Genomic DNA, 57,671 nt, shown 5'->3' on the forward strand with positions numbered 1-57,671 from the left:
GCGAAAGCAGTGGGTCAGCCAACTCATCTGTTGCTGACCCGCCGCTTTCGCAGGCAAGCCAGCTCCCACATCGACCGTAGCAATTTAGACAGACCTCACCGCGATTAAGCCCCCTGTTTACAGCGCGATTTGCTCTAAAGCCCTACAGTTTTTCCGGTCATCACTTCCTATACTGCGACTTGAGGTCGCACATATATCCAGACCTTTGTGGCCATTTGGCCCGTGGGCGCTCCGATGGGGGGCGATGGTAATAACGACAGGAGTGACTGGCATGATCCATCACGTCGTGGGGCTTTTTACCCATCCCGACCAGGAATGGCGGGAAATCCGTGGCGATAAAGAAGAAAGCATCAGCCACATGTACCTCACTCACACCCTGATTCTCGCGGCGATCCCCGCCGTATCAGCCTTTATCGGTACCACCCAGGTCGGTTGGGTCATCGGCAGCCGGGCGCCGGTGATGTTGACCCAGGAAAGCGCGTTGTGGATGACCATCATGTCCTACGCGGCCATGCTCGGCGGCGTGGCGGTGATGGGTGCGTTCATCCATTGGATGGCGCGCACCTACGACGCCAACCCCAGCATGGCGCGCTGCGTCGCATTTGCCACCTACACCGCCACGCCCCTGTTCATCGGTGGGCTGGCCGCGCTCTACCCGCATATGTGGCTGGGCATGATCGTGGGCACGGCGGCGATCTGCTACACGGTGTACCTCTTATATGTGGGGCTGCCCACCTTCATGAACATCGACCCGGATGAGGGCTTCCTGTTTTCCAGCTCGGTACTGGCCGTGGGCCTGGTGGTGCTGGTGGCGATCATGGCGTTTACCGTGATCGTGTGGGGCCTGGGCGTGGGGCCGATCTACACCAACTAAGCGCTTTCAAACCGTGAGCAAGGCCACCGTAAGGTGGCTTTGTGCGTTATGCATGACCATTCGGCGCCTGACAGATTCGGAAACACCCAGCTTTGCGGCATACTGGAGGTCTCTGGAGATATGTACAGCATGCCCGAGCAACTCAATACCCGCGTCGAAGATTGTTTCCTGCAAGCCGAATCCTTTTTCAAACGAAGTTTCAAACGCCCCCAGGTCAGCCTCAAGCTGCGGGGCCAGAAGGCCGGTGTCGCGCATTTGCACGAGAACCTGCTGCGTTTCAACCCACAGTTGTACCGTGAAAACACCCAGCACTTCCTCAAGCAGACCGTGGCCCACGAAGTGGCGCACCTGATCGCTCACCAATTGTTTGGCGAGCGCATCCAGCCCCATGGCGAGGAATGGCAATTGATCATGCGCGGGGTCTACGAGCTGCCGCCTGATCGTTGCCATACCTATGAAGTGAAGCGCCGCCAGGTGACCCGCTATATCTACCGCTGCCCGTGTGCGGACAGTGATTTTCCGTTTTCCTCGCAGCGCCATGGTCTGGTGGCCCAGGGGCGGCGGTATTTGTGTCGGCGGTGCCGGCAGACCTTGGTGTTTACCGGGGAAACCCGGGTGGAATAAAGGGCCTCATCGCGGGCAAGCCCGCTCCCACATTTTGACCGCGTCGCCGATCAACTGTGGGAGCTGGCTTGCCTGCGATAGCGCCCGTACAGTCACCCTACAACTTTGGCCTGCCGCAACTCGGCTATCCGCTGAACACTGAACCCTAACTGCGCCAGCACTTCATCGGTGTGCGCTCCCACCACAGCACCGATATGCCGTGGCGGCGGCAAACCCTCGGAAAATTTCAACGGACAGGCCAATTGCGCCTGGGTCGACCCATCCCCCCTCGGCACCTGGCTCACCAGTTGCCGCGCCTTAAGCTGTGGATGCTCCACGGCCTCGCTCAAGCTCAGCACCGGCTCCACGCACGCATCCACCCCGGCGAACAGCTCACACAGCTCATCAAAGCTGCGCTTCTCAAATTCAACCTGCAGGGCTGCCTTGAGTTTGGGCGACAAGCCCAGCGCCGCCAACTCCGGCCGCCCCAGCGCCTCGCAGAGCTGCTGCATGAACGCCGGTTCCAGGCTGCCCACCGACATCCAGCGCCCATCCCGCGAGCGGTAATAATCGTAAAAACTGCCGCCATTGAGCACATGGCTTTCCCGCGCCGGCTCCACTCCGCACGCCAGGTAGCCCGCGCCGGCCATGGCGTTCAGGCTGAACGAGCAATCAGTCATGCTCACATCCAGGTACTGACCCACCCCGCTCTGTTGCCGGGCGACGACCGCCGCCAGCAACCCCACCACCGCATGCAACGAGCCCCCGCCCACATCCGCGAGCTGCACGCCCAGCGGCACCGGCCCGCTGTCCTGGCGCCCTGTGTAGCTGGCCACCCCCGCCAGCGCCAGGTAATTGATATCGTGCCCGGCGCGGTCCTTGTAGGGGCCGGTCTGGCCATAACCGGTGATCGACACATAAATCAGCCTGGGGTTGATCGCCTTCAGCGCCTCATACCCCAGGCCCAGGCGCTCCATCACCCCGGGCCGGAACTGTTCCAGAACAATGTCGTAGTCCTTGACCAGCTCACGCACAATCTCCAGCGCCTCGGCCTGTTTGAGGTCCAGCGCCAGGCTGCGTTTGTTGCGATTGAGGTAGGCGTGGCTCGCCGAAGTGCCGAGGTCGTGGGGCGGTAATATCCGCAGCAAGTCCGGGCGTGTCGGCGATTCGATACGCAGCACCTCGGCACCCATGTCCGCCAGCATCAACGACGCAAACGGGCCGGGCAGCAAGGTGGAGAAATCCAGCACTTTGAGGGACGCCAAGGGACCTGACATGGGCACTCCAATTCCGTTTCGGGTGCCCACAGACTAGGCAGCCTTTGGCGCGGCGGCAATCGCCGGAACGGTCAGCGACAGTGACCGTTTTGATCACGACGGGCTTTTTCGTGGCAGCGGCTTTATCATTGGCCCACGTTTGCTGGCAGAGTGTTCCATGAAGTTTGCAATTGCCCTGTTTTCCGCCGCCCATGCGCCCTCCTCGCGCCGCGCCTTGCTGTTTGCCAAGGCCGCGCTGGCGGGCGGGCACGAGATTGTTCGGCTGTTTTTCTATCAGGATGGCGTCTACAGCGCCTCCAATAACATCGTCGCCCCCCAGGATGAGCAAGACATCGCCCGCCAATGGCGCGAATTTGTCAGCGAGCATGGGCTTGATGGTGTGGTGTGCATCGCCGCCGCCCTGCGCCGTGGCGTGCTCAACCAGGAGGAAGCCACGCGTTATCAACGCAGCGCGGTGAACCTGGAAGCGCCCTGGGCGCTCTCCGGCCTGGGGCAGTTGCACGATGCTGCGCAGTCCGCCGACCGCCTGATCTGCTTTGGAGGGCCGTGAGATGTCCAAATCCTTATTGGTGATCAGCCGCCAGGCGCCCTGGTCCGGCCCGAGTGCGCGGGAAGCCCTGGACATCGTGCTGGCCGGTGGCGCCTTCGATCTGCCCATCGGCCTGCTGTTCATGGATGACGGCGTGTTCCAGCTGGCACCGCACCAGAATGCCAAGGCCGTGCAACAGAAGGACCTCAGCGCCAATCTGCAGGCATTGGGGCTGTTCGGCATCGACGATGTATTTGTTTGCCGTCACAGCATGGCCGTGCGGGGCTTGACGCCACCCACCGAGGCGCAACCGTTGAGCAACGAAGCCATTTCCGAATTGATTGACCGTTACGACCAGGTGATTACCCTCTGATGTCGACTCTACACGTGGTGTCTCACTCGCCGTTTTCCGATAGCCGCCTCGACAGCTGCCTGCGTATCTGCGGCGCCGAGGACGCGATCCTGCTGTGTGGCGACGGCGCCTACGGGCTCCATGCCCCCGCCCTGCACACCAAGGGCGTGAAGGTGTTTGTGCTGGCCGAAGATATGCAGGCACGTAACCTGCCCCTGCCGGACTGGGCCGACAGCGTCGACTACCCGGGTTTCGTACAACTGTCGCTCGACTACGACAAGGTCAACACTTGGCTATGAACACCCTGACCGTAGGCGAACGCAGCCTTGAGCTGGACAAGGACGGCTACCTCGTCGACCTCAACCAATGGTCTGCCGACGTGGCCAACGCTCTCGCTGCCATTGAAGCGCTGGAGCTGACCCCGGCCCACTGGGAAATCCTCGAATTGCTGCGCGGTTTCTATGCCGAGTTCCAGCTGTCCCCGGCCACGCGCCCACTGATTAAGTACACCGCCTTGAAGCTCGGTGCGGAAAAGGGCAACAGCCTGCACCTCAACAAACTCTTCAACGGCACTCCCGCCAAACTCGCCGCCAAGCTGGCGGGCCTGCCCAGGCCGACGAATTGCTTATGACCGACTTTGCCCCGCTGACCCTCCAAACCCCTGCCGAACACCCGTTTGCGCAGTTCGTGCGCATCCTGGGCAAAGGCAAGCGCGGCGCGCGCAACCTCACCCGCGAGGAAGCCCGCGAAGCCATGGGCATGCTGCTCGACGAAAAAGTCGAAGACACCCAGCTCGGCGCCTTCCTGATGCTGCTGCGCCACAAGGAAGAAAGCCCGGAAGAACTCGCCGGCTTCACCGAAGCCGTGCGCGAACGGCTCGACGCCCCGGCGTTGAACGTGGATGTCGACTGGCCGACCTACGCTGGCAAGAAGCGCCACCTGCCGTGGTACCTGCTGGCGGCCAAGTGCCTGGCACAGAACGGCGTGCGCATCCTCATGCACGGCGGCGGCGCCCACACGGCCGGTCGGCTGTATACCGAACAATTGCTGGAAGGTTTACAGATCCCGCTGTGCCGCAACTGGCAGCAGGTCGAGGCCGCCTATGAGCACGGTAACCTGGCGTTTGTTCCGCTGGGCGACTGGGCGCCGCAACTGCAACGCATGATTGACCTGCGCAACACCCTGGGCCTGCGCTCGCCGATCCACTCCCTGGCGCGCCTGCTCAACCCGCTGAATGCGCGCCTGGGCCTGCAAAGCATCTTCCACCCGGGCTATCAGGGCGTGCACCGCGATGCCAGCGGCTTGCTGGGCGATAACGTGATTGTGGTGAAAGGTGATGGCGGCGAGATCGAGATCAACCCCGACTCCGCCAGCCACCTGTACGGCACCACCGACGGCGAAAGCTGGGACGAGGAATGGCCTGCCCTCTCCGCCCAGCGCCACGTCAAACCTGCCACGCTGGAACCCGAACACCTCAAGGCCCTGTGGCGTGGCGATGTCGAAGACAGCTACCCGCAACTGGCGCTGATCGCCACCATGGCCCTGGCCTTGCGCGGCCTCGGCCACACGCGGGAACAGGCGTTCGTGCTGGCCCAGCAGTACTGGGACGCGCGGGACAAATCGATTTAATCGATTATTCACGCCCGGTCTTTGCGCTTTTAAATCGAACTTAGCCCTTTAGACTGGCCTCCAACGCTTATTAGCCGAGGAGCCAGTCATGGGCTTGCTGATCGAAGGACACTGGAAAGACCAGTGGTACGAAAGTAGCGCCGATGGCGCATTCCAACGGGAACAGGCACAACGCCGGAGCTGGGTCACTGCCGACGGCGCGCCCGGCCCGAGCGGCGAAGGTGGCTTCAAGGCCGAGGCCGGCCGCTATCACCTGTATGTGTCCCTGGCCTGCCCCTGGGCCCATCGCACCCTGATCCTGCGCAAGCTCAAGGGCCTGGAAGACTTGATCGACGTGTCGGTGGTCAGTTGGTTGATGCTGGAGAATGGCTGGACCTTCGACAAGGCCCACGGCTCCACCGGCGACAGGCTGGATGGTTTCGACTTCATGCACCAACGCTACACCGCCGATACCGCCGACTACACCGGCCGCGTCACCGTGCCCGTGCTGTGGGACAAGAAGCTTAAGCGCATCGTGAGCAATGAGTCAGCGGAGATCATCCGCATGTTCAACAGCGCCTTCAACGGGCTGACCGGCAACACCCTCGACTTCTACCCCGAGGCCCTGCGCCCGACCATCGACGCCCTGAACGAGCGCATCTATCCCGCTGTGAACAACGGCGTGTACCGCGCAGGCTTCGCCACGTCGCAGCAGGCGTACGAAAGTGCGTTTGATGATGTGTTTGCCGAGCTGGATTATCTGGAGCAACACCTGAGCGATCATCGCTACCTGGCCGGTGAATACCTGACCGAAGCCGATGTGCGCCTGTTCACCACGCTGATTCGCTTTGATGCGGTGTACTACGGGCACTTCAAATGCAATTTGCGGCGGATTGCGGATTATCCGAACCTGTCGAACTGGCTGAGGGAAATGTATCAGTGGCCGGGGGTGGCCGAGACAGTGGATTTTGCGCACATCAAGGGGCATTACTACGCGAGCCATCGCACGATCAATCCGACGGGGATTGTGCCCAAGGGCCCGTTGCAATCGTTCGATACCCAGCACAACCGCGAACGATTGATTGCCAAAGGCGTGCGGAGCTGATCCGGAATTTTGGATGGCTTTGACGGCCTCATCGCGGGCAAGCCCGCTCCCACATTGGAATGCGATCCCCTGTGGGAGCGGGCTTGCCCGCGATGCGTTTACGCCTTAGATTTGAGACTGAGCGCCTTCGAACCATTTGAGCTTTTCGCGCAGCACCACCACCTCGCCGACGATCACCAGTGTCGGGGCATGCACTTCATGCTCCGCCACCATGCGCGGCAAGTCGGCCAAGGTGCCGGTGAACACGCGCTGGTTGGACGTGGTGCCCTGCTGGATCAACGCCGCAGGCGTATCCGCCGCGCGACCATGCTTGATCAGCTGTTCACAGATGATCGGCAGACCGATCAGGCCCATGTAGAACACCAGGGTCTGCGAGGGGCCGACAAGGTCATGCCAAGGCAGATCCGACGTACCGTCCTTCAAATGCCCGGTGATGAACCGCACCGACTGCGCATAATCGCGATGGGTCAGCGGGATCCCGGCATACGCCGCGCAACCGCTGGCCGCCGTGATCCCCGGCACCACCTGGAACGGGATGCCATGGGCGGCCAATTCCTCGATTTCTTCGCCACCACGCCCAAAGATGAACGGATCGCCGCCCTTGAGGCGCAGTACGCGCTTGCCTTGCTTGGCCAGGTCGACCAATTGCTGGTTGATCTGGTCTTGCGGCACAGCGTGATCGGCGCGGCGCTTGCCGACGTACACACGTTCAGCGTCGCGGCGGCACAGTTCAAGAATCGCCGGAGCGACCAGGCGGTCGTACAGCACCACGTCAGCCTGCTGCATCAGGCGCAAGGCGCGGAAGGTCAGCAGGTCCGGGTCGCCGGGGCCAGCGCCCACCAGGTAGACCTCACCTGGCGCGTCTGGCGGTGCGCCATTGACCTTCTCGATCAACAGGCGCTCGGCCTCGGCGCCCTGCCCGGCGAGCTGGCGGTCGGCAATCGGGCCCTGGAAGACGTCTTCCCAGAATGCGCGACGTTGCTGCACATCCGGGTACAAACTCTTTACCTGGGCACGAAAACGCGCCGCCAACCCGGCCAGTTGGCCATAGGTGGACGGAATCCAGGTTTCCAGCTTGGCGCGGATCAAGCGTGCCAGCACCGGCGCATCGCCGCCGCTGGACACCGCTATCACCAAGGGTGAACGGTCGACAATTGCCGGGAAGATCACGCTGCACAAGGCTGGCGCGTCCACCACATTGACCGGCACGCAACGACGCTTGGCATCACTGGACACTTGCGCGTTCAGTGGCTCATCGTCGGTGGCGGCGATGATCAGGGTGCACCCGTTGAGGTCGGCCTCCTGATAACCGCGCAAAATCAGTTCCCCGCCACTGCCCAGCACCAGCTCGTTGAGCTGGCTTTCGATCTGGGGAGCAACCACCCGCAGCAACGCACCGGCGTCGGCCAGCAGCCGGGATTTGCGCAAGGCAATCTCCCCGCCACCGACGACCAACACACGACTGCCGCGCAGGTTATGAAACAGCGGCAGAAATTCCATTTAGCGGATGACCTCGACGCCCGCCATGTAAGGCTTGAGCACGTCCGGTACGCGGATCGAACCGTCAGCCTGCTGGTAGTTTTCCAACACGGCTACCAGCGTACGGCCTACGGCCAGGCCGGAACCGTTGAGGGTGTGCACCAGCTCCGGCTTGCCGGTTTCCGGGTTACGGAAACGCGCCTGCATACGACGGGCCTGGAAATCACCGCAGTTGGAGCACGACGAAATCTCGCGGTACTTGTCCTGGCTCGGCACCCACACCTCGAGGTCGTAGGTCTTCACGGCGCTGAAACCCATGTCGCCGGTGCACAGTGCGAGCACGCGGTACGGCAGCTCCAGCAGTTGCAGGACGCGTTCGGCGTTGGCGGTCAGGCCTTCCAGGGCTTCCATCGACTTCGACGGCTCGACCACTTGCACCATCTCGACCTTGTCGAACTGGTGCTGGCGGATCATGCCGCGAGTGTCACGGCCCGAGGCACCGGCTTCGCTGCGGAAGCATGGGCTGTGCGCCACAAATTTCAGAGGCAGTTGCTTGGCGTCGAGAATCTCGCCGGACACGATATTGGTCAGCGACACTTCGGCCGTCGGGATCAGGTACAGGTCGGCTTCGCCGTCGCGACTGATCTTGAACAGGTCTTCTTCGAATTTCGGCAACTGGCTGGTGCCCACCAGCGCCGGCGCCTGCACCAGGTAAGGGGTGTAGGCCTCTTCGTAACCGTGTTCGGCGGTGTGCAGGTTGATCATGAACTGCGCCAGGGCACGGTGCATGCGGGCGATCGGGCCACGCAGCAAGGCAAAGCGTGCGCCGGACATTTTCGCAGCGGTTTCAAAGTCCAGGCCGCCGGTCAATTCGCCCAGGGCAACGTGGTCCTTGATCTCGAAATCAAAGGCTTTTGGCGTGCCCCAGCGGCGCACTTCGACGTTGCCGTCTTCGTCTTCGCCAATCGGCACGGATTCGTGAGGCACGTTGGGAATGCCGAGCAGGATCGAGTCCAGCTCGGTCTGGATCTTGTCCAGCTCGACCTTACCCTCGGACAGCTCGGTGCCCATGCGCTCGACATCCGCCATCAACGGCGCGATGTCTTCGCCGCGCTGCTTGGCCTGACCGATGGATTTGGAACGCGCATTACGCTCAGCCTGCAGTGCTTCGGTGCGGGTCTGGACGGTCTTGCGCTGTTCTTCCAGCGCTTCGATGCGCGCGACATCCAAGGCAAAGCCACGGGATGCCAGGCGGTCCGCTACGTCCTGAAGGTTGCTACGTAACAGTTTGGAATCGAGCATGTCGGTCTCTCGTTTATCAAAGTTTGGTCAAGGACAGGCCGGCCCAGGTGGCGAGCAGCCCGCCGAACACGCTGATGCCCAGGTAACCGATGGCTACCAGGGCCTGCCCGCTTTCCAGCAGGCGCAGCGTATCCAGTGAAAAGGATGAAAAGGTCGTCAGACCGCCTACAAAGCCGACAATCAAGCCGGCGCGAATTTCAATCGGTACTTCCGGACGCAACAGGAACCAGCCGTACAACAGCCCGATGATCAGGCAGCCCACCAGGTTGACCGCCAGGGTCGCCGCATAAAAATGCTTCGGCCAGTTGGCGCTGACCCAAGTGCCAGCGGCGAAACGCAATAATGTACCAGCGATGCCGGCTACGGACACGGCAAGAATCGTCTTGAGCACTACTTTCTCCGCTGCCGGGGGCTGAGTCGATCCAGTTGCGCGAGGTGATTGAGCTTTTCGCCGATCTTCAGCTCCAGGCCACGGGGCACCGGCTGATAGAGCGCCAGCGGCTCAAGCTCATCGGGGAAGTAGTCTTCACCGGCCGCATAGGCGTCCGGCTCATCGTGGGCATAGCGGTATTCATCGCCATAACCCAGTTGTTTCATCAGCTTGGTCGGCGCATTGCGCAGGTGCATCGGCACCTCAAGGGAGCCGTATTCAGCGGCAGCGCGCAACGCCGACTTGAAGCCCAAGTACACCGCGTTGCTTTTTGGCGCGCAGGCCAGGTAGGTAATGGCCTGGGCCACCGCCAGCTCGCCTTCCGGACTGCCGAGGCGCTCCTGCACATCCCACGCGGCGAGGCACAGGCTCAGCGCACGCGGGTCGGCATTGCCGATGTCTTCGCTGGCCATGCGCACTACACGGCGCGCCAGGTAGAGCGGGTCGCAGCCACCGTCGATCATGCGCGCAAACCAGTACAGCGCACCGTCGGGGTTGGAGCCACGCACGGATTTGTGCAGCGCCGAAATCTGATCGTAGAAGGCTTCGCCGCCCTTGTCGAAACGACGACGGGTATCACCGAGCAGGCTTTGCAGCAGGTCGACCCCAATCTCACTGCCGTCTTCTGCCAGGTCGGAAGCATTCTCCACCAGGTTGAGAAAGCGGCGGCCGTCACCATCGGTGGCGGTGAGCAATATCTTGAAGCCCTCTTCGCTCACGCTGAGCTGGCGCTTGCCCAGCCCCTTGTCTTCGCTCAATGCGCGATGCAGCAGCTTTCGCATCGCCGCCTCGTCCAGGCTTTTGAGTACGTAGACCCGCGCCCGCGAGAGCAAGGCGTTGTTCAATTCGAACGAAGGGTTTTCGGTGGTCGCGCCGATGAAGATCAGCGTGCCGTCTTCAACGTAAGGCAGGAACGCATCCTGCTGCGACTTGTTGAAGCGATGCACTTCGTCGACGAACAGGATGGTGCGCTTGCCGTACTGCCCGGCCTGTTGCTTGGCCACATCCACCGCCTGGCGGATCTCCTTGACCCCGGCGAGCACCGCCGAGACCGTTTCGAAGTGCGCATCCGAGACCTTTGCCAGCAGCCGCGCCAGGGTGGTTTTACCCACGCCTGGCGGCCCCCAGAAAATCATCGAGTGCAGCGCACCCTGCTCCAGGGCTTCGCGCAATGGCTTGCCACGGGCGAGCAGGTGTTCCTGGCCGACGTACTCATCCAGATTGGTCGAGCGCAAGCGCGCGGCCAGGGGCTGAGCAATCGGGTCACTTCGAAACAAATCCATGGGCAGCGTTTGAAACCTCTGGGCAGATTATTCCTGGATCACGTCGGCACCCTTGGGGATGTCGAACTTGAACTTGGACGCCGGCACCGGCTCGTTGGCCTTGACCCCGGAGAACAGGATATCGGTGCGCTGGCCGACGCTGTCGATCAGGCGCATGTTGTTGATCACACCGTTGCCGAACGACAGGTTCAGGCTGTCGAACAGCGTGTCCTTGGACTTGGGCTTGAGGGTGAATTCGATCACGTTGCTGGTTTGCTTGGAGGTGATCTCGAAGCTGTCATTGATCTTCGACACATCACCGGACAACAGCAAGGCCGGGGTCTGGTTCAGGCGCGGGTCGAGCTTCTTGATGGTCGCCTGTTCCAGGTCCGGGTCCCACAGGGTGACTTTCTGGCCGTCGGAGACGATGGTCTGCTCGGACTTGCCCTCGGTGTGCCAGTAGAACAGCCCTGGGCGCTGCACGGCCATTTCGCCTTCGGTCTGCTGCAGCTGGGTGCCACCGGCATCCAGGGTCAGTTGCGAGAAGCGCGCGGTCAGGGTCTTGGATTTGTCCAACAGGTTGGTCAGGCTGGCGACGGAAGCCGGGTCGGCATGGGCCGAAACAGCGGTCAGGGCCAGGGCCGGCAACAACAGCATGCGGATAAGACGCATGGGAGTCCTCATTGAATGGTCAGGGCGCGCCGCGTGCTGCCACGCGGCGCGGGATCAGTCGCGCATCTGCCCGGGGGCAATGACTTCGCGCGAGCCGTTGGTGTTCATTGCGGTGACGACGCCGGCCATTTCCATGGCTTCGATCATGCGGGCGGCGCGGTTGTAGCCGATCTTCAGTTTGCGCTGTACCGCAGAGATCGAGGCACGACGGCTTTCCAGCACAAACGCCACGGCTTCGTCATACAGGGCATCGGTTTCGGCATCGTCTTCACCGCCACCGCCGCCGTTTTCAAAGCCGCTGCCGGCCTCTTCGACGCCGTTGAGGATGTCGTCGTTGTATTCCGGCGCGCCACGCAGCTTCCAGGCTTCCACCACGCGGTGTACTTCATCGTCGGACACGAACGCGCCGTGAACCCGAATCGGCAGGCTGGTGCCGGGCGGCATGTAGAGCATGTCACCGTGGCCCAGCAATTGTTCGGCGCCACCCTGGTCGATGATGGTCCGCGAGTCGATCTTGCTCGACACCTGGAACGCCATGCGCGTCGGGATGTTGGCCTTGATCAGGCCGGTGATCACGTCCACCGATGGCCGCTGGGTCGCGAGAATCAGGTGGATACCGGCCGCACGGGCCTTCTGGGCGATACGTGCGATCAGCTCTTCGACCTTCTTGCCGACGATCATCATCATGTCGGCAAATTCGTCGACCACCACCACGATGGTCGGCAGCTTGGTCAGTTTCGGCGCTTCGTCGTGGATGCTTTCACGCTTGTACAACGGGTCATCGATGGTCTCGCCGCGCTCGTGGGCTTCCTTGATCTTGGCGTTGAAGCCCGACAGGTTACGCACGCCCATCTTCGCCATCAGCTTGTAGCGACGCTCCATCTCGGCGACGCTCCAACGCAGGGCGTTGGCGGCGTCCTTCATGTCGGTGACCACCGGGCACAGCAGGTGCGGAATGCCTTCGTAGATCGACAGTTCCAGCATCTTCGGGTCGATCATGATCAGCTTGGCGTCTTCCGGGCCGGACTTGAACAGGATCGACAGGATCATCGCGTTCACACCCACCGACTTACCGGAACCGGTGGTACCGGCCACCAGCAGGTGAGGCATTTTCGCCAGGTCAGTGATCACCGGCTTGCCGCCGATGTCGTGGCCCAGGGCCAGGGTGACCGGCGACTTGAAGTTGTCGTATTCAGGCGTCGAGAGCACTTCGGAGAAGCGCACGATCTGGCGGTCTTCGTTGGGAATCTCGATACCCACGGTGGTCTTGCCGGGAATCACTTCCACCACACGCACGCTGGTCACGGCCAGGGAGCGAGCCAAGTCCTTTGCCAGGTTGGCGATACGGCTGACCTTCACGCCAGCGGCAGGCTGGATTTCGTAGCGGGTAATCACGGGGCCGGGATGGATCGAGTCCACCGACACTTCGACGCCAAACTCCTTGAGCTTGATTTCCAGCAGGTGGCCGACAGCCGCCAGGGATTCCGGGGAATAGTTGAGTTGTTTCTTTTCAGCCGGGTCGAGGATCGAGATCGGCGGCAAGGTGCCTTCGACGGCGCTGTCGACAAACAACGGCGCCTGCTTCTCTTTCTGCACGCGATGGCTCGGCTCGGGGGCCTTGGGCGGCGCGGGGGCGATAACGGGCGGCACCTGTTTCTCGCGGTCCGACATGTGCTTGCTCAGGGCCTGCTCGCGCTCGATAAGGCGCTCCTTGACCTTGGCCTGCTCGCGACGGTCCGGCGTGCTCGGGGCCACCACCTCGTTGACGCGGGTGTCGACCTCACGCAACTGGGCCACCATGCGCTTGCGGTCCACCCGGGCGGCCCACCAGCGGTTGGCGGCGCCCTGGAACAGCTCCAGCAGGTCGAGGGTGATCTTGCCGGTCACGTCCATCACCTTGAACCATGACAGGTCGGTGAACACCGTGAGGCCGAACAGGAACAGCGCGATGAACATCAGGGTGCTGCCCTGGATATTCAGGGTCCTGCGCGCCAGGTCGCCGAGGCTTTCGCCCAGCGCACCGCCAGCGCCCGCCGGCAGGCCGGTGGGTGCATGAAAATGGATATGGGCCAGCGCCGCGCCGGACAGCACCAGGAACACCAGGCCGATCAGGCGCCAGGAGAACAGCCAGCCGCTCCACTGCCACGGCTCATGGCGCTGACGGAAGATCTGCCAGGTCTTGATCGCCAGCAACAAGGGGAAGATGTACGCAAAGTAACCCAGCACCATGAACAGGATATCGGCGCTGTAGGAACCGGCAGGCCCGCCGAAGTTCTGCACGTCTTCGATCTTGCTGTTGTGGCTCCAGCCCGGATCGTCCTTGCCATAGGTGAGCAAGGCCATCATCAGGAACAGGCACAGCGCGCCGATTGCGATCAGCGCACCTTCCTTGAGTCGATAATGCAGGTGCTGGCGCCAGGCCGGCACGACTGCTGCTTTGGGTGTTGCGGCGGATTTCTTCAAAACGGGTCTATTCCTGCGCCATTAGCGCGTCCATCTGTTGAATGACTGCACATGACTGCCCAATCCGAGCAGCTGAAAAATGAACGAATGTCGTTGAATCTACTTTTAACACCGGATAACGGCTAGGTGAAATGGCGATAACGCCACAATGGCCGCATTGTACGGGTTTGTGCCACCGATGCCACGCCCTTGCCCCCTACCCATCAGCATAGACAATTGAGTTGTCATAACGCGGTCAATTTGAGCATGCATTGTCTTTGCTGACAAAGGCTTATGAGCTGTTTTTGCCAATCCGGAGCAGCTTGGCAAATGGCCTGCATGGCCCAGACCCGATTACGACCGCGACAGCGACCCAGAGTTGCAGAAACACCCGCTCACGCTAATCCGTGCCGACACCCGATTCGGGCTGGCCCCACAGCGCTGCGTCGACAATAATCAGCACTCGTGCGGCAGGTGCCCTACCTGCCACTCCCCTCCCCTTCCGTAAGCCTGGATGCCATGCTGACCTGGTTGCAACGCGACTCCCTGACTTTCCCGCCGCTGGCCAAGGCCATGCGCGAACCCAATGGCCTGCTGGCCGCCGGTGGCGACCTGTCGGCCGAGCGACTGATCCAGGCCTACCGGCATGGCTGCTTTCCGTGGTTTTCGGAGGGCCAGCCGATCCTCTGGTGGTCGCCAGACCCGCGCACCGTGATCTTCCCCGACGAGTTGCACGTCTCGCGCAGCCTTGCAAAATTGCTGCGCCAGCAGCGCTATACCGTGACCTTCGACCAGGACTTCGCCGCTGTCATCCAGGCCTGCGCCGCCCCCCGCGCCTACGCTGACAGCACGTGGATCACTGAAGGTATCCAGAGCGCCTACCTGGAGCTGCACCACCGTGGCTACGCGCATTCCGTGGAAGTGTGGGATGCGGGCCAACTGGTGGGCGGCCTGTACGGCCTGGCGATGGGGCAACTGTTCTTTGGCGAATCCATGTTCAGTCGCGCCGACAACGCCTCGAAGTTCGGCTTTGCCACGCTCACCCGGCAACTGCAGGCCTGGGGTTTCGTCCTGATCGACTGCCAGATGCCCAATGATCACCTGCACAGCCTCGGCGCCCGGGCCATACCGCGTGACGTATTTGCCGGCTTCCTGCGCGACCACCTGGACCAAACCAGCTCTGGACCGTGGGTTTCCTAGGCGACTTGCGCGCACCTGGCTTACACTTATTTCAAAGCTTATCCCGAGGGTTGATCATGACCGAGCTGGCGCGGTTGAAGTTCTATGCCACTCAAGCCCACTCTTGCAGCTATCTGCCCGACGAGCAGGCCACGACGCTGTTCCTCGACCCCAGCCAGCCGATGGACGTGCATGTGTATGCCGACCTTTCCGAGATGGGCTTCCGGCGCAGCGGCGACCACCTGTACCGCCCGCACTGCCAGAACTGCAACGCTTGCGTGCCGGCGCGCATTCCGGTGGCGCAGTTCCTGCCGGACCGCAATCAGAAGCGCATCCTCAAGCGCAACGCCGACCTGACGGTGACGGCCACCAAGCCACGGTTCAGCGAAGAATATTTCGACCTTTACCAGCGCTACATCGAACAGCGCCATGCCGACGGCGATATGTTTCCACCGAGCCGCGACCAGTTTTCGACGTTCCTGGTGCGCGACCTGCCGTTTTCGAGATTTTATGAGTTTCGACTCGACGGTCGACTACTGGCCGTCGCGGTCACCGATTTGCTGCCCAACGGCCTTTCGGCGGTTTATACCTTCTATGAACCCGCCGAAGAGCGCCGCAGCCTCGGGCGCTTTGCCATCCTGTGGCAAATCGGCGAAGCCCTGCGCCTGGAACTGGAAGCGGTGTACCTCGGCTACTGGATCAAAAACTGCAAAAAGATGAACTACAAGACCCAATATCGGCCCATTGAACTGCTGATTAATCAAAGATGGGTCGTGCTTAACTAGAACCCCTTGGCTTAAACACCCTTTTTCGGGCACAATGCACGCCGCTTTTGCCTGGCGCAGTTGCACCGGGCCATTCACTGGATACCGAGGGCTTTACTGCATGTCGAAAGAAGACAGCTTCGAAATGGAAGGCACTGTCGTCGACACCCTGCCCAACACCATGTTTCGTGTGGAGTTGGAAAATGGGCACGTCGTAACCGCGCATATCTCCGGCAAGATGCGCAAGAACTACATTCGTATTCTTACCGGTGACAAAGTGCGCGTCGAGCTGACGCCCTATGACTTGAGCAAAGGGCGCATCACTTACCGCGCTCGCTAAGCAAGTCAATACAAAACGCCCGGTTATGCCGGGCGTTTTTGTGTGTGCGCTATTTAACCATCACCACAACTCTCCTGTGGGACCTGGCTTGCCTGCGATGGCGGTGTATCAGCCATACATGGGCAGGCTGAACCACCGTCATCGCAGGCAAGCCAGCTCCCACAGTGGATCTTCAGTGATCATGTGATAGTGGCCAACCTCATTACACACAGCAAAAAGGCGCCTTTCGGCGCCTTTTGCTTTATTGCAGTCAGCTATCAGGCCATTTCGGCCGTGGTTTCGAACTCGAAGGTCAGCTCGCCGTCCTTCAGGTCGATGTGCACCACGCCACCATGGTCGGACAACTCGCCGAACAGGATCTCTTCGGCCAATGGCCGTTTGATCTTGTCCTGGATCAGACGCGCCATTGGGCGAGCGCCCATTGCCGCATCGTAACCGCCTTCGGCCAGCCAACTGCGTGCCGCATCTGTCACTTCCAACTGCACGCGCTTGTCTTCCAACTGCGCCTGGAGCTCGGTAAGGAACTTGTCCACCACACTTTTGATGACCTCATGGCTGAGGCGACCAAACTGGATAATGGTGTCCAGACGGTTGCGGAACTCCGGCGTGAAGCTCTTCTTGATCACTTCCATGGCATCGGACGAGTGATCCTGATGACTGAAGCCGATCGAAGCCCGCGCAGCCGTTTCGGCACCGGCGTTGGTGGTCATGATCACGATCACGTTGCGGAAGTCCGCCTTGCGCCCGTTGTTGTCGGTCAGGGTCCCGTGATCCATCACCTGCAATAGCAGGTTGAAGACTTCCGGGTGGGCCTTCTCGATTTCATCGAGCAGCAACACGCAATGCGGCTGCTTGGTAATGGCTTCGGTCAACAGGCCGCCCTGGTCGAAACCGACATAGCCCGGAGGCGCACCGATCAGGCGCGACACGGTGTGACGCTCCATGTATTCGGACATGTCGAAACGCACCAGCTCGATCCCCATAGCCTTGGCCAACTGCCGCGCCGCTTCGGTCTTGCCGACGCCGGTCGGGCCTGCGAACAGGAACGAACCCACGGGCTTGTCCGGCGACTTGAGGCCCGCACGGGACAGCTTGATGGCGGTGGACAGCGAATCGATCGCCGCATCCTGGCCGAACACGGTCAGTTTCAGGTCGCGCTCGAGGTTACGCAGCAGCTCCTTGTCGGAACTGGTGACGTGTTTTGGCGGAATCCGCGCAATCTTCGCCACGATGTCCTCGACTTGAGGCACGTCGATACGCTTCACACGTTTCTCGACTGGCTGCAGGCGCTGGTAGGCGCCCGCCTCGTCGATCACGTCGATAGCCTTGTCCGGCATGTGCCGGTCGTTGATGTAGCGCGACGCCAGCTCTGCCGCCGAACGCAGGGCTTCATCGGTGTACTCGATGCCGTGGTGCGCTTCGAAGCGCCCCTTCAGGCCGCGCAGGATGCCAATGGTGTCTTCAACCGAAGGCTCGGACACGTCGACTTTCTGGAAGCGGCGCGCCAGGGCACGGTCTTTTTCGAAGATGCCGCGGAATTCCTGGAACGTGGTCGAGCCGATGCAGCGGATATCACCCGACGACAGCAGCGGCTTGAGCAGGTTGGAGGCGTCCATCACCCCACCGGATGCCGCACCGGCACCAATGATGGTGTGGATCTCATCAATGAACAGAATGGCCTGCGGACGTTTTTTGAGCTCACCGAGCAGCGCCTTGAAGCGCTTCTCGAAATCGCCACGGTACTTGGTCCCGGCGAGCAACGCGCCCAGGTCCAGGGAGTAGACGACACTATTGGCCAGCAGGTCCGGCACCTGGTTGTCGACGATGCGCTTGGCCAGGCCTTCGGCAATCGCGGTTTTACCCACGCCCGCCTCACCCACCAGCAACGGGTTGTTCTTGCGACGACGCGCGAGGATCTGCGCTACACGCTCAACCTCATTCTCACGCCCCACCAGCGGATCGATCCGCCCCTGGCGCGCCAGTTCATTGAGGTTGCTGGCATAGGCATCCAGTGGATTGCCCGAAGAAGAAGACTCACCGCCCTCGTCGTCCTGCATATCCTGCTCACCCTCGGAATGATCGCCGTGCCCAGGCACCTTGGAGATACCGTGGGCGATGTAGTTGACGACATCGATACGGGCAACGCTCTGCTGCTTGAGCAGGAACACTGCCTGGCTTTCCTGTTCGCTGAAGATCGCCACAAGCACGTTGGCGCCTGTGACTTCTCGCTTGCCGGAGCTCTGCACATGGAACACGGCACGCTGAAGCACCCGCTGGAAGCCCAGGGTCGGCTGGGTTTCACGGTCTTCATCGTGAACGGGGATCAGTGGTGTAGTGGAGTCGATAAACTCCTGCAGGTCATGCTTGAGTTTGTCGAGGTTGGCGCCGCACGCACGCAAAACGGTGGCGGCAGCTTCGTTATCCAAAAGTGCCAACAGCAGGTGTTCGACGGTCATGAATTCATGACGTTTCGAACGAGCCTCCTTGAAGGCAAGATTGAGGGTGACTTCGAGCTCGCGGTTTAACATAGCTTCACCTCATACCCAAGTGGTCGGCGTTAACCGTCCTTCTCGATTTCACAGAGTAGCGGATGCTGGCTTTCCCTGGCGTACTGGTTGACCTGCATGGCCTTTGTCTCGGCGATGTCGCGGGTAAACACTCCACATACTGCCCGTCCTTCTGTGTGAACGGCCAGCATTACCTTGGTCGCCAACTCGCGGTTCAGGTTAAAAAACACCTCGAGCACTTCGACGACGAAATCCATCGGTGTGTAGTCATCATTGAACAAAACCACCTTGTACATCGGCGGCGCCTGCAGGGCGGGCTTGGCCTCCTGAACAGCAATGCCTGCAGAACCGTCGTCGTCATGTTCCTGATCCGGGCGATCCTGATTGAATGTTAGTCGAATCTGGCTGTTTGCATGCATGGAAAGAAAGGTTCGTCAGTGGTTCAAATACAGTGGTGGGGGCGACCTGTCAGAATTTCAACTCTGACCGACTGGTCGCCTTGACTATCGGTGAAACGGTGTTACAACCAATAGAACCCACAGTGGGTAAAAAAGGTCCGCGCAGTCAACCTTATTTATTCGGGTTAGGACGGATAAACTGGATGATACTCCAGCGATGGAGTCTGGTGCAGAGGGATATGGGCATGGCTAGCGGTAAGGTCAAGTGGTTCAACAATGCCAAGGGTTACGGCTTCATTATTGAAGACGGCAAGGACGAAGACCTTTTTGCGCATTACTCAGCGATAAAAATGGACGGTTATAAAACACTGAAGGCGGGGCAGCCGGTCGACTTTGAAATTATTCAGGGACCCAAAGGCATGCACGCGGTAAATATCAGTGCGCCAGTCACCATCGGCACAGCAACAAACGGCAATGCTCAAAAACCAAAAGAGAAATTGGCCTGCGTCGGCCACTGAGCAAATGACCAATAAAAAGCCGGCCATTCCGCCTCGACGGTATGGCCGGCTTTTTATGTCCAGCCGATTACATGTGCGAAATCAGCGCATCGCCAAAGCCCGACGATGACACCAGCTTGGCGCCCTCCATCAAGCGCTCGAAGTCATAAGTCACCGTCTTGGCCGAAATCGCGCCATTGGTGCCCTTGATGATCAGGTCGGCCGCTTCGGTCCAGCCCATATGGCGCAGCATCATTTCCGCCGACAGGATCAGCGAGCCCGGGTTCACCTGGTCCTTGCCCGCGTACTTGGGCGCCGTACCGTGGGTGGCCTCGAACATGGCCACGGTGTCGGAGAGGTTGGCTCCCGGCGCAATACCGATACCGCCCACCTCCGCCGCCAGGGCGTCAGACAGGTAGTCGCCATTCAGGTTAAGGGTCGCGATCACGTCATACTCTGCCGGACGCAGCAGGATCTGCTGAAGCATCGCATCGGCAATCGCATCCTTGACCACCACGTTCTTGCCGGTCTTCGGGTTCTTGAACTGCATCCAAGGGCCGCCGTCGAGCAGCGTCGCACCAAATTCCTCAGCCGCCACTTCGTAGGCCCACTCTTTGAAGGCCCCCTCGGTGAACTTCATGATGTTGCCTTTGTGCACGATGGTCAGCGAGTCGCGGTCGTTATCCACTACATATTGCAGGGCTTTGCGCGCCAGACGCTTGGTGCCTTCCTTCGAGACCGGCTTTACGCCAATCCCGCAATCCTGATCGAAACGGATCTTGGTCACGCCCATTTCTTCCTTAAGAAACTTGATGACTTTGATCGCTTCCGGCGAGCCGGCCTTCCACTCGATGCCGGCGTAAATGTCTTCGGAGTTTTCACGAAAGATGGTCATATCGACATCGCCAGGCTTCTTGACCGGGCTCGGTACACCTTCAAACCAACGCACCGGGCGCAGGCACACGTACAGGTCGAGCTGTTGGCGCAAGGCCACGTTCAGCGAACGGATGCCACCTCCGACCGGCGTGGTCAGTGGGCCCTTGATGGACACCACGTAATCCTTCACAGCATCCAGGGTTTCCTGGGGCAGCCAGGTGTCCTGGTCGTAGACTTGAGTGGCCTTTTCGCCGGCATACACCTCCATCCAGGAGATTTTGCGCTTGCCGCCGTAGGCCTTTTCAACAGCTGCATCGACCACCTTGATCATCACCGGGCTGATGTCGACGCCAATACCGTCGCCTTCTATATAAGGGATGATCGGTTTGTCAGGAACATTGAGAGAATGGTCTGCATTGACGGTGATTTTGTCGCCGACTGCCGGAACCTGAATCTTCTTGTATCCCATGCTGAACTCCATCTATGGATTGAACATCTGGCTGCGTTCGAGCCTACTCCAGATAAATGGCGACTGAAACCTCGCGCCATGCTCATTTGCATCGAAAACAGCACACTTGGCGGCCTACAAGCCTGAAAGAAACGGGAAAAGCGCCAATGTTGAGCACATTGTGCGACTTCCGACGCCATCCGTCCCCTGCGACCTTTAGACCAATGGACGACACACCTTTTGTATGAAGGCTCGGCGTAAGCATAGCGACCTATGTATAATGCCGCCGCTGACCAAAGAGTCACGACGGCCGACCGCTCTATAACAGTGCCCTCCGCCAGAAAAGCCGGACTAAACAATAGTCCACCCGCTTGACGCTCGACTGATGCAACCCAACATCACCGCGAAGAAACCTCGACATTTCGCTCATGGATGACTTTGAACGAACGCGCTCCACCCGGCGCATCTCGAGTTTCTGCGCACGCTTTCAGCAAAGAAGAGAGTTAATCCGAATATGCCCACCCGCTCGAAGATCATCTACACCTTCACCGACGAAGCCCCAGCCCTCGCCACCTATTCACTGCTGCCTATCGTAGAGGCCTTCACCGCTTCAGCTGATATTGCTGTGGAAACCCGCGACATCTCCCTTGCCGGGCGCATCCTCTCAAGCTTCCCCGAGCAACTGGGCGCCAAGGCTATCCCGGACCACCTCGCTGAACTCGGCGACCTGGCCGTTACGCCTGAAGCCAACATCATCAAGCTGCCTAACATCAGTGCCTCGACCCCACAGCTGCAAGCTGCGATCAAGGAACTGCAGGCCCTGGGCTACGCCCTGCCGGACTACCCGGAAACCGTAACCACCGACGCGGAAAAAGAAACCCGCGCACGTTACGACAAGGTCAAGGGCAGCGCCGTGAACCCGGTCCTGCGCGAAGGCAACTCTGACCGCCGCGCACCGCTGTCGGTCAAGAACTACGCACGCAAGCACCCGCACAAGATGGGCGCCTGGGCTGCAGACTCCAAGTCGCACATCGCGCACATGAACAACGGCGACTTCTACGGCAGCGAAAAAGCCGTACAGATCGAAGCCGCTGACGCTGTCAAAATCGAGCTGATCGCCCAAGACGGCACCGCGACCGTCCTGAAAGAAAAGACCTCGGTACAAGCTGGCGAAATCATCGACACCGCCGTGCTGAGCAAGAAAGCCCTGCGCAGCTTCATCGCCGCCGAAATCGAAGACGCCAAGAAACAAGGCGTTCTGCTGTCGGTTCACCTGAAAGCCACCATGATGAAGGTCTCCGACCCGATCATGTTCGGCCAGATCGTTGCCGAGTTCTATAAAGACGCCCTGACCAAGCACGCTGTTGTGCTGGAGCAGATCGGCTTCAACCTGAACAACGGCATCGGCGACCTGTACGCTCGCATCAAGGCCCTGCCGGCTGACCAGCAAGCGCAGATCGAAGCTGACATCCAGGCGGTCTACGCCGCTCGCCCTTCCCTGGCGATGGTCAACTCCGACAAAGGCATCACCAACCTGCACGTGCCGAGCGACGTCATCGTCGACGCCTCGATGCCAGCCATGATCCGTGACTCCGGCAAGATGTGGGGCACCGACGGCCAGCTGCACGACACCAAGGCCGTGATCCCGGATCGCTGCTACGCCACCATCTACCAGGCGGTCATCGAAGACTGCAAGGCCAATGGCGCTTTCGACCCAACCACCATGGGCAGCGTGCCAAACGTTGGCCTGATGGCGAAGAAAGCCGAAGAGTATGGCTCCCACGACAAGACCTTCCAGATCAAGGCTGACGGCGTTGTCCGCGTCACCGACAGCAAGGGCACCCTGCTGATGGAACAGGCTGTTGAAGCCGGCGACATCTTCCGCATGTGCCAGACCAAAGACGCGCCGATCCAGGACTGGGTCAAACTGGCCGTCAACCGTGCCCGCGCCAGCAACACCCCGGCCATCTTCTGGCTGGACCCTAAGCGTGCACATGACGGCGTCGTGGTCGAGAAAGTTCAGGCTTACCTGAAAGACCACAACACCGAAGGCCTGGACATCCGCATCATGTCGCCAGTCGACGCGATGAAGTTCACCTTGGAGCGCACCCGCAAGGGCCTGGACACCATCTCGGTGACCGGTAACGTGCTGCGTGACTACCTGACCGACCTGTTCCCGATCATGGAACTGGGCACCAGCGCCAAGATGCTGTCCATCGTGCCGCTGATGAACGGCGGCGGCCTGTTCGAAACCGGCGCCGGTGGCTCGGCTCCGAAACACGTGCAGCAACTGGTGGAAGAGAACTTCCTGCGCTGGGACTCCCTGGGCGAGTTCCTGGCCCTGGCTGCTTCCCTTGAGCATTTGGGTGTGAACTACAACAACCCGAAAGCCCTGGTTCTGTCCAAGACCCTGGACCAGGCGACTGGCCTGTTCCTGGACAACAACAAGTCGCCATCGCGTAAAGTCGGCAACATCGACAACCGCGGCAGCCACTTCTACCTGGCGCTGTACTGGGCACAAGCCCTGGCTGCCCAGACCGAAGACACTGCACTGCAAGCGCAGTTCGGCGAACTGGCCAAGACCCTGACCGAGAACGAAGCAACCATCGTTGCCGAACTCAACGCCGTACAGGGCAAGCCAGTGGACATCGGCGGCTATTACGCGCCGAACCCGGAGCTGACCAGCAAAGCCATGCGCCCAAGCAACACCCTCAACGCAGCCATTGCCAAGTTGAAGTAAGGTTGTAAGGATGCAAAGAAGCCCCGGCCCCGTGCCGGGGTTTCTGTTTGTACTGCTCGACTGAAAACAAATACCCCTGTAGGAGCCGGCTTGCCGGCGATGGCGACCTCAAGGCTTGCGCAAAGCTTGAGGGCCTCATCGCCGGCAAGCCAGCTCCTGCAATGACCGTGCTAACACGAGGTATTGAATGACCTGGCAACCCCACATCACCGTCGCCGCCATCGTCGAAGACAACGGCCGCTTCCTGATGGTCGAAGAACTCAAGGGCGGCCGCCCCGTGCTCAACCAGCCCGCCGGCCACCTCGACCCGCATGAAACCCTCACCGAAGCCGCCGTGCGCGAAACCCTCGAAGAAACCGGCTGGGACGTGGAAGCCACCGGCATCGTCGGCATCTACCTGTACACCGCCCCGAGCAATGGCGTGACCTACCAACGGGTCTGCTTCATCGCCAAGGCGCTGAAACACCACCCGGACTTTCAACTCGACGAAGGCATCCTGCGCGCCCGCTGGCTAACCCGTGACGAGCTGATGGCCGTGCGCGACGACTGGCGCAGCGAGCTGATCATCCGCTGCATCGACGATTATCTGGCCGGGCAGCGCCACAGTCTCGAATTGATCCGCCCTTCTCTTTAGCCTTGAAGGCCTGAGCCTGATAGAATCGCATCCTTTTTCAAGACACCCGTTGAAACCCTATGCGTGATCCAGCCCCTTCTGACACACAAAAGAAGCGCGTCATCGTCGGCATGTCCGGCGGCGTGGACTCTTCCGTTTCCGCCGTCCTGCTCATGGAGCAGGGTTATGAGGTGGAAGGCCTGTTCATGAAGAACTGGGAAGAAGACGATGGAACGGAATATTGCACTGCCATGGACGACCTGGCGGACGCCCAGGCCGTGTGCGACAAGATTGGCATCAAGCTCCACACCGCCAACTTCGCCGCCGAGTACTGGGACAACGTGTTCGAGCACTTCCTGGCCGAATACAAGGCCGGCCGCACGCCGAACCCGGACATACTGTGTAACCGTGAAATCAAGTTCAAGGCGTTCCTCGACTACGCCATGATGCTCGGCGCCGACCTGATTGCCACTGGCCACTATGTGCGCCGCCGCGACATCGATGGCCGCACCGAACTGCTCAAGGGCCTGGACCCGAACAAGGACCAGAGCTATTTCCTGCACGCCGTCGGCGGCGAACAGATCGCCAAGACCCTGTTCCCGGTGGGCGAGCTGGAAAAACCCGAAGTGCGCAAGATCGCCGAGAAACACGGCCTGGCCACCGCCAAGAAGAAGGATTCCACCGGGATCTGCTTTATCGGCGAGCGCCGTTTCAGCGACTTCCTCAAGCAGTACCTGCCGGCACAACCGGGCGAAATCAAGACCACCGAAGGCGAAGTCATCGGCCGTCACCACGGCCTGATGTACCACACCATCGGCCAGCGCCAGGGCCTGGGCATCGGCGGCTTGAAAGACGCCGGTGAAGAGCCGTGGTACGTGCTGATCAAGGACCTGGAGCACAACGAGCTGATCGTCGGCCAGGGCAACGAACACCCGCTGCTGTTCTCGGGCGCCCTGCTCGCCTCGGAGATCTATTGGGTCAACCCGATCGACCTGAGCACCCCGCGCCGCCTGACCGCCAAGGTGCGTTATCGCCAGAGCGACCAGCCTTGCACCCTGGAAAAAACCGCGACCGGTTACCGCGCCACTTTCGATGACCCGCAGCGCGCAGTGACGCCGGGCCAGTCCGTGGTGTTCTACGACGGCGAAATCTGTCTGGGCGGCGGCGTGATTGAAGTGGCCGAAGCCTGGAGCCAGAAGGCATGAGCCCGACCCAGGAGCAATTGACGGCATTGGGCGGGGTGTTCCTCGCCGCGGTGCTGGTGGACAAGATTGCCAAGACCGGCCAGGTCACCGAAGCCGGCCTGACCTGCATGCTCGGCAGCCTGCTGATCCGCGACCCCAAGGACACCCTGGAGGTCTACGGTGGTGATGACCTGGCACTGCGCGAAGGCTACCGCGCGCTGATCGGCGCCCTGGAGCGCGACCCGAGCACCCTGCAGCGCGAGCCTTTGCGCTACGCACTGTCGATGCTCGGCCTCGAACGCCAACTGGCCAAGCGCGAGGACATGCTCGAAACCATCGGCAAACGCCTGCCGCAGATCCAGTCCCAGGTGGAACACTTCGGCCCCGCCCACGAAAACGTGATCGCGGCCTGTGGCGCGCTGTACCAGGACACCTTGAGCACCTTGCGCCAGCGCATCCAGGTGCACGGCGACATGCGCAACCTGCAGCAACCGAACAACGCCTCGAAGATCCGCGCCCTGCTCCTGGCCGGCATTCGTTCGGCGCGGCTGTGGCGCCAGTTGGGCGGTCATCGTTGGCAGCTGGTCATCAGCCGCCGCAAATTGCTCAAAGAGCTTTACCCGTTGATGCACAACGAATAAGTCGCAGCGACCCGTTTTTTTATAGCCTCACGCGTAATACGCCGGTCAGTTGGCGACGGACCGGCGGATTTTTTCATGTATGATACGCGCCCCATTTCGTTGCCCGACTGTCCGAGAACACCCCATGCAGCTCTCTTCGCTCACTGCGGTTTCCCCTGTTGACGGCCGCTACGCCGGCAAAACCCAGGCCCTGCGCCCTATTTTCAGCGAATACGGCTTGATCCGTGCTCGTGTTCTGGTTGAAGTGCGCTGGCTCCAGCGCCTGGCCGCTCACCCCGCCATCAGCGAAGTGCCGGCGTTCTCCGCGCAAGCCAACGCTGTGCTCAACACCCTGGCGGAAAACTTCTCCCTGGAGCACGCCGAGCGTGTGAAAGAGATCGAGCGCACCACCAACCACGACGTAAAAGCCATCGAATACCTGCTCAAAGAGCAAGCGGCCAAGCTGCCGGAACTGGCCCAGGTCAGCGAGTTCATCCACTTTGCCTGCACCAGCGAGGACATCAACAACCTGTCCCACGCCCTGATGCTGCGTGAAGGCCGTGATGACGTGATGCTGCCGCTGATGCGCCAGACCGCCAACGCCATCCGCGAACTGGCCATCCGTTTCGCCGACGTGCCAATGCTGTCGCGCACCCACGGCCAGCCGGCCTCGCCGACCACCCTGGGCAAAGAACTGGCCAACGTGGTGTACCGCCTGGAGCGTCAGATCGCTCAAGTCGCGGCCGTGCCACTGCTGGGCAAGATCAACGGCGCCGTAGGCAACTACAACGCCCACCTGTCGGCCTACCCCGAGATCGACTGGGAAGCCAACGCCCGCGCCTTCATCGAAGACGAGCTGGGCCTGGGCTTCAACCCGTACACCACGCAGATCGAGCCGCACGACTACATTGCCGAGCTGTTCGACGCCATTGCGCGCTTCAACACCATCCTGATCGACTTCGATCGCGATATCTGGGGCTACATCTCCCTGGGCTACTTCAAGCAGCGCACCATCGCCGGTGAAATCGGTTCGTCGACCATGCCGCACAAGGTCAACCCGATCGACTTCGAAAACTCCGAAGGCAACCTCGGCATCGCCAACGCGCTGTTCCAGCACCTGGCCAGCAAGTTGCCGATCTCCCGCTGGCAGCGCGATCTGACCGACTCCACCGTACTGCGCAACCTCGGCGTGGGCTTCGCGCACAGCGTGATCGCCTACGAAGCCAGCCTCAAAGGTATCAGCAAGCTCGAGCTCAATGAGCAGAAGATCGCCGCTGACCTGGATGCGTGCTGGGAAGTCCTGGCTGAGCCGATCCAGACCGTGATGCGCCGTTACAACATCGAAAACCCGTACGAGAAACTGAAAGAATTGACGCGCGGCAAGGGCATCAGCCCTGAAGCGCTGCAAACTTTCATCGATGGCCTGGACATGCCAGCTGCGGCCAAGGCCGAGCTGAAACTGCTCACCCCGGCCAACTACATCGGCAACGCTGTAGAGCAAGCCAAGCGCATCTGATCTTCGCAAGACCCTTTGAGACGCCCGGCCGCGCCGGGCGTTTTTATTCCAGTCTGAAAAGTGCTTTCTTTCAATAGGTTACACATGAATCCTGATATCCCTCTTCAACTTCTGGGCGGCATCACGGCACGGGAATTCCTGCGCGACTACTGGCAGAAAAAACCGCTGCTGATCCGCCAGGCCATTCCTGATTTCGAAAGCCCGATCGACGCCGACGAACTGGCCGGCCTGGCCCTGGAAGAAGAAGTCGAATCGCGCCTGGTGATCGAGCACGGCGAGCGCCCGTGGGAACTGCGTCGCGGCCCGTTCACTGAAGACGCGTTCAGCACCCTGCCCGAGCGTGAGTGGACCCTGCTGGTGCAGGCCGTCGACCAGTTCGTGCCGGAAGTGGCCGAGCTGCTGGAGCAGTTCCGCTTCCTGCCAAGCTGGCGTATCGACGATGTGATGATCAGCTTTGCCGCACCCGGCGGCAGTGTTGGCCCGCACTTCGACAACTACGACGTGTTCCTGCTGCAAGCCCAGGGCAAGCGCAACTGGAAGATCGGCCAGATGTGCAACTCCGAAAGCCCGCTGTTGCAGCACGCTGACCTGCGCATCCTCGCCGAATTCGAAGAAAGCGCCGAATGGGTGCTGGAACCGGGCGACATGCTGTACCTGCCGCCACGCCTGGCGCATTTCGGCATTGCCGAAGATGACTGCATGACTTACTCCGTCGGCTTCCGTGCACCGAGCGCGGCCGAAGTGCTGACCCACTTCACCGACTTCCTCAGCCAGTACCTGACGGACGAAGAGCGCTACACCGACGCCGACGCCCAGCCGGTCAGCGATCCGCACCAGATCCAGACCGACGCCCTGGACCGCCTGAAAAGCCTGCTGGCCGAGCACATGAGCGACGAGCGCATGCTGCTGACCTGGTTCGGCCAGTTCATGACCGAACCGCGCTATCCTGAATTGGTGGCCGGCGAAGAGCTGGGCGAAGAAGACTTCATCAACGCCCTGCAAGATGGCGCGATCCTGGTGCGCAACCCAAGTGCACGCATGGCCTGGTCGGAAGTGGACGACGACGTACTGCTGTTCGCCAGCGGCCAGAGCCGTTACCTGCCGGGCAAGCTGCGCGAGTTGCTGAAACTGATCTGCGCCGCCGACGCCCTGCATGCCGAGAACCTCGGTGCGTGGCTGGCGGACGAAGACGGTCGTGACCTGCTGTGCGAACTGGTCAAGCAAGGAAGCCTGGGATTTGCCGATGAATAAGATTCACGTAAGTGTCGCGGACTGGCAAAAGGATATCGCCGAGATACGGCGCATTCGTGAAGCGGTGTTTATCGCTGAGCAATCGGTTCCACCGGAGCTGGAGTGGGATGCGGAAGACGCAGGCGCGGTGCATTTCCTCGCGTTTGAAGGCGACTTTCCTATCGGCACTGCGCGCCTGCTGCCTACGGGCGAGATTGGTCGTGTATCGGTCCTCAAGGACTGGCGCGGCCTGAATGTGGGCGACAAACTGATGGATGCTGTGATTGGCGTGGCCGAGGAACGCGGCCAGACCAAGCAATTCCTCAGTGCGCAGGTGTATGCGGCGCCGTTTTATGAGCGGTTGGGCTTCAAGGTCGTCAGTGACGAGTTTCTTGAGGTCGGGATTCCGCATGTGGATATGGTGCGCGGCGACTGATCCGCGACCGCGTCGCCTGCATCGCAGGCAAGCCAGCTCCCACAGTTGATCGCATTCCAAGGGATGCACGCGGTCAAGTGTGGGAGCCGGCTTGCCGGCGATGGCTATCTCAGCAACACCCCAAAATGCCCTGCCATGCCAGGGCATTTTGCCGTCTACGATTCAATTTGCGACCCACCAGGCCGACAAACTGGCACTATCCCGCCTAAATGACTCGCAGAGATAACGGACATGTCCCTACGCACCCTGCTCACCGCCCTCCTCCTGACCGCCAGCTTCTCCGCCGTGGCCGACACCGAAGTCGTCAACCTGAGCAACCGCACCAGTGCCGACCTGCTCCCGGTGGCACAGAACTTCATCGGCAAGGACGGCACCGTCAGCGCTTACGGCAACCAGCTGATCGTCAACGCCGACCCAGGCAAGATCCAGGACCTGCGCGCCCTGCTCGCCCAACTGGACACGCCCGCCAAGCGCCTGCTGATTACCGTCGACACCAACGAGAACAACCAGCAGAACACCGGCGACAGCCAGACCCGCATCATCAGCTACGGCACCGCTAGCCGTGACGGCGGCATCCAGCAGATCCAGGCCAGTGAAGGCGTGCCGGCATTGATTCAGGTTGGGCAGAGCGTGCCACTCACTACCACTCAGCCGGACGCCTACGGCCGCCCGCAGAACCAGACCCAGTATCGCAACGTCACCCAGGGTTTCTACGTGACGGCAAGCGTCACCGGCGAGACCGTTCACCTGGCCATCAGTACCAATCGTGACCGCATGAGCCAGGAACGTCCCGATGTAGTGAACGTACAAAGTACCGACACAACTGTCAGCGGTCGCTTGGGCGAATGGATCCCCCTGGCCGGCATCAATCGCGAGACCCAGGCCGACAAATCCTCTACAACCCGCAGCTACTCTACTCAGGGTCGTGATGACCTGACTTTACGGGTCAAGGTCGACACCCTGAACTGAAGCACCAAAAACTGACCGATGAGTCGCCTTAGACTAAAGATGTAGTGCTTGAAAAAAAGCACTACAAAACATTTGACGATACAAAAAAGCCTGTGCATGATGGCCTCGCTCCCGCTAATCAGGGGCCCTGGCAAGGGCCTTCGGATCGCCGCTCCAAGCTACCCACCCGAGCCGATTCGTGTCTGTACCGCCCACAAGGTGTGTTTGACTTTGGTTGCGACTGGAACGAAGTTGTCCCGAGGGACGGAAGCTAACCAGGTAACCCGGCTACACACTGATGGAACGCACAAAGGCCCACGACGCCCGAAGACTGTCCGCAGTTTGCCCTTACCTGCTCAACTCCCCCTTGAGCACCACGTTCATCCCGTCGCCTTCCCCGTCAAACCCGACATGACCGCCTAAGCTTCTGGTCAGCGAGCAGCCCTGCCCACGCATTGAATGCACGGCTGGAAAACGGATCTTCTAAACGCGACGAGGTTTATCTCCATGGCACTGACACGCGAACAGCAAATTGCAGCCCTTGAAAAAGACTGGGCTGAAAACCCACGCTGGAAAGGCGTGACCCGCGCTTATTCCGCTGCTGACGTCGTCCGCCTGCGTGGCTCGGTTCAACCTGAGCACACCTTTGCAAAACTCGGCGCCGAGAAGCTGTGGAACCTGGTCACCCAAGGTGCCAAGCCTTCCTTCCGTCCCGACAAAGATTTCGTCAACTGCATGGGCGCCCTTACTGGCGGCCAGGCAGTGCAACAGGTGAAAGCCGGTATCCAGGCGATCTACCTGTCCGGCTGGCAAGTGGCAGCGGACAACAACTCCGCTGAATCCATGTACCCCGACCAATCGCTGTACCCGGTGGACTCGGTGCCGACCGTGGTCAAGCGCATCAACAACTCGTTCCGTCGTGCCGACCAGATCCAGTGGAAAGCCGGCAAGAACCCGGGCGACGAAGGCTACATCGACTACTTCGCACCCATCGTGGCCGACGCTGAAGCCGGTTTCGGCGGCGTGCTGAACGCCTACGAACTGATGAAGAGCATGATCGAGGCGGGCGCTGCCGGCGTGCACTTCGAAGACCAGCTGGCTTCCGTGAAAAAATGCGGCCACATGGGCGGCAAGGTACTGGTACCCACCCAGGAAGCCGTACAGAAGTTGACCGCTGCCCGCCTGGCCGCTGACGTTGCCGGTACACCGACCATCATCCTGGCCCGTACCGACGCCAACGCAGCAGACCTGCTGACCTCGGACTGCGACCCGTATGACAAGCCGTTCGTGACCGGCGAGCGTACCCAGGAAGGCTTCTACAAAGTACGCGCCGGCCTGGACCAGGCGATTGCCCGCGGCCTGGCCTACGCACCGTACGCCGACCTGATCTGGTGCGAAACCGCCAAGCCAGACCTGGACGAAGCCCGTCGCTTTGCCGAAGCAATCAAGAAGGAATACCCGGACCAACTGCTGTCCTACAACTGCTCGCCTTCTTTCAACTGGAAGAAGAACCTGGACGACGCGACCATCGCCAAGTTCCAGCGCGAATTGTCCGCCATGGGCTACAAGCACCAGTTCATCACCCTGGCCGGCATTCACAACATGTGGCACAGCATGTTCAACCTGGCGCACGACTACGCCCGCAACGACATGACCGCCTACGTGAAACTGCAGGAGCAGGAATTCGCTGACGCGGCCAAGGGCTACACCTTCGTGGCGCACCAGCAGGAAGTGGGCACTGGCTACTTCGACGACATGACCACCGTGATCCAGGGCGGCACCTCGTCCGTGACCGCGTTGACCGGTTCGACCGAAGAAGAACAGTTCCACTAAGCAGCAGCGAGTACACGGCCACTGCGGCCCCACGGAAGACCTAACCGCAGTGCCGCACAGCAATCACGCCCCGACTGGTTCGGGGCGTTTTTTTTGTTTCGAGTACACCAAAAATCAAATGTGGGAGCCGGCTTGCCTGCGATGGCGGCGGCCCAGACGCCACATTCATATCTGACGCACCGCCATCGCGGGCAAGCCCGGCTCCCACAGGGACGCTGTCGAGGCGAAGATTTTGCGCAAAACATTGATCCAGAGCGGTATTCCCAAGGACCAGATCGGTTAAAAGATCCGTTCCAGCAACTAAGCGACAATCAAGCAAGTAACGGCAACTTCCCTCGCCACACGAGAAACATTCGCTTAAACCCCACGCAAACAATATTCATTATCATTTAGAGCATGAAAGCTTCGTTACCAGACAAACAAAACTTAATTGTTCAAAAGCCCGCTAATGCCCACAGCACAAGGGCTGCAGCCCCACAAAGGTGCACTATGTCCTTATTCCATCGAATAATTTCGCTATAGGAATTTTACTTGCCCGGTGTTTAGCCATAAAATCACCGCGATTGATTGCAGTGCGACATATCGTCACTGCATCGTTACTTTTTCGAGCTCAGAGACCTTTGCTCTCTGTTAAGGATTTCCAGCATGACCGAAGCGACAGGACTCATGGCCCACAACTGGGGCTTTGCCATTTTCCTCCTCGGTGTTGTCGGCCTCTGCGCCTTCATGCTCGGTGTCTCCAGCCTCCTCGGGTCAAAAGCCTGGGGCCGCAGCAAAAATGAACCGTTCGAGTCCGGCATGCTGCCTACAGGTGGCGCCCGCTTGCGGCTCTCAGCCAAATTCTATCTGGTCGCGATGCTGTTCGTGATCTTCGATATCGAAGCCCTCTTTCTCTTTGCCTGGTCTGTGTCCGTCCGCGAAAGCGGCTGGACCGGATTCGTCGAAGCTCTCGTTTTCATAGCAATTCTGTTGGCAGGCCTTGTCTACCTATTCCGAGTGGGCGCCCTTGACTGGGCTCCGGAAGCTCGTCGTAAGCGGCAAGCGAAGCTGAAACAATGAGGCTTTGGCGATGCAATACAATCTCACCAGGATCGACCCGGATGCTCCTAACGAGCAGTACCCCATCGGCGAACGGGAAACCGTTTCCGACCCGTTAGAAGACCAAGTCCACAAAAACATCTACATGGGCAAGCTCGAAGACGTGCTGAGTGGCGCGGTCAACTGGGGGCGTAAAAACTCCCTGTGGCCGTACAACTTCGGTCTCTCGTGCTGCTACGTGGAAATGACCACCGCCTTCACGGCGCCCCACGACATCGCGCGCTTTGGCGCCGAAGTTATCCGGGCCTCGCCGCGCCAGGCGGATTTCATGGTTATCGCCGGAACCTGCTTCATCAAGATGGCGCCGATCATTCAGCGTCTCTACGAGCAAATGCTCGAGCCGAAGTGGGTTATCTCCATGGGTTCGTGCGCCAACTCCGGTGGCATGTACGACATCTACTCCGTCGTTCAAGGGGTGGACAAGTTCCTGCCCGTGGACGTCTACGTGCCTGGCTGCCCGCCTCGCCCTGAAGCGTTCCTGCAAGGCTTGATGCTGCTGCAGGAATCGATTGGCAAGGAGCGTCGCCCGCTTTCCTGGGTCGTTGGTGATCAAGGCGTATATCGCGCCGAGATGCCTTCGCAAAAGGAAGAGCGCCGCGAACAGCGAATCGCAGTCACCAACCTGCGCAGCCCTGACGAAGTCTGATCCAGCCCGCTTCTTTTATAGAACGAACACCTGGCTTCATTCTTTACGTTGACCGAAAGCGATAAAAAAACCATGACTACAGGCAGTGCTCTGTACATCCCGCCTTATAAGGCAGACGACCAGGATGTGGTCGTCGAACTCAATAACCGTTTTGGCCCTGACGCCTTCACCGCCCAGGCCACACGCACCGGTATGCCGGTGCTGTGGGTGGCGCGTGCCAAGCTCGTCGAAGTCCTGACCTTCCTGCGCAACCTGCCCAAGCCGTACGTCATGCTTTATGACCTGCATGGCGTGGACGAGCGTCTGCGCACCAAGCGCCAGGGCCTGCCGAGCGGCGCCGACTTCACCGTGTTCTACCACCTGATGTCGCTGGAACGTAACAGCGACGTGATGATCAAGGTCGCCCTGTCTGAGAGCGACTTGAGCATCCCGACCGTGACCGGTATCTGGCCGAACGCCAGCTGGTACGAGCGTGAAGTGTGGGACATGTTCGGCATCGACTTCCCGGGCCACCCGCACCTGACGCGCATCATGATGCCGCCGACGTGGGAAGGTCACCCGCTGCGCAAGGACTTCCCTGCCCGCGCCACCGAATTCGACCCGTTCAGCCTCAACCTCGCCAAGCAGCAGCTTGAAGAGGAAGCGGCGCGTTTCCGTCCGGAAGACTGGGGCATGAAACGCTCCGGCACCAACGAGGACTACATGTTCCTCAACTTGGGCCCGAACCACCCTTCGGCTCACGGTGCCTTCCGTATCATCCTGCAACTGGACGGCGAAGAAATCGTCGACTGCGTGCCGGACATCGGCTACCACCACCGTGGTGCCGAGAAGATGGCCGAGCGTCAGTCGTGGCACAGCTTCATCCCGTACACCGACCGTATCGACTACCTCGGCGGCGTGATGAACAACCTGCCGTACGTGCTCTCGGTCGAGAAGCTGGCCGGCATCAAGGTGCCAGACCGCGTCGACACCATCCGCATCATGATGGCCGAGTTCTTCCGGATCACCAGCCACTTGCTGTTCCTGGGTACCTATATCCAGGACGTCGGCGCCATGACCCCGGTGTTCTTCACCTTCACCGACCGTCAGCGCGCCTACAAGGTTATCGAAGCCATCACCGGTTTCCGCCTGCACCCGGCCTGGTACCGTATCGGCGGCGTGGCCCACGACCTGCCAAATGGCTGGGAGCGCCTGGTCAAGGAGTTCGTCGAGTGGATGCCCAAGCGTCTGGACGAATACCAAAAGGCCGCGCTGGACAACAGCATCCTTAAAGGCCGTACCATCGGCGTCGCCCAGTACAACACCAAAGAGGCCCTGGAATGGGGCGTCACCGGTGCTGGCCTGCGTTCCACCGGCTGCGATTTCGACCTGCGTAAAGCGCGCCCGTACTCCGGCTACGAGAACTTCGAATTCGAAGTACCGCTGGCGGCCAATGGCGATGCCTACGACCGTTGCATCGTGCGCGTCGAAGAAATGCGCCAGAGCCTGAAGATCATCGAGCAGTGCATGCGCAACATGCCGGCCGGCCCGTACAAGGCGGACCACCCGCTGACCACGCCGCCGCCGAAAGAACGCACGCTGCAGCACATCGAAACCCTGATCACGCACTTCCTGCAAGTTTCGTGGGGCCCGGTCATGCCGGCCAACGAATCCTTCCAGATGATCGAAGCGACCAAGGGTATCAACAGTTATTACCTGACGAGCGATGGCGGCACCATGAGCTACCGCACCCGGATCCGTACCCCAAGCTTTGCCCACTTGCAGCAGATCCCTTCGGTGATCAAAGGCGAGATGGTCGCGGACTTGATTGCGTACCTGGGTAGTATCGATTTCGTTATGGCCGACGTGGACCGCTAAGCATGAACAGCACGCTTATCCAGACAGACCGTTTCACCTTGAGTGAAACCGAGCGCTCGGCCATCGAGCACGAGCTGCATCACTACGAAGACCCGCGCGCGGCGTCGATCGAAGCCTTGAAGATCGTCCAGAAGGAACGTGGCTGGGTGCCGGATGGCGCCCTCTACGCCATCGGCGAAATCCTCGGCATCCCTGCCAGCGACGTTGAAGGCGTGGCCACGTTCTACAGCCAGATCTTCCGTCAGCCAGTGGGCCGCCACATCATTCGCGTGTGCGACAGCATGGTCTGCTACATCGGTGGCCACGAGTCCGTGGTCAGCGAGATCCAGAACAAGCTGGGCATCGGCCTGGGCCAAACCACCCCGGACGGCCGCTTCACGCTGCTGCCAGTGTGCTGCCTGGGCAACTGCGACAAGGCGCCGGCGTTGATGATCGACGACGACACATTCGGTGACGTGCAGCCTGCTGGCGTGACCCAATTGCTCGAGGGCTACCCATGACCCTTACATCTTTCGGCCCGGCCAACCTGATCAAGCGTTCGCCTGAGACCCACCCGCTGACCTGGCGCCTGCGTGACGACGCCGAGCCGGTATGGCTCGACGAATACCAGGCCAAGAACGGTTACGCGGCGGCGCGCAAAGCCTTCGCCGACATGGCCCAGGACGATATCGTCCAGACCGTGAAAGACGCCGGCCTCAAGGGCCGCGGCGGTGCAGGCTTCCCCACGGGTGTTAAGTGGGGCCTGATGCCAAAGGACGAATCCATCAACATCCGTTACCTGCTGTGCAACGCGGATGAAATGGAGCCCAACACCTGGAAAGACCGCATGCTGATGGAGCAACTGCCCCATCTGCTGATCGAAGGCATGCTGATCAGCGCCCGCGCGCTGAAAACCTACCGTGGCTACATCTTCCTGCGTGGCGAGTACACCACCGCCGCCAAGCACCTCAACCGTGCCGTGGAAGAAGCCAAGGCCGCAGGTCTTTTGGGCAAGAACATCCTCGGTTCCGGTTTTGACTTCGAGCTGTTCGTGCACACCGGCGCCGGGCGTTACATCTGCGGTGAAGAAACCGCACTGATCAACTCCCTCGAAGGCCGCCGCGCCAACCCGCGCTCCAAGCCGCCCTTCCCTGCCGCCGTAGGTGTGTGGGGCAAGCCGACCTGCGTGAACAACGTTGAGACCCTGTGCAACGTGCCGGCGATCATCGCCGACGGCGTGGACTGGTACAAATCGTTGGCCCGCGAAGGCAGCGAAGACATGGGCACCAAGCTCATGGGCTTCTCCGGCAAGGTCAAGAACCCTGGCCTGTGGGAGCTGCCGTTCGGCGTGACCGCACGCGAGCTGTTCGAGGACTACGCCGGCGGCATGCGCGACGGCTACACCTTGAAAGCCTGGCAGCCAGGCGGCGCCGGCACCGGCTTCCTGCTCCCTGAGCACCTCGACGCACAGATGTACGCCGGCGGCATCGGCAAGGTCGGCACCCGGATGGGTACGGGCCTGGCGATGGCGGTGGACAACACCGTGAACATGGTCTCGCTGCTGCGCAACATGGAGCAGTTCTTTGCCCGTGAATCGTGCGGTTTCTGCACCCCATGCCGCGACGGTTTGCCGTGGAGCGTGAAGCTGCTGATGGCCCTGGAAAAAGGCGAAGGCCGCGAGGGTGACATCGAGACCCTGCTGGGACTGGTCGGTTTCCTCGGCCCAGGCAAGACCTTCTGTGCTCACGCACCGGGCGCCGTGGAGCCATTGGGCAGCGCCATCAAATACTTCCGCTCGGAGTTCGAAGCCGGCATCGCGCCTACCAGCGCCGCCGTCCCGCCTCTGGCAAGGCCGATCGTAGTCGGCGCGTAACGCTTAAACAGGCGAAGGGCCCGTGCCCTTCAACTGCTCATGTGCTGACGCCTTAACGGCTGTGTAGATGCACATGAATAACAAGATTCCATTAGCCACGCCCGCTGACAACGGGCCAACGAAGAACTTTGAACCATGGCCACTATCCACGTAGACGGCAAAGCGCTCGAAGTCGATGGGGCGGACAACCTGTTACAGGCGTGTCTGTCACTCGGCCTCGATATCCCGTATTTCTGCTGGCACCCCGCACTCGGTAGCGTCGGTGCCTGTCGCCAGTGTGCGGTCAAGCAATACACCGACGAGAACGACACCCGTGGTCGTATCGTCATGTCGTGCATGACCCCCGCCACCGACAACACCTGGATCTCCATCGACGATGAAGAATCCAAGGCGTTCCGCGCCAGTGTCGTCGAATGGCTGATGACCAACCACCCCCACGACTGCCCGGTCTGTGAGGAAGGCGGTCACTGCCACCTGCAAGACATGACCGTGATGACCGGCCACAACGAGCGCCGTTATCGCTTCACCAAGCGTACCCACCAGAACCAGGACCTCGGCCCGTTCATTTCCCACGAAATGAACCGCTGCATCGCCTGCTACCGTTGCGTGCGCTTCTATAAAGACTACGCCGGCGGCACCGATCTGGGCGTATTCGGCGCCCACGACAACGTGTACTTCGGTCGCGTTGAAGACGGCGTCCTGGAAAGCGAGTTCTCCGGCAACCTCACCGAGGTCTGCCCGACCGGTGTGTTCACCGACAAGACTCACTCCGAGCGCTACAACCGTAAGTGGGACATGCAGTTCTCGCCGAGCATCTGCCATGGCTGCTCCAGCGGTTGCAACATCTCCCCGGGCGAGCGCTACGGCGAACTGCGTCGTATCGAAAACCGCTTCAACGGTTCGGTCAACCAGTACTTCCTGTGCGACCGTGGCCGTTTCGGCTACGGCTACGTCAACCGCAAGGACCGCCCTCGCCAGCCACTGCTGGCCAATGGCGGCAAGCTGAACCTGGACGACGCGCTGGATAAAGCCGCCGACTTGCTGCGCGGCCGCAACATCGTCGGTATCGGCTCGCCCCGCGCCAGCCTCGAAAGCAACTACGCGTTGCGCGAACTGGTGGGTGCCGAGCACTTCTACTCCGGTATCGAAGCCGGCGAGCTGGAGCGCATCCGCCTGGTCCTGCAAGTGCTGAACGACAGCCCGCTGCCGGTGCCGAACATGCGTGACATCGAAGATCACGACGCTATCTTCGTGCTCGGTGAAGACCTGACCCAGACCGCTGCCCGCATCGCCCTGTCGCTGCGCCAGTCGGTCAAGGGCAAGGCCGAAGACATGGCCGACGCGATGCGCGTACAGCCGTGGCTCGACGCCGCCGTGAAAAACATCGGCCAACACGCGCTGAACCCGCTGTTTATCGCCAGCCTGGCTGAGACCAAGCTCGACGACATCGCCGAAGAATGCGTCCACGCCGCCCCAGACGACCTGGCCCGCATCGGTTTCGCCGTGGCCCACGCCCTGGACGCCAGCGCGCCTGCCGTCGAAGGCCTGGACACTGAAGCCGTTGAACTGGCCCAGCGCATCGCCGACGCCCTGCTGGCCGCCAAGCGCCCCTTGATCATTGCCGGTACCTCGCTGGGTTCCAAGGCGCTGATCGAAGCCGCTGCCAACATCGCCAAGGCCTTGAAGCTGCGCGACAAGAACGGTTCCATCAGCCTGGTCGTGCCGGAAGCCAACAGCCTTGGCCTGGCCATGCTCGGTGGCGAGTCCCTGGACGCCGCCCTGCAAGCCGTGACCGATGGCAAGGCCGACGCCATCGTCGTGCTGGAAAACGACCTGTACACCCGCACCGATGCCGCCAAGGTTGACGCTGCGCTCAATGCCGCCAAGGTGCTGATCGTTGCCGACCACCAGAAGACTGCCACCAGCGAGCGTGCCGACCTGGTCCTGCCAGCCGCCACCTTCGCCGAAGGCGACGGTACCCTGGTCAGCCAGGAAGGCCGCGCCCAGCGCTTCTTCCAGGTGTTCGATCCGAAGTACATGGACGCCAGCATCCTGGTTCACGAAGGCTGGCGCTGGCTACATGCCCTGCGCGCCACCCTGCTGAACCAGCCGATCGACTGGACCCAACTCGACCACGTAACCGCCGCCGCCGCCTCCAGCGCGCCGCAGCTGGCCCGTATCGTCGACGCAGCACCGTCCGCCGCGTTCCGCATCAAGGGCATGAAACTGGCCCGTGAACCGCTGCGTTACTCCGGTCGTACCGCCATGCGCGCCAACATCAGCGTGCACGAACCGCGTACCCCACAAGACCAGGACACCGCGTTTGCCTTCTCCATGGAAGGTTACTCGGGTTCGGTCGAGCCGCGTCAGCAGGTGCCGTTCGCCTGGTCGCCGGGCTGGAACTCGCCTCAGGCCTGGAACAAGTTCCAGGACGAAGTCGGTGGTCACATCCGCGCTGGCGACCCGGGCACCCGCCTGATCGAAAGCACCGGTGACTCGCTGAACTGGTTCGCCGCTGTACCGCGTCCGTTCAACCCGGCCCAGGGCACCTGGCAGGTTGTGCCGTTCTTCCACCTGTTCGGCAGCGAAGAGAACTCTTCCAAGGCCGCGCCGGTTCAAGAGCGCATCCCGACCGCCTACGTTTCCCTGGCCAAGTCCGAAGCCGACCGCCTGGGCGTCAACGACGGTGCACTGCTCAGCCTGAACGTGGCCGGCCAGACCCTGCGTCTGCCGCTGCGCATCAACGAAGAGTTGGGCGCTGGCCTGGTAGCACTGCCGAAAGGTTTCGCCGGTATCCCAGCGGCCATCTTTGGCAAAACCGTTGACGGTCTGCAGGAGGCAGCGCAATGACCTGGTTCACCCCTGAAGTGATCGACGTGATCATTGCGGTCCTCAAGGCTGTCGTGATCCTGTTGGCCGTGGTCGTCGCGGGCGCCCTGCTCAGCTTCGTCGAACGTCGCCTGCTGGGCTGGTGGCAGGACCGTTACGGTCCGAACCGCGTTGGCCCGTTCGGCATGTTCCAGATCGCTGCCGACATGCTCAAAATGTTCTTCAAGGAAGACTGGACCCCGCCGTTTGCCGACAAGGTGATCTTCACCCTGGCACCGGTCGTGGCCATGAGCGCCTTGCTGATCGCCTTCGCGATCATCCCGATCACCCCGACCTGGGGCGTGGCGGACCTGAACATCGGCTTGCTGTTCTTCTTCGCCATGGCCGGTCTGTCGGTCTACGCGGTGCTGTTCGCCGGTTGGTCGAGTAACAACAAGTTCGCCCTCCTGGGCAGCTTGCGGGCTTCGGCCCAGACCGTGTCCTACGAAGTGTTCATGGGCCTCGCGCTGATGGGCATCGTGGTGCAGGTCGGCTCGTTCAACATGCGCGACATCGTCGAGTACCAGGCGCAGAACCTGTGGTTCATCATTCCGCAGTTCTTCGGCTTCTGTACCTTCTTCATCGCTGGCGTCGCCGTGACTCACCGTCACCCGTTCGACCAGCCGGAAGCAGAACAGGAACTGGCCGACGGTTACCACATCGAATACGCCGGCATGAAATGGGGCATGTTCTTCGTTGGCGAATACATCGGCATCATCTTGATCTCGGCCCTGCTGGTGACGCTGTTCTTCGGCGGCTGGCACGGTCCGTTCGGCATCCTGCCGCAGTTGGCGTTCTTCTGGTTCTTCCTGAAGACCGCGTTCTTCATCATGTTGTTTATCCTGCTGCGCGCTTCCATTCCGCGTCCACGATACGACCAGGTGATGGATTTCAGCTGGCGCTTCTGCCTGCCGCTGACCCTGATCAATTTGCTGGTGACGGCTGCCGTTGTGTTGTTGAACACGCCCGCCGGCGCGGTTCAGTGAGGATTTGACCCATGTTCAAATATATTGGCGACATCGTTAAGGGTACCGGTACCCAGTTGCGAAGCCTGGTGATGGTTTTCGGCCATGGCTTTCGCAAGCGCGACACCCTGCAATACCCGGAAGAAGCGGTGTACCTGCCGCCACGCTATCGCGGCCGCATCGTGCTCACCCGCGACCCCGATGGCGAAGAGCGTTGCGTAGCCTGCAACCTGTGCGCCGTGGCGTGCCCGGTAGGTTGTATCTCCCTGCAGAAAGCTGAAACCGAAGACGGTCGCTGGTACCCGGACTTCTTCCGCATCAACTTCTCGCGCTGCATTTTCTGCGGCCTCTGCGAGGAAGCTTGCCCGACCACCGCCATCCAGCTCACGCCGGATTTCGAGATGGCCGAGTTCAAACGTCAGGACCTGGTGTACGAGAAAGAAGATCTGCTGATCTCTGGTCCCGGTAAAAACCCTGATTACAACTTCTATCGTGTTGCAGGTATGGCCGTTGCCGGTAAGCCAAAAGGCGCCGCACAAAACGAAGCCGAGCCGATCAACGTGAAGAGCTTGCTGCCTTAAGGAAGAAAGATGGAATTCGCTTTCTATTTCGCGTCCGGTATTGCAGTGGTGTCCACGCTTCGCGTGATCACCAACACCAACCCCGTGCACGCCCTGCTCTACCTGATCATTTCGTTGATCGCCGTGGCCATGACCTTCTTCAGCCTCGGCGCACCGTTCGCCGGTGTGCTGGAAGTGATCGCCTACGCCGGCGCCATCATGGTGCTGTTCGTGTTTGTGGTGATGATGCTCAACCTGGGGCCGGCTTCGGTCGCCCAGGAGCGCGTCTGGCTCAAGCCCGGCATCTGGCTCGGCCCGGTCGTCCTGGCAGCCCTGCTGCTGGGTGAACTGCTGTATGTACTGTTCGCTCACCAGAGCGGCCAGGCCATCGGCCACACCACCGTAGACGCGAAGGCCGTGGGCATCAGCCTGTTCGGCCCGTACCTGCTGGTGGTCGAACTGGCGTCGATGCTGCTGCTCGCTGCAGCCGTCACCGCCTTCCACTTGGGCCGCAACGAAGCCAAGGAGCAATGACGATGCCTGCTATCCCTTTGGAGCATGGTCTGGCGGTCGCCGGCATCCTGTTCTGCCTTGGCCTGGTCGGCCTGATGGTCCGCCGTAACATTCTGTTCGTGTTGATGAGCCTGGAAATCATGATGAACGCCGCCGCACTGGCCTTCATCGTTGCGGGTGCACGTTGGGGCCAGCCGGATGGACAAGTCATGTTCATCCTGGTGATCAGCCTGGCAGCCGCCGAGGCCAGTATCGGCCTGGCGATCCTGCTGCAACTGTATCGTCGCTTCCACACGCTTGATATCGACGCTGCCAGTGAGATGCGCGGATGAACATGATCTTTCTGACTTTCGTATTCCCCCTGATCGGTTTCCTGCTGCTGTCGTTCTCTCGCGGGCGCTGGTCGGAAAACCTCTCGGCCCTGGTGGGTGTGGGTTCCATTGGCCTGTCGGCCATCGTGGCCGCCTACGTCATCTGGCAATTCAACGTGGCGCCGCCGGAAGGCGGCCACTACACCCTGGTGCTGTGGCAGTGGATGTCGGTGGAAGGCTTCAAGCCTAACTTCGCCCTCTACATCGACGGCCTGTCGATCACCATGCTCGGCGTGGTGGTGGGTGTGGGCTTCCTGATCCACCTGTTCGCGTCCTGGTACATGCGCGGTGAAGCGGGCTACTCGCGCTTCTTCTCGTACACCAACCTGTTTATCGCCAGCATGCTGTTCCTGGTGCTGGGCGATAACCTGTTGTTCCTGTACTTCGGTTGGGAAGGCGTGGGCCTGTGCTCGTACCTGTTGATCGGTTTCTACTACAGCAACCGCAACAACGGTAACGCCGCCCTCAAAGCCTTCATCGTGACCCGTATCGGTGACGTGTTCATGGCCATCGGCCTGTTCATCCTGTTCCAACAGGTGGGCACGCTGAACATCCAGGAACTGCTGGTGCTGGCGCCGCAGAAATTCCAGGTTGGCGACTTCTGGATCACCCTGGCCACCCTGATGCTGCTGGGCGGCGCTGTCGGTAAATCCGCGCAACTGCCGCTGCAAACCTGGCTGGCGGATGCGATGGCCGGTCCTACCCCTGTTTCCGCACTGATCCACGCGGCAACGATGGTAACTGCAGGTGTCTACCTGATCGCACGTACCCACGGCCTGTTCACCCTGGCGCCGGAAATCCTGCACCTGGTGGGCCTGGTAGGCGGCGTGACCCTGGTACTGGCCGGCTTCGCCGCGCTGGTGCAGACCGACATCAAGCGTATCCTCGCCTACTCGACCATGAGCCAGATCGGCTACATGTTCCTGGCCCTGGGCGTTGGCGCCTGGGACGCGGCGATCTTCCACCTGATGACCCACGCCTTCTTCAAGGCCCTGCTGTTCCTCGCTTCCGGTGCGGTGATCGTTGCCTGCCACCACGAGCAGAACATCTTCAAGATGGGCGGCCTGTGGAAGAAACTGCCACTGGCCTACGCCAGCTTCATCGTCGGTGGTGCCGCCCTGGCCGCCCTGCCGCTGGTGACCGCAGGTTTCTACTCGAAAGACGAAATCCTCTGGGAAGCCTTTGCCAGCGGTAACCAGAACCTGCTGTACGCAGGCCTGGTGGGTGCATTCATGACCTCGCTGTACACCTTCCGCCTGATCTTCATCACCTTCCACGGTGAAGCCAAGACTGAAGCACACGCAGGCCACGGCATTTCGCACTGGCTGCCTTTGTCGGTACTGATCGTGCTGTCGACCTTCGTCGGCGCCCTGATCACCCCGCCACTGGCTGGCGTGCTGCCAGAAAGCGCCGGCCATGCCGGTGGCGCTGCCAAGCACAGCCTGGAAATCGCCTCGGGCGCTATCGCTATCGCCGGTATCCTGCTGGCGGCCCTGCTGTTCCTGGGCAAGCGTCGCTTCGTGACGGCGGTTGCCAACAGTGGCATTGGCCGCTTCCTGTCAGCCTGGTGGTTCGCTGCCTGGGGCTTCGACTGGATCTACGACAAACTGTTCGTCAAGCCTTACCTGGCCATCAGCCATGTACTGCGCAAAGACCCGCTCGACCAGACCATCGGTTTGATCCCGCGCGCCGCCAAGGCCGGTCACACCGCCCTGAGCCGCAGCGAGACTGGCCAACTGCGCTGGTATGCAGCCTCCATGGCGGCCGGTGCCGTTCTGGTAATTGGCGCCATCGTGGTGGTAGCGGTCTGATTATGAACATTGCCAACTTTGCGAACTTGCGAAAGGAAACGAGCCTGTCATGATTCTGCCCTGGCTAATCCTGATCCCCTTCATCGGCGGCCTGCTCTGCTGGATGGGTGAACGCTTCGGCGCCACCCTCCCCCGCTGGATTGCGTTGCTGACCATGTCCCTGGAACTCGCACTCGGCCTCTGGCTGTGGGCCCATGGCGACTATTCATTTGCTCCGGCACCGGGTGTTGATCCAACCTTCGCGCTTGAATTCAAGCACGTGTGGATCCAGCGCTTCGGCATCAACGTGCACCTGGCCCTCGACGGCCTGTCGCTGTTGATGATCCTGCTGACCGGCCTGCTGGGTATTCTCTCGGTACTCTGCTCCTGGAAAGAGATCCAGCGTCACGTGGGCTTCTTCCACCTGAACCTGATGTGGATCCTGGGCGGCGTTGTCGGCGTGTTCCTCGCCCTCGACCTGTTCATGTTCTTCTTCTTCTGGGAAATGATGCTGGTGCCGATGTACTTCCTCATCGCGCTCTGGGGTCACAGTTCTTCGGACGGCAAGAAAACCCGGATCTACGCGGCAACCAAGTTCTTCATCTTCACCCAGGCTTCCGGCCTGATCATGTTGGTGGCGATCCTGGGCCTGGTACTGGTCAACTTCAACAACACCGGCGTGATTACCTTCAACTACGCCGACCTGTTGAAGACCAAGATGTCCCTGACCACCGAGTACATCCTGATGCTGGGCTTCTTCATCGCCTTCGCGGTGAAGCTGCCGGTGGTGCCGTTCCACTCCTGGCTGCCTGACGCTCACGCCCAGGCGCCGACCGCAGGCTCCGTGGACCTGGCCGGTATCCTGTTGAAGACCGCTGCGTATGGTCTGCTGCGTTTCGCCCTGCCGCTGTTCCCGAATGCCTCGGCCGAGTTCGCGCCGATCGCCATGACCCTGGGTCTGATCGGGATCTTCTACGGTGCGTTCCTGGCGTTCGCACAAACCGACATCAAGCGTCTGATTGCCTTCTCGTCCGTTTCCCACATGGGCTTCGTACTGATCGGCATCTACTCCGGCAGCCAGCTGGCGCTGCAAGGCGCGGTGATCCAGATGTTGGCCCACGGTGTTTCGGCCGCTGCCCTCTTTATCCTGAGTGGCCAGCTGTACGAGCGCCTGCACACCCGTGACATGCGTGAAATGGGTGGGGTGTGGTCGCGCATCGCCTACCTGCCGGCGATCAGCCTGTTCTTTGCCGCCGCTTCGCTGGGCTTACCGGGCACCGGTAACTTCATCGGCGAATTCCTGATCCTGATGGGCTCGTTCGTACAGACCCCATGGATCAGCGCCATCGCCACGTCCGGCCTGGTGTTCGGTTCGGTCTACTCGCTGATCATGATCCACCGCGCCTACTTCGGCCCGGCCAAGTCCGACACCGTCCTGCAAGGGATGGACGCTCGCGAACTGATCATGGTGCTCGGCCTTGCGGTCTTGCTGATCTACATCGGCGTGTACCCGCAACCGTTCCTGGACACTTCTGCCGCAACGATGCATGGCGTGCAGCAGTGGTTCGGCACCGCCTTCTCTCAACTCGCTTCGGCCCGGTAAGAGCGCTATGGAATTCACGATCCAACACTTTATCGCGCTTGCGCCGCTGCTGATTACCAGCCTCACCATCGTGGTGGTGATGCTGGCGATCGCCTGGCGCCGCAATCACTCGCAAACGTTCCTGCTGTCCTGTGCCGGTCTGAACCTGGCCCTGCTGTCGATCATCCCGGCTCTCAAGGTCGCGCCACTGGCGGTGACGCCTTTGATGATGGTCGATGACTTCGCCCTGCTGTACATCGCGCTGATCCTGGTGGCCACGCTGGCCTGCGTCACCCTCGCCCACGCCTACCTCGGCGAAGGCGGCACCGGCTACCCAGGCAACCGCGAAGAGCTGTACCTGCTGATCCTGCTGGCTGCGGCCGGTGGCATCGTGCTGGTCAGCGCACAGCACCTGGCGGGCCTGTTCATCGGCCTGGAACTGCTGTCGATTCCGACCTACGGCCTGGTGGCCTATGCGTTCTTCAACAAGCGTTCCCTGGAAGCCGGCATCAAGTACATGGTGCTGTCGGCGGCCGGTTCCGCGTTCCTGTTGTTCGGTATGGCCCTGCTCTATGCCGAAGCCGGCAACCTGAGCTTCACCGGTATCGGCCACGCCCTGGCCGCCACCAGCATGCCTGCGCCAATTGCCCAACTGGGCCTGGCCATGATGCTGATCGGCCTGGCGTTCAAGCTCTCCCTGGTGCCGTTCCACCTGTGGACCCCGGACGTGTACGAAGGCGCCCCGGCGCCGGTGGCTGCGTTCCTGGCCACTGCGTCGAAGGTGGCTGTGTTTGCGGTGATGGTGCGTCTGTTCCAGATCTCCCCTGCCGCCAATACCGGCGTGCTGAGCACCGTGCTGACCGTGATTGCCATTGCGTCGATCCTGTTCGGTAACCTGCTGGCCCTGACCCAGAACAACCTCAAGCGTCTGCTGGGTTATTCGTCCATCGCGCACTTCGGCTACCTGCTGATCGCCCTGGTGGCGAGCAAAGGCCTGGCCGTGGAAGCCATGGGCGTGTACCTGGTCACCTACGTGATCACCAGCCTGGGTGCATTCGGCGTGATCACGCTGATGTCCTCGCCGTTCAAAGGCCGTGACGCTGACGCCCTGTACGAATACCGCGGCCTGTTCTGGCGCCGTCCGTACCTGACCGCCGTACTGACCGTGATGATGCTTTCCCTGGCCGGTATCCCGCTGACAGCCGGCTTCATCGGCAAGTTCTACATCGTCGCCACCGGTGTTGAAGCCCACGAATGGTGGTTGGTCGCGTCCCTGGTACTGGGCAGCGCCATCGGCGTGTTCTATTACCTGCGCGTGATGGTCACCCTGTACCTGATCGAGCCAAACCTGCGCCGCGTGGACGCCGAGCTGCACTGGGAACAAAAGGCAGGCGGCGTGATGCTGCTGGCCATCGCCCTGCTCGCGTTCTTCCTGGGCGTATACCCACAACCGCTGCTCACCCTGGTGCAGCACGCGGTACTGGGCGTTTGATCGCTTAGTTGGATGCAGCAAAAAAACGGCGCCTTCGGGCGCCGTTTTGCATTCTCAGGAACAACAAAGCCCGTAGTGAGCGGGCTTGTCCCGCGCGGCGGTGTATCAGGTGACGCGGTACATCAGGTAGATCGCGGCGCGGGCGAGCCCGCTCACTACAAAAATCAGCGGTTGTAGTGAGCGGGTTTACCCCGCGCGGCGGTATATCAGGTGGCGCGGTGCGTCAGGTAGATCGCGGCGCGGGGTAAACCCGCTCACTACAGGGATCATCAGGCTCTACCGTCCACCCAGCATATCGGCGAAGGTCTCGTCATCCGGCAACCCCTCCCCCACCCAGATCGACGGCGCAACGTGGGGCGAGCCTTCGGTCCAGAACAGTGAGTGCCGCGCGAGGCCTGAAGGATCGATCTGCGCGCTTAGTTGCAGCATGCCTTCGCCGATCCGCTCCGGGTCGGGCAAGTCGAGCCATTGTGCGGGTACCCAGGCTGTATCGGCGTGGCTTACCGGTGTCCAGCAGCCGGCCAATGGCAGCGCCTGCAACACCTCGTCGAACGATTCCAGGGCAAACCCTTCGCTCAACGCCGACAACGCCAGGCGCTCCAACTGGCTGTACCACAACCCATCCCGTTCCAACCGCGCCAGCAACGGCACGTCCTCCCCTGCACTGGCGAGGGTCAGCGGAAAATAACGCCCCACCCGATCCACGCTGGGAATCATCACCCCCGCCCAACCGCTATCACCGCACACCCCCGCCGCCAACGCAAAACGCCAGATCGGGCTGCACAAGTACACCTCCAGCCATTGCTCACCCAGGCGTTCACGACTGCACTGCAAACCGGCCTGCAGCCAACTGTCCCAGGTGTTCAAAAACGCCGGCGGCAAACGCCGGCTGACAAAATCCCCATGGCTTGCGACCTTGCCGAAAAATCCATTCATGACGGGTCCTTAAAAACTGCTGGGGCAATGGAACGACTCTGAACCGTCGCGGCGGAACGGGTTGATCACACTGCTGGCGCGCAACTGGTACGCCACGCGGTGGCCCTCCACGGTGAAGGTCAATTGCAATTGCTCGCCCTGGGCGCTGACCGCCGCCTTGTCCATCATGCGCAGCCAACCCCACGGGCCGTCACTGCGCAACGGGTTGACCAGCGCCGGCGTGGTGTCCAGGCGCACCAACCCGCCAGACTTGCCGCTGGGCAGGGAGATGCTGGTGAAGTCCGGCGAAGTGCCGGTGTCGTACACCACCGGCTGGCCATCGATGTCCAGGGTCACTTTGGTCAACGCCGGATCAGCCCCCAGGGCCTTGAGATCAAAACGCATCGACGGCTGGCGCGCCCCGGCCACAAAGAACATGTCGCGCAGCTTGGCGCCACGCTGGAACTGGTTGAGCACATCCTGGGAGATATTCAGCGGCGTCACTCCGCTGGAGCGCCAGCGCCACTGGCTGCCACTCATGTCGACATAAGCCGCCAGGTTCTTGCTGAAAAAGTCATCCATCAAGCCACCGGGGCCGAAGAACTTGCCAAAGTCATCGGCGGTGGCGTCACGCCCGGAACTGCGCACCAGCGGGTAGCGCCCCTCAATCGCCACCCGGCAGAACGGCGCGCCAGTGGCCTCCCACAGCGCGTTCAAGCGGGCCTTTTCATTGCCCAGGGTGAGCGCGGTGCCACCGGCCTCCACATCGCGCAGCAAGGTCGACAAAGGCGCCGGCTGGGTGTCGCCCGAACGCTTCAAGCGCCCCAGCACTTCGTTGGAGGGTGCCGGCGCAGCACTGCGGCGGGCCGCATCGGCGCTGTCGAAAAACTGCCCCGCGTCTTTCAGCGAGGCCAGCACGTCATCCAATGGCTGCGGCCCGGTGCCGGTTCCGACCAAACGATGCAACGCGGCAAAATGCTGGTCCACCGGGTTGGCCGAAGCGTCCGCGACCGGTGCCTGGCTGTCGCCGCCCAACGCCGATTGCAGTTTCTGGGTAGCCGCCGCGATCTTGTCACGCACGCGCTGGTCGGTGTCCTTGGCGGTGGCCGAAGTCAGGGCGCCTTCCAGGGTGGTTTCCCTGGACACGGCCTGCAGCAACGCACGCAGCGGCGAGTCGCTGGCAGACAGCGCGTTGCTGACCTGGGACGCCTGGCCGAGGCCGGTCAACGGCACCAGGTGCACATCCGCGAGAAAGGTGTCCCACTGGCGGATGTAGTCGGCGTAATACAACTCCAGCACCGCCGCCTGCATCGCCGGGTTGCCGCCGGCGATCTGCGCCGACTCCTGACGGTCCAGCACCCAGCTGTCCTTGGCCATGTCAGCCACGGCTTGTGGGGTCTTGTCGGTCAGCTCACGGTAACCGGCGATCCGGTACACGCCGCTGACCCCACGAGACAACGGCTCACCACTGGCGCGGGTAAACAGCGACGATACGTCCCGCCCCACCGCGCTGTTGACGCTCAACTCCGGCAGATGCTGCTGATCCACCTGGCGCTTGACCCGGTTATAGATGCGCTGGGACAACGGCATGCTCGCCAGCGCCAGGCGCACCTTGGCGATCAATGCACTGTCGAGCTGCACCGGTTCGGCTTCGTCATCGGCCTCCAGCAACGCCGCCACGTGATCCGACAGTTGCTGCAACTGCGCGGGTGTGGCCTGGGGCAGTTCGCGGCGCCAGTCCACATCGACCCAGGCCTGCACCGACGGCGCATCGAAGAACTGCCGCTCGCCCAGCATCAGGTAGGCGCGCAGGGTTTCATACAGGAACTCCTGATTGCTCGCATCACCCCGGCGCAACGCGTTTTCCATGTTGGCGACGATGTGCGGCAACAAGGTGCTGCGCAGCAGGCGGCGGTACAGGGTGATCGCCCCCGCGCCCAGCTTGTTGCCCTGATACAGGCCCATGCGGCTGAGCAGCGGCACGCTGTTGTCGGCGTCGCCGTAGCCACTGGGTAAATTGCGCGCGGCATTGAGCAACGGCAACGTCACCAGCACATCGCCCTCGGCCGGTAATGCAGCGGCCAATTGCGCGACGTTGTTGGCGGCGCCAGACGCCTCGGCGATCAATTGCAGGTTGCGGTTGTAGCTGATGGTCATCGCCGCCAGCAGCAACACGAACACTGCCGCCGCCGTGATACGCCCGGCGCGGCCAAGCAAGCGCCGACGCCGCTCCTCTTGATGATTGACCCCGGCAAGCCCGGCCTCCTTGAAGATCACCTCGCGCAGTAACCGCGTGATGAAATAGCTGCGCCCGCTGGCCACATTCGGCGCCAGCACCTTGCGGCCCAGGCCAAACGAAGCCGCCAGCGAAGTCAGCACGCGGTCAATCGGGCTGCCTTCCTGGGTGCCGCTGGTGAAGTACACCCCACGCAACAGCGCCGGCTCCTGGTAGCGGTTGGTTTCAAACACCGTGTTGAGAAAGCGCGTCAGGCCATCGCCCAAACTGGCAAATTGTTGCGGGAAGCTATAGAGCAAGGCACGTCGCGACAGGTCGCGCTCCTGCTGCAACCGCTCCAGTACCCGCCGCTGCAACTGACGTTCCAACGCATCGAACTCGCCCGGGAACGACGCCAACCCGGTGTCGGGCTGCGGTGGCTGGGGCAAGGGAAAGGTCACCCCCCACACCTGTGCACGCTCGTCGCGGCCGAAGGTTTCGAAAAACTCCGAGAAACCCGCCAGCAAATCGCACTTGGTGATGATCACGTACACCGGAAACCGCAGGCCCAGGCGCTCATACAGCTCGTTGATGCGCGCGCGGATCGCCACGGCCTGGGCCTGACGCTGGGCGTCGGTCTGTTGCAGCAAGTCGCTGACACTCAAGGCCACGATCACACCGTTGACCGGGCGCTGGCGACGGTACCTTTTCAGCAGGTCGAGAAAGCCGCCCCAGGCCGCCTTGTCCACCTCGGTGTAGCTGTCCTGAGTGGTGTAGCGCCCGGCGGTATCGAGCAACACCGCTTCGTCGGTGAACCACCAGTCGCAATGCCGCGTACCGCCCACGCCGCCGATGGCGCCACTGCCCATGGCTTCGCGCAGGGGAAACTGCAGGCCAGAGTGGGTCAGCGCGGTGGTCTTGCCGCTGCCCGGCGCGCCGACAAACATGTACCAGGGCAGTTGGTACAGGTACTGCCCGCTCATCTTCCAGCCCGGGTTGGCCTTGCGCAGCACCGCCATGGCCGAGCGCATGCGCTCGCCCAGCTCAGCCACTTCGGCCTGGGTTTCACGCACACCGGGCGCCACCACCGGCGCCTCGGCCACGCCGGCCATCAGGCCACGATTGGCCCGCCAGGCACGCCACAGGCGCCAGGCAAAGTAACCCAGCCAAATCAGCACAAACAGCGCGATCAACCCCCAACGACGTGACTCCGGCGCCAGCGGCTCGCTGCCGTTGAACGCCAGCAACGGGCCTTCGTACCACACCAGCAAGGACAGCAGCGCCACGCCGATCAGCGACAGCAACCACGGCTTGAGCAGCCACAGAATAAAGCGCTCCACCGGGGACCATAACAATGAGAAAAACGAAGAAAAATTCATGGTTATTGCGCCTGGGAAGGGATCAACACGGTGATATCGACGCGGCGGTTACGCGCACGGTTGGCCGCCGAATCATTGGGCACCAGCGGCTCGGTTTCGCCACGGCCCTCGCTGCGGTAACGCTCGGCTGGCCCGGCACGCTGGGCGAGCAAACGCGCCACGGTCTTGGCCCGCGCCTGGGACAGGTCGAAGTTCGACCCCAACCGCGACGTCGCCGAAGGCCGCACGTTGTCGGTATGCCCAACCACCACCACATCCCCCGGCACCGTGGCCAGGGCGTCGCCAATGCGTGCGAGCAGCCCGTCGAAGTTGCTCGACACTTCGGCACTGCCGGAGGCAAACACACCGTCGCCGCGCAAGGTGATGACCGAGCGATCGGCACTGTCTTTCACCGCCACCAGCCCTTGGGCCACTTCCGGCGCGAGGAACCCGGCCAGGCGCACCGGCGCTGGCGCCACGGGTACCGCCACTTTCAGCGGCGAAGCCACACGAATCGAACCCAACTGGGCAAACACCGGGTCGGACGCACGGTTGAGCAACCAGCTGTAGGTCAACTGCACACTCAACAACAGCACGGCCGCCACCGACGCCAGCACCCACAACGGCACCCGGCGCAGCATTGATGCCTGCGGGGCCTCGGCGCCACGCCAGCGCGGTGAGAGGTCCTGTTCCTGCTGGCCGCGTTGCTGATTGATCAGTTGCAACAGGCGCTCGCGCAACAGGCCCAACTGATCCAGGCCACGCTCCAGCACCCGGTAGCGTCCCTCCAGGCCCAGGGCCATGCACAGGTACATCAACTCCAGCACATCAATATGAGTGCGCGGGTCCTGGCTGAGGCGTTGCAGGATCATGAAGAATTTCTCGCCACCCCACGCCTCGTTGTGGAACGTCACCAACAGGCTGCGACTGCCCCACACCCCCGCGCCCCAGGGCGTACTGGCGATGGTCTCATCCACCAACGTGCACAACGCATAACGCGCAGCGGCCACGGTTTCCACATCCACCTGACTGGCACGGGCCTGGGCTTCAAAGGCCTGCACTGCCTGGATCAAGCGCTGGCGCAGGCTCTCCATGTCCGGCATCGCCGTCAGGGTGCGCAACGGCACCACCAGGTCCAGCAGCGGGTTGGCCGCACGCACCAGTGGGTTGAGGCCCTGGCCGTGCAGCACAGGCGCGGCGCGTTGCACCGGCGCGGCCGTGGTTGGCGACGGTGTGGCCCGGCGCCCGCCGGGGGTAGGGATCAGCAAGGTGCGGTCCGGGTCCTGGCCGCCTTCAAAAGTGTCGTTCACGTCAGTCACCTTGCCTTAGTTGCGGATGGCCCAGAACTGCATCTCCAGCCCCGGGAACACCCCGGCGATGTGCATGGCAAAACCCGCCGACTGGCTGAGCAATTGCCAATATTCGCTGCTGCGATCGAGTTCGAAATAGGTGAAGCCGGCGTGGAACGGCAGCTGTCGTGGCGCCACCGGCAAGGGGCGCAGGCCGATGCCCGGCAGTTGCAGGTTGACCAGGTCGCGGATCTTTTCCACCGAGCCGATCTTCACCTGCGGCGGGAAACCGTTGCGCACGCTTTCGGCCGACATCTGCGCCTGCACCGCCAGGATGAAGGTCGCCGAGCGCAGCAGTTCCTGATCGGGCAGCACCGCCACGCGAATCCCGTACTGCCGTTCTTCCAGCGGGATCGCGATGGCGCGCACATCCATCACCGCTGACAGCGCGCGGCGCAGGTCGAGCATCACCGGGGCGAAGGTTTCCGCCAGGGCGCCATGGCGATACACCGGGTAACTGGCGGCACGCTTGTCATCGCGGGTAAAGGTCGCCAACTCACCGGCCAGGGATGCCAAGTCGCGGTACAGCTGTTCGGGGTGCAACCCCGTCATCGCCGACAGGTGCCGCACCAGGGGCACGCTGCGGTTGAGCACCTGCAACAGCAGGAAGTCGGCGATTTCCGCCGCGCCGCTGCCGTCCGGGCGGGTCAGGCGCGACGCCAGGGCTTCGACCCGTTGCTGCACCAGGCCCAGCAACTCATCGTTGAACGCGCGCAGGCGCTCGGCCGCGCGAACATCCAGGCACGGCGGGCAATAATCGCGGTCGAGCAGCACACTTTTGTCGGCGCGCTTTTCCACCACATGGGCGATGCCCAACACACTATGGGTGTCGGCCACATCGCCTTCGAACGCCAAACGCAGGCGCAGCTTGCCGATGCTCATCAGCGCGCTGCTGTCCAGGCCATTGCTGTCCCAGGCCTCGTATTCGCTGCTGCGATGGCGGGCGAAATTTTCAAAGCTGGGGTTGTCGTCGACCTCCGACACGCCCGGGCGCAGGCTCGGCAAAGCCAGCACCACTTTAAGGTCACGGGCGTCGTCGGGGATCTCCAGGGGCAGCGGCATTTCATCGTCAAACGGCAGGCCCACGGGTGTGCCGTCGGGCAATACACCGCTGTACGAGAGCAACGACAGCTTGCCCATCGCCAACTGCTGCGGGTCGATTTCCAGTTTGGAAAAACCCCAGCCGTAGGCGCGCAAGGTGGCGACGCGGGCTTCGAGTTGGGTTTGCAGAAAACGGTCATGCTGCTGCAGGTGCTGAGGCTGCAGGAGCATGCCTTCGGACCAGACGACTTTGTTGTTCCAGGACATACATTCTTCTCATCGCGGAGCGAGCATGCTGCATCGCGTTATCGTTAACGATTTTCGCCGGCAAGCCGGCTCCTACAGGGGCCGGGTGTTTTCAGGAGCGCATGCGGGCGACTTGTTCTTCGTAGGCCTTGGAAAACAGCTCGCCGAACAGGCGTTGCAGGTCTTCGTCGGCGTCCCGCGCCAGGTCTTCGTAGCGTTCCACCAGGCGGTCCCACAGACGCGCCTTGCGCCGCGCCGGCATCCACTTGTCGAGCGCGCCGTGGGTGGTGCGCCGCTGCTCGACCCGGGCCGGATCGAAGCGCTGCACCACCGCGCCCAGCGCCGCACGCATGCCGGCGATCACCGCCAGCTCGTGGGCCTTGAGGTCGTCGAACGAAGCATTCAACGCCTTGACCGGGCGCATATAGGCCGGTGAATCGCTGTTGAGCATCTGGGTCAGCGCGCTGTCGGCGTCGGGAAAGAACTTGAGCGGGTTGTTGGAATAGGCGCCGATCATGGTCATGTCGATGTGGCTTTCACGCTTGGTCAACGCACGCGCCATCAGCACATCCATGGTGCCGCCCGTGGCGGCGCGCAGCATTTCACCCACCAGTTGGGCGAGTTCCGTGGGCGTACGGGTGGTGTGCAGGTCGGGAAGACCCAAACCCAAAAGCAGTGCCTCAAGGATTGCACTGTCCCCTGTAGGAGCCGGCTTGCCGGCGATGGTCTCAGGGGCAACGATTTGCTCAGGCATTACTTCCTGTTCAGAGACCGCCATCGCCGGCAAGCCGGCTCCTACAGGGGGGGATGTGGAGAGGCCGAATAGAGGGTCGTAATCCTCCGGGATCACCTGGGGCTCGGCCTGCCAGATTGGCGGGTTGAACGCCTGCAGTTGCGGCGCCACATGGTCGCTCTCGGTGCCGCGAAACACCGGGGTCAGCGATGGGTTCAAACCCAGCGGGTCCGACAGCGGCATCGCCCCGTCGAACAGCGAGTGGCCTTCCAAAATCCGCGCACCCGCCAGGTCATCGTGCAACAGCACCGGCACCACCACCTCCGGGTCGCGCACCAGCGCCTGCGGCACTTCCAACGGCGGCAATTCGACGGCCACAGGCGGCGGTGGCGGCACGAACAGCGGCGGCAGGATGCGCGTGGCCAGGGCGTCGTCTTCGGGTTCCGGCGCCTGGGGCTGCTCCAGCCGCACGAGCAACGCGTAGTCACCGATCACCAACCGATCACCCTCCTCCAGCACACGCTCGCGGCCATTGCCCAGCGGCCGTTCGTTGACCAGGCTCGGGTTGCTGCCGGTGTCGGTGAGGTAGAACTGCTCGCCGCGCAGGTCGATGCGCGCATGCACCCGGGAGATGTATTTGCCCGGGTCATCCAGGGTCAGGTCGTTGTCCGGCCCACGGCCAATGGAGCCGCCCACTTCGGTGAAACGGCAGATCACGTCGCCGGGCATGGGTTGGTCGCGGTAGCTTTTAACCAGCAGGATCAGGTTCATAGCGGGCTCCAGAGTGAGTTACTTGCCATCGTCGGCCTCCTTGGGCGGCAACGGCACGCCTGCGGGTCCGGTGGCGGCCGTGAGGGCCAGGGCTTGCGCCGCCGAGGCGGCTTCGGGCAGTGGCAGCGGGATGGTCGAGGCGACGATCATCGCCGGCGTGAGGGTCAGGAAGGTCGAGCCGACCTTGAGCGTGATGGTCGCCCCGGCCTCGATCACCACGTTCATGCCGCCCTTGATGTAGGTGTCTATGCCAGCGGTGATGCCGGTCTTCATGCCACCGTTGATGATCATGTTGGCGCCAGCCGCCATCGACACGTCGCCCGTGGCTTTCTCATTGCGATGGCCGCCCACCGACGAATGCCGGTCGCCGCCGACCTTCTCGCGCAGGTCCTGGTCGACCCTGGAATGGCGGTCGCCGCCGACCCAGTCCAGGGAGTCTTTGAGCACGCGCTGGTCGAGGTTTTTCTGCGCGTGCAGGAACACTTGTTCCGAACCCTTTTTGTCTTCGAAACGCAGCTCGTTGTAGCCCCCGCCACCTTTGGACGAGTTGCTCTTGAGGGTCGAACGCGTGGCGTTTTCCGGCAGTGAATACGGCGGCATCGTGTCGGCGTTGTAGACGCTGCCCGTGACCAGCGGCTGGTCGGGATCACCTTCCAGAAAACTCACCACCACTTCCTGGCCGATGCGCGGCGTGTACAGCGCGCCCCAGCGCTTGCCCGCCCAGCTCTGCGCCACGCGGATCCAGCACGAGCTGTTTTCGTCGCGCTTGCCTTCGCGGTCCCAGTGGAACTGCACCTTGATGCGCCCGTATTTGTCGGTCCAGATTTCCTCGCCCTGCTTGCCCACCACCATGGCGGTCTGCGGGCCGTGCATCAGCGGCTTGCGCGACACACAGGGCGCACGGAACTGCTGCTGGCGTGACAGCGCGACAAACTCACAACTCAGCACCGGCGCGGGGTCGGCCGGCGGGGTGGGCTCGTAGGTGTCGGAAGACAACGCATAACGCGCTTCCAGCAACAGGAACTGCGCGTTTTGTTCACTGCGCGGGTGTTCGGTCAGGGTCAGCAGAGCGCCGGGAAACAGGCCACGGGCACGGGTCGCACCGGTCACGCGCTGGGTGCCGGTGTGAAGCGACTCAATCAAGGTGCGCGCATAGGTTTCACCCTGTTTGCGCTCGGTGTACTTGCCCGGGTAGTCATAGCGCTCGTGGCGCGACTGCGGGTAACTGCCGGCCAGGGTGGACTTGGCCAGCAGGTTGGCGCTGGGCTTTTCGAAGTCGAAGTCTTGCAGCGTATAGCCGCCCGGTTCCACGTCGCCGCCCATGCGCCAGTCGTAGATCACTTCGCTTTCGCGCATGGCGTGGTCTTCGGCGGGCATGAAGCGGA

At 61.6% G+C, this 57,671-nt stretch carries 50 protein-coding genes (1 of these 50 cut by a window edge); 34 read left to right on the forward strand and 16 right to left on the reverse strand.

Annotation, left to right across the window (positions count from 1 at the left end):
* Positions 1-271 precede the first annotated feature (271 nt).
* On the forward strand, positions 272-874 hold the full coding sequence (locus tag AC07OV_RS06135; protein WP_494996880.1) for a Yip1 family protein: 603 nt from the start codon (positions 272-274) through the stop codon (positions 872-874).
* A 129-nt stretch (positions 875-1,003) separates the two neighbouring features.
* Positions 1,004-1,498 (forward strand): SprT family zinc-dependent metalloprotease, encoded by a 495-nt coding sequence (locus AC07OV_RS06140; RefSeq protein ID WP_176995498.1) that lies wholly within the window; start codon positions 1,004-1,006, stop codon positions 1,496-1,498.
* Between the two features lie 92 nt (positions 1,499-1,590).
* On the opposite strand, the gene AC07OV_RS06145 is transcribed toward AC07OV_RS06140, so the two are convergent.
* Positions 1,591-2,754: a CaiB/BaiF CoA transferase family protein gene (locus tag AC07OV_RS06145; protein ID WP_176995497.1), complete on the reverse strand. Its 1,164-nt coding sequence runs from the start codon at positions 2,752-2,754 to the stop codon at positions 1,591-1,593.
* Between the two features lie 157 nt (positions 2,755-2,911).
* On the opposite strand from AC07OV_RS06145, the gene tusD reads away from it, so the two are divergent.
* The 6 genes from tusD to AC07OV_RS06175 all read left to right on the forward strand — a co-directional run bounded on the left by tusD (position 2,912) and on the right by AC07OV_RS06175 (position 6,348).
* A complete protein-coding gene (tusD, locus tag AC07OV_RS06150; protein WP_494996878.1) occupies positions 2,912-3,304 on the forward strand; it encodes a sulfurtransferase complex subunit TusD in 393 nt (130 codons plus the stop codon).
* 1 nt (position 3,305) lies between these two features.
* Complete coding sequence (gene tusC / locus AC07OV_RS06155) at positions 3,306-3,656, forward strand: sulfurtransferase complex subunit TusC (protein ID WP_178918781.1); 351 nt, start codon at positions 3,306-3,308, stop codon at positions 3,654-3,656.
* Positions 3,656-3,934 (forward strand): sulfurtransferase complex subunit TusB, encoded by a 279-nt coding sequence (tusB, locus tag AC07OV_RS06160; RefSeq protein WP_494996877.1) that lies wholly within the window; start codon positions 3,656-3,658, stop codon positions 3,932-3,934. Before tusC ends, tusB begins: the two co-directional genes overlap by 1 nt.
* Positions 3,931-4,266, forward strand: coding sequence for a TusE/DsrC/DsvC family sulfur relay protein (locus tag AC07OV_RS06165; RefSeq protein ID WP_494996876.1), 336 nt, complete (start codon positions 3,931-3,933; stop codon positions 4,264-4,266). Before tusB ends, AC07OV_RS06165 begins: the two co-directional genes overlap by 4 nt.
* Entirely contained in the window at positions 4,263-5,264 is a 1,002-nt protein-coding gene (locus AC07OV_RS06170; protein ID WP_495091797.1) for a glycosyl transferase family protein, read from the forward strand. The genes AC07OV_RS06165 and AC07OV_RS06170 overlap by 4 nt, the downstream gene beginning before the upstream one ends.
* A gap of 88 nt (positions 5,265-5,352) precedes the next feature.
* Complete coding sequence (locus AC07OV_RS06175) at positions 5,353-6,348, forward strand: glutathione S-transferase family protein (protein WP_494996874.1); 996 nt, start codon at positions 5,353-5,355, stop codon at positions 6,346-6,348.
* Positions 6,349-6,453: 105 nt separating this feature from the next.
* Here AC07OV_RS06175 and cysG read toward each other — a convergent pair whose 3' ends face one another.
* From cysG to AC07OV_RS06205, 6 genes are read right to left on the reverse strand one after another with little or no spacing between them, the layout of a single operon-like run.
* Positions 6,454-7,848, reverse strand: a complete 1,395-nt coding sequence (cysG, locus tag AC07OV_RS06180) for a siroheme synthase CysG (RefSeq protein WP_176995490.1) — start codon at positions 7,846-7,848, stop codon at positions 6,454-6,456.
* Positions 7,849-9,129, reverse strand: coding sequence for a serine--tRNA ligase (serS, locus tag AC07OV_RS06185; protein WP_176995489.1), 1,281 nt, complete (start codon positions 9,127-9,129; stop codon positions 7,849-7,851). It abuts the gene before it with no gap.
* 16 nt (positions 9,130-9,145) lie between these two features.
* Positions 9,146-9,520, reverse strand: a complete 375-nt coding sequence (gene crcB, locus AC07OV_RS06190) for a fluoride efflux transporter CrcB (RefSeq protein WP_176995488.1) — start codon at positions 9,518-9,520, stop codon at positions 9,146-9,148.
* Positions 9,520-10,842, reverse strand: coding sequence for a replication-associated recombination protein A (locus AC07OV_RS06195; protein WP_495091798.1), 1,323 nt, complete (start codon positions 10,840-10,842; stop codon positions 9,520-9,522). The genes crcB and AC07OV_RS06195 overlap by 1 nt, the downstream gene beginning before the upstream one ends.
* Before the next feature lie 27 nt (positions 10,843-10,869).
* Positions 10,870-11,493: an outer membrane lipoprotein periplasmic chaperone LolA gene (gene lolA / locus AC07OV_RS06200; RefSeq protein WP_176995486.1), complete on the reverse strand. Its 624-nt coding sequence runs from the start codon at positions 11,491-11,493 to the stop codon at positions 10,870-10,872.
* 54 nt (positions 11,494-11,547) lie between these two features.
* The gene (locus tag AC07OV_RS06205; RefSeq protein ID WP_176995485.1) at positions 11,548-13,956 is read right to left on the reverse strand and encodes a DNA translocase FtsK; all 2,409 of its coding nucleotides are present in this window, start codon (positions 13,954-13,956) and stop codon (positions 11,548-11,550) included.
* A gap of 498 nt (positions 13,957-14,454) precedes the next feature.
* On the opposite strand from AC07OV_RS06205, the gene aat reads away from it, so the two are divergent.
* From aat to infA, 3 genes are all read left to right on the forward strand, one after another.
* On the forward strand, positions 14,455-15,135 hold the full coding sequence (aat, locus tag AC07OV_RS06210) for a leucyl/phenylalanyl-tRNA--protein transferase (protein ID WP_494996872.1): 681 nt from the start codon (positions 14,455-14,457) through the stop codon (positions 15,133-15,135).
* Positions 15,136-15,191: 56 nt separating this feature from the next.
* Entirely contained in the window at positions 15,192-15,899 is a 708-nt protein-coding gene (locus tag AC07OV_RS06215) for an arginyltransferase (RefSeq protein ID WP_176995483.1), read from the forward strand.
* A gap of 100 nt (positions 15,900-15,999) precedes the next feature.
* Positions 16,000-16,218 carry a translation initiation factor IF-1 gene (gene infA / locus AC07OV_RS06220; RefSeq protein WP_002553999.1) on the forward strand — a complete coding sequence of 73 codons (219 nt, stop codon included), beginning with the start codon at positions 16,000-16,002 and terminating at the stop codon, positions 16,216-16,218.
* Positions 16,219-16,475: 257 nt separating this feature from the next.
* Here infA and clpA read toward each other — a convergent pair whose 3' ends face one another.
* The gene (gene clpA / locus AC07OV_RS06225) at positions 16,476-18,746 is read right to left on the reverse strand and encodes an ATP-dependent Clp protease ATP-binding subunit ClpA (protein ID WP_176995482.1); all 2,271 of its coding nucleotides are present in this window, start codon (positions 18,744-18,746) and stop codon (positions 16,476-16,478) included.
* Positions 18,747-18,775: 29 nt separating this feature from the next.
* Complete coding sequence (gene clpS / locus AC07OV_RS06230; protein ID WP_005789091.1) at positions 18,776-19,144, reverse strand: ATP-dependent Clp protease adapter ClpS; 369 nt, start codon at positions 19,142-19,144, stop codon at positions 18,776-18,778.
* Positions 19,145-19,368: 224 nt separating this feature from the next.
* Between clpS and cspD the strand changes: the two genes are divergently transcribed.
* Positions 19,369-19,641 (forward strand): cold shock domain-containing protein CspD, encoded by a 273-nt coding sequence (gene cspD / locus AC07OV_RS06235; protein WP_494996953.1) that lies wholly within the window; start codon positions 19,369-19,371, stop codon positions 19,639-19,641.
* Between the two features lie 67 nt (positions 19,642-19,708).
* Here cspD and icd read toward each other — a convergent pair whose 3' ends face one another.
* Positions 19,709-20,965, reverse strand: coding sequence for an NADP-dependent isocitrate dehydrogenase (gene icd / locus AC07OV_RS06240; protein ID WP_494996870.1), 1,257 nt, complete (start codon positions 20,963-20,965; stop codon positions 19,709-19,711).
* 493 nt (positions 20,966-21,458) lie between these two features.
* Here icd and AC07OV_RS06245 point away from each other — a divergent pair, with 493 nt between their 5' ends.
* The 22 genes from AC07OV_RS06245 (at position 21,459) to nuoN (ending at position 47,658) form a co-directional block, all read left to right on the forward strand.
* On the forward strand, positions 21,459-23,684 hold the full coding sequence (locus AC07OV_RS06245; protein WP_494996869.1) for an NADP-dependent isocitrate dehydrogenase: 2,226 nt from the start codon (positions 21,459-21,461) through the stop codon (positions 23,682-23,684).
* A gap of 187 nt (positions 23,685-23,871) precedes the next feature.
* Positions 23,872-24,318 carry an NUDIX hydrolase gene (locus AC07OV_RS06250; protein ID WP_495091799.1) on the forward strand — a complete coding sequence of 149 codons (447 nt, stop codon included), beginning with the start codon at positions 23,872-23,874 and terminating at the stop codon, positions 24,316-24,318.
* A 59-nt stretch (positions 24,319-24,377) separates the two neighbouring features.
* Positions 24,378-25,502, forward strand: coding sequence for a tRNA 2-thiouridine(34) synthase MnmA (gene mnmA, locus AC07OV_RS06255; protein ID WP_495091800.1), 1,125 nt, complete (start codon positions 24,378-24,380; stop codon positions 25,500-25,502).
* The gene (gene hflD, locus AC07OV_RS06260) at positions 25,499-26,122 is read left to right on the forward strand and encodes a high frequency lysogenization protein HflD (protein ID WP_495091801.1); all 624 of its coding nucleotides are present in this window, start codon (positions 25,499-25,501) and stop codon (positions 26,120-26,122) included. The genes mnmA and hflD overlap by 4 nt, the downstream gene beginning before the upstream one ends.
* Positions 26,123-26,246: 124 nt before the next feature.
* Positions 26,247-27,617, forward strand: coding sequence for an adenylosuccinate lyase (purB, locus tag AC07OV_RS06265; protein ID WP_016975540.1), 1,371 nt, complete (start codon positions 26,247-26,249; stop codon positions 27,615-27,617).
* Positions 27,618-27,701: 84 nt separating this feature from the next.
* Positions 27,702-28,868, forward strand: a complete 1,167-nt coding sequence (locus AC07OV_RS06270) for a ribosomal protein uL16 3-hydroxylase (RefSeq protein ID WP_495091802.1) — start codon at positions 27,702-27,704, stop codon at positions 28,866-28,868.
* The gene (locus AC07OV_RS06275; RefSeq protein WP_495091803.1) at positions 28,861-29,283 is read left to right on the forward strand and encodes a GNAT family N-acetyltransferase; all 423 of its coding nucleotides are present in this window, start codon (positions 28,861-28,863) and stop codon (positions 29,281-29,283) included. Before AC07OV_RS06270 ends, AC07OV_RS06275 begins: the two co-directional genes overlap by 8 nt.
* A gap of 231 nt (positions 29,284-29,514) precedes the next feature.
* A complete protein-coding gene (locus AC07OV_RS06280; protein ID WP_494996865.1) occupies positions 29,515-30,252 on the forward strand; it encodes a secretin N-terminal domain-containing protein in 738 nt (245 codons plus the stop codon).
* A gap of 486 nt (positions 30,253-30,738) precedes the next feature.
* Complete coding sequence (gene aceA / locus AC07OV_RS06285) at positions 30,739-32,064, forward strand: isocitrate lyase (protein WP_016969250.1); 1,326 nt, start codon at positions 30,739-30,741, stop codon at positions 32,062-32,064.
* A gap of 645 nt (positions 32,065-32,709) precedes the next feature.
* Entirely contained in the window at positions 32,710-33,123 is a 414-nt protein-coding gene (locus AC07OV_RS06290; RefSeq protein ID WP_003219575.1) for an NADH-quinone oxidoreductase subunit A, read from the forward strand.
* Positions 33,124-33,133: 10 nt separating this feature from the next.
* Complete coding sequence (locus AC07OV_RS06295) at positions 33,134-33,808, forward strand: NuoB/complex I 20 kDa subunit family protein (RefSeq protein ID WP_016969249.1); 675 nt, start codon at positions 33,134-33,136, stop codon at positions 33,806-33,808.
* Between the two features lie 72 nt (positions 33,809-33,880).
* Entirely contained in the window at positions 33,881-35,665 is a 1,785-nt protein-coding gene (nuoC, locus tag AC07OV_RS06300; protein ID WP_176995473.1) for an NADH-quinone oxidoreductase subunit C/D, read from the forward strand.
* 2 nt (positions 35,666-35,667) lie between these two features.
* Positions 35,668-36,165: an NADH-quinone oxidoreductase subunit NuoE gene (gene nuoE, locus AC07OV_RS06305; RefSeq protein WP_003174721.1), complete on the forward strand. Its 498-nt coding sequence runs from the start codon at positions 35,668-35,670 to the stop codon at positions 36,163-36,165.
* Positions 36,162-37,517 carry an NADH-quinone oxidoreductase subunit NuoF gene (nuoF, locus tag AC07OV_RS06310; protein ID WP_105698604.1) on the forward strand — a complete coding sequence of 452 codons (1,356 nt, stop codon included), beginning with the start codon at positions 36,162-36,164 and terminating at the stop codon, positions 37,515-37,517. Before nuoE ends, nuoF begins: the two co-directional genes overlap by 4 nt.
* Positions 37,518-37,652: 135 nt before the next feature.
* Positions 37,653-40,367 (forward strand): NADH-quinone oxidoreductase subunit NuoG, encoded by a 2,715-nt coding sequence (gene nuoG / locus AC07OV_RS06315; RefSeq protein WP_495091804.1) that lies wholly within the window; start codon positions 37,653-37,655, stop codon positions 40,365-40,367.
* Positions 40,364-41,371 carry an NADH-quinone oxidoreductase subunit NuoH gene (gene nuoH / locus AC07OV_RS06320; protein WP_060755669.1) on the forward strand — a complete coding sequence of 336 codons (1,008 nt, stop codon included), beginning with the start codon at positions 40,364-40,366 and terminating at the stop codon, positions 41,369-41,371. The genes nuoG and nuoH overlap by 4 nt, the downstream gene beginning before the upstream one ends.
* 11 nt (positions 41,372-41,382) lie before the next feature.
* The gene (gene nuoI / locus AC07OV_RS06325; protein WP_003174725.1) at positions 41,383-41,931 is read left to right on the forward strand and encodes an NADH-quinone oxidoreductase subunit NuoI; all 549 of its coding nucleotides are present in this window, start codon (positions 41,383-41,385) and stop codon (positions 41,929-41,931) included.
* A gap of 9 nt (positions 41,932-41,940) precedes the next feature.
* Positions 41,941-42,444, forward strand: a complete 504-nt coding sequence (nuoJ, locus tag AC07OV_RS06330) for an NADH-quinone oxidoreductase subunit J (RefSeq protein WP_016974048.1) — start codon at positions 41,941-41,943, stop codon at positions 42,442-42,444.
* A gap of 2 nt (positions 42,445-42,446) precedes the next feature.
* Positions 42,447-42,755: an NADH-quinone oxidoreductase subunit NuoK gene (nuoK, locus tag AC07OV_RS06335; RefSeq protein WP_003174727.1), complete on the forward strand. Its 309-nt coding sequence runs from the start codon at positions 42,447-42,449 to the stop codon at positions 42,753-42,755.
* The gene (gene nuoL / locus AC07OV_RS06340; protein ID WP_017255329.1) at positions 42,752-44,605 is read left to right on the forward strand and encodes an NADH-quinone oxidoreductase subunit L; all 1,854 of its coding nucleotides are present in this window, start codon (positions 42,752-42,754) and stop codon (positions 44,603-44,605) included. The genes nuoK and nuoL overlap by 4 nt, the downstream gene beginning before the upstream one ends.
* Before the next feature lie 49 nt (positions 44,606-44,654).
* Positions 44,655-46,187 (forward strand): NADH-quinone oxidoreductase subunit M, encoded by a 1,533-nt coding sequence (nuoM, locus tag AC07OV_RS06345; protein WP_016974046.1) that lies wholly within the window; start codon positions 44,655-44,657, stop codon positions 46,185-46,187.
* A gap of 7 nt (positions 46,188-46,194) precedes the next feature.
* Complete coding sequence (gene nuoN / locus AC07OV_RS06350) at positions 46,195-47,658, forward strand: NADH-quinone oxidoreductase subunit NuoN (RefSeq protein ID WP_012724956.1); 1,464 nt, start codon at positions 46,195-46,197, stop codon at positions 47,656-47,658.
* A 276-nt stretch (positions 47,659-47,934) separates the two neighbouring features.
* On the opposite strand, the gene tagF is transcribed toward nuoN, so the two are convergent.
* The 6 genes from tagF to AC07OV_RS06380 all read right to left on the reverse strand — a co-directional run.
* Positions 47,935-48,594 carry a type VI secretion system-associated protein TagF gene (gene tagF, locus AC07OV_RS06355; protein WP_495091805.1) on the reverse strand — a complete coding sequence of 220 codons (660 nt, stop codon included), beginning with the start codon at positions 48,592-48,594 and terminating at the stop codon, positions 47,935-47,937.
* Positions 48,595-48,603: 9 nt separating this feature from the next.
* Positions 48,604-52,167 carry a type VI secretion system membrane subunit TssM gene (gene tssM / locus AC07OV_RS06360; RefSeq protein ID WP_495091806.1) on the reverse strand — a complete coding sequence of 1,188 codons (3,564 nt, stop codon included), beginning with the start codon at positions 52,165-52,167 and terminating at the stop codon, positions 48,604-48,606.
* A gap of 2 nt (positions 52,168-52,169) precedes the next feature.
* Positions 52,170-53,456, reverse strand: coding sequence for a type IVB secretion system protein IcmH/DotU (gene icmH, locus AC07OV_RS06365; protein WP_494996860.1), 1,287 nt, complete (start codon positions 53,454-53,456; stop codon positions 52,170-52,172).
* A 15-nt stretch (positions 53,457-53,471) separates the two neighbouring features.
* Positions 53,472-54,803: a type VI secretion system baseplate subunit TssK gene (gene tssK / locus AC07OV_RS06370; protein ID WP_495091807.1), complete on the reverse strand. Its 1,332-nt coding sequence runs from the start codon at positions 54,801-54,803 to the stop codon at positions 53,472-53,474.
* Between the two features lie 91 nt (positions 54,804-54,894).
* Positions 54,895-56,286 carry a type VI secretion system-associated FHA domain protein TagH gene (gene tagH, locus AC07OV_RS06375; protein ID WP_495091808.1) on the reverse strand — a complete coding sequence of 464 codons (1,392 nt, stop codon included), beginning with the start codon at positions 56,284-56,286 and terminating at the stop codon, positions 54,895-54,897.
* An 18-nt stretch (positions 56,287-56,304) separates the two neighbouring features.
* Positions 56,305-57,671, reverse strand: partial view of a type VI secretion system Vgr family protein gene (locus AC07OV_RS06380; RefSeq protein WP_495091809.1) — the 3' portion only. It continues 595 nt past the right edge of the window; 1,367 of the gene's 1,962 nt are visible here — the last part of the coding sequence; its start codon lies beyond the right edge, outside the window — the gene reads right to left on this strand; it ends in the stop codon at positions 56,305-56,307.

Source organism: Pseudomonas sp. GW821-FHT09A09, from assembly GCF_059418405.1.

Bases quoted from the DNA above. Each gene is read 5' to 3' on its own strand.
- AC07OV_RS06290 (WP_003219575.1), top strand. From the start codon at position 32,710: ATGACCGAAGCGACAGGACTCATGGCCCACAACTGGGGCTTTGCCATT.
- AC07OV_RS06140 (WP_176995498.1), top strand. From the start codon at position 1,004: ATGCCCGAGCAACTCAATACCCGCGTCGAAGATTGTTTCCTGCAAGCC.
- tusC (WP_178918781.1), top strand. From the start codon at position 3,306: ATGTCCAAATCCTTATTGGTGATCAGCCGCCAGGCGCCCTGGTCCGGC.
- AC07OV_RS06245 (WP_494996869.1), top strand. From the start codon at position 21,459: ATGCCCACCCGCTCGAAGATCATCTACACCTTCACCGACGAAGCCCCA.
- nuoF (WP_105698604.1), top strand. From the start codon at position 36,162: ATGACCCTTACATCTTTCGGCCCGGCCAACCTGATCAAGCGTTCGCCT.
- cysG (WP_176995490.1), bottom strand. From the start codon at position 7,848: ATGGAATTTCTGCCGCTGTTTCATAACCTGCGCGGCAGTCGTGTGTTG.
- nuoL (WP_017255329.1), top strand. From the start codon at position 42,752: ATGAACATGATCTTTCTGACTTTCGTATTCCCCCTGATCGGTTTCCTG.
- nuoC (WP_176995473.1), top strand. From the start codon at position 33,881: ATGACTACAGGCAGTGCTCTGTACATCCCGCCTTATAAGGCAGACGAC.
- tagH (WP_495091808.1), bottom strand. From the start codon at position 56,286: ATGAACCTGATCCTGCTGGTTAAAAGCTACCGCGACCAACCCATGCCC.
- nuoK (WP_003174727.1), top strand. From the start codon at position 42,447: ATGCCTGCTATCCCTTTGGAGCATGGTCTGGCGGTCGCCGGCATCCTG.
- AC07OV_RS06280 (WP_494996865.1), top strand. From the start codon at position 29,515: ATGTCCCTACGCACCCTGCTCACCGCCCTCCTCCTGACCGCCAGCTTC.
- AC07OV_RS06250 (WP_495091799.1), top strand. From the start codon at position 23,872: ATGACCTGGCAACCCCACATCACCGTCGCCGCCATCGTCGAAGACAAC.
- icd (WP_494996870.1), bottom strand. From the start codon at position 20,965: ATGGGATACAAGAAGATTCAGGTTCCGGCAGTCGGCGACAAAATCACC.
- AC07OV_RS06170 (WP_495091797.1), top strand. From the start codon at position 4,263: ATGACCGACTTTGCCCCGCTGACCCTCCAAACCCCTGCCGAACACCCG.
- AC07OV_RS06175 (WP_494996874.1), top strand. From the start codon at position 5,353: ATGGGCTTGCTGATCGAAGGACACTGGAAAGACCAGTGGTACGAAAGT.
- clpA (WP_176995482.1), bottom strand. From the start codon at position 18,746: ATGTTAAACCGCGAGCTCGAAGTCACCCTCAATCTTGCCTTCAAGGAG.
- lolA (WP_176995486.1), bottom strand. From the start codon at position 11,493: ATGCGTCTTATCCGCATGCTGTTGTTGCCGGCCCTGGCCCTGACCGCT.
- nuoJ (WP_016974048.1), top strand. From the start codon at position 41,941: ATGGAATTCGCTTTCTATTTCGCGTCCGGTATTGCAGTGGTGTCCACG.
- tusB (WP_494996877.1), top strand. From the start codon at position 3,656: ATGTCGACTCTACACGTGGTGTCTCACTCGCCGTTTTCCGATAGCCGC.
- AC07OV_RS06275 (WP_495091803.1), top strand. From the start codon at position 28,861: ATGAATAAGATTCACGTAAGTGTCGCGGACTGGCAAAAGGATATCGCC.
- tssM (WP_495091806.1), bottom strand. From the start codon at position 52,167: ATGAATTTTTCTTCGTTTTTCTCATTGTTATGGTCCCCGGTGGAGCGC.
- AC07OV_RS06135 (WP_494996880.1), top strand. From the start codon at position 272: ATGATCCATCACGTCGTGGGGCTTTTTACCCATCCCGACCAGGAATGG.
- nuoI (WP_003174725.1), top strand. From the start codon at position 41,383: ATGTTCAAATATATTGGCGACATCGTTAAGGGTACCGGTACCCAGTTG.
- clpS (WP_005789091.1), bottom strand. From the start codon at position 19,144: ATGCATGCAAACAGCCAGATTCGACTAACATTCAATCAGGATCGCCCG.
- purB (WP_016975540.1), top strand. From the start codon at position 26,247: ATGCAGCTCTCTTCGCTCACTGCGGTTTCCCCTGTTGACGGCCGCTAC.
- AC07OV_RS06195 (WP_495091798.1), bottom strand. From the start codon at position 10,842: ATGGATTTGTTTCGAAGTGACCCGATTGCTCAGCCCCTGGCCGCGCGC.
- AC07OV_RS06215 (WP_176995483.1), top strand. From the start codon at position 15,192: ATGACCGAGCTGGCGCGGTTGAAGTTCTATGCCACTCAAGCCCACTCT.
- aceA (WP_016969250.1), top strand. From the start codon at position 30,739: ATGGCACTGACACGCGAACAGCAAATTGCAGCCCTTGAAAAAGACTGG.
- nuoG (WP_495091804.1), top strand. From the start codon at position 37,653: ATGGCCACTATCCACGTAGACGGCAAAGCGCTCGAAGTCGATGGGGCG.
- cspD (WP_494996953.1), top strand. From the start codon at position 19,369: ATGGCTAGCGGTAAGGTCAAGTGGTTCAACAATGCCAAGGGTTACGGC.
- tssK (WP_495091807.1), bottom strand. From the start codon at position 54,803: ATGTCCTGGAACAACAAAGTCGTCTGGTCCGAAGGCATGCTCCTGCAG.
- AC07OV_RS06270 (WP_495091802.1), top strand. From the start codon at position 27,702: ATGAATCCTGATATCCCTCTTCAACTTCTGGGCGGCATCACGGCACGG.
- tagF (WP_495091805.1), bottom strand. From the start codon at position 48,594: ATGAATGGATTTTTCGGCAAGGTCGCAAGCCATGGGGATTTTGTCAGC.
- aat (WP_494996872.1), top strand. From the start codon at position 14,455: ATGCTGACCTGGTTGCAACGCGACTCCCTGACTTTCCCGCCGCTGGCC.
- AC07OV_RS06165 (WP_494996876.1), top strand. From the start codon at position 3,931: ATGAACACCCTGACCGTAGGCGAACGCAGCCTTGAGCTGGACAAGGAC.
- mnmA (WP_495091800.1), top strand. From the start codon at position 24,378: ATGCGTGATCCAGCCCCTTCTGACACACAAAAGAAGCGCGTCATCGTC.
- AC07OV_RS06145 (WP_176995497.1), bottom strand. From the start codon at position 2,754: ATGTCAGGTCCCTTGGCGTCCCTCAAAGTGCTGGATTTCTCCACCTTG.
- AC07OV_RS06295 (WP_016969249.1), top strand. From the start codon at position 33,134: ATGCAATACAATCTCACCAGGATCGACCCGGATGCTCCTAACGAGCAG.
- hflD (WP_495091801.1), top strand. From the start codon at position 25,499: ATGAGCCCGACCCAGGAGCAATTGACGGCATTGGGCGGGGTGTTCCTC.
- serS (WP_176995489.1), bottom strand. From the start codon at position 9,129: ATGCTCGATTCCAAACTGTTACGTAGCAACCTTCAGGACGTAGCGGAC.
- nuoM (WP_016974046.1), top strand. From the start codon at position 44,655: ATGATTCTGCCCTGGCTAATCCTGATCCCCTTCATCGGCGGCCTGCTC.
- infA (WP_002553999.1), top strand. From the start codon at position 16,000: ATGTCGAAAGAAGACAGCTTCGAAATGGAAGGCACTGTCGTCGACACC.
- nuoH (WP_060755669.1), top strand. From the start codon at position 40,364: ATGACCTGGTTCACCCCTGAAGTGATCGACGTGATCATTGCGGTCCTC.
- nuoN (WP_012724956.1), top strand. From the start codon at position 46,195: ATGGAATTCACGATCCAACACTTTATCGCGCTTGCGCCGCTGCTGATT.
- nuoE (WP_003174721.1), top strand. From the start codon at position 35,668: ATGAACAGCACGCTTATCCAGACAGACCGTTTCACCTTGAGTGAAACC.
- tusD (WP_494996878.1), top strand. From the start codon at position 2,912: ATGAAGTTTGCAATTGCCCTGTTTTCCGCCGCCCATGCGCCCTCCTCG.